Below are 48,147 nucleotides of genomic sequence, written 5' to 3'. Positions count from 1 at the left end.
AAAATAAAAATTGACGCTTCACGTTGTTTGTTTCGTTCAGTTTTCAGAGAACTCGTTTGTCGCTCATTTGCGACTCCCTTATGTTAACATCTTCATTTTTCGATGTCAACTAAGTTTTTCAATTTCTTTTTTCGCTTTCTGCCGTTTCGCATCAGCGACGGTTATTAATATATCATGCAGTTTATACATGGTCAATACTTTTCACAAAAAAATTTCACATCCCGTTTATTTCTTATTTCGTTCCATATTTTTAACAAAGCTCCTTCTTTTAAACCAAAAATTCAAAATTGTGTGTTATATTGTTGCTATAGGAGCGTGATGGGAATGGGGATTAAATATTCGAACAAAATCAATAAAATTCGAACCTTTGCGTTAAGTTTAGTATTTATCGGACTCTTCATTGCATACTTAGGCGTATTTTTCCGCGAAAATATTATTATTATGACCATTTTTATGATGGTTGGCTTTTTAGCAGTTATCGCTAGCACTGTCGTTTATTTTTGGATTGGTATGTTATCTACAAAAACCGTGCAAATCATGTGTCCAAGTTGTAACAAACCTACAAAAATGCTTGGTCGAGTAGATGCATGTATGCATTGCAATCAGCCCTTAACGCTTGATCGTACTTTAGAAGGAAAAGAGTTTGATGAGAAATATAATAAGAAGAACTATAAAGCATAAAACACGTTTATATAATAAAGAAAGAGGTCGACGTAGCCGTCAGCCTCTTTCTTTATTATATATTACGCCTTATGACATTCTGGACATACGCCATAAATCTCTAAACGATGACTATTAATAACAAAGCCCGTTGCTTTCGCAGCTTCATTTTCAAGTTGTTCCAAACCTTCATAAGGAAAATCAACAATTTTACCACATTTTTCACAAATCACATGGTAATGTTGACTTGTAACATAGTCAAATCTACTTGAAGCGTCTCCATACGTTAGTTCCTTAACAAGCCCAACCTCTTTAAATACACGTAAGTTATTATAAACAGTTGCAACACTCATATTTGGAAACTTACCTTCTAACGCCTTATAAATTTCATCCGCTGTTGGGTGCGTCATAGATTCCACAAGGTACTCTAAAATAGCATGACGCTGTGGAGTAATGCGTACACCCGTATTTTTCAGCATTTCTAGCGCTTCTTTTAATTCTTCTTTGACCACCGTCATGCACCCCGATTCTATACGGATTATTATTTTATAATTCTTATAAAGAGTGTACTCCTTTTCTTGTCAATCGTCAATATTTCTACTATAACTGTGTGGTTTATTTTTCACCTACTCTTATTTTTATGTATATTTGTCCATCATTTATACATTTACATAGAAAAAAGTGCGAAATAATCGCACTTGGAATACTATCATCTGAGGAGGTATGCCCTACCCTTTTAATGTATGAAGCATCCGCAAAAGGGTGTAGACGTATGCCCCATAGCACTTACATAATACTAAATTTTCTTTAATTCTTACTCGTGCAGAACCTTAATTTAAATACGAAAGGATGTCTTCAATATGCCCCTTCACCTTTACCTTTCGCCATTCTTTTACCAGTTCACCATCTTTATTAATCAGAAACGTAGAGCGCTCGATTCCCATATACTCTTTACCAAAATTTTTCTTTAGTTTCCATACACCATATAATTCAGCTACTGTATGATCTTCATCTACTAAGAGTAAAAATGGTAAATCATGCTTTTCGATAAATTTCACATGTCTATTCGCTGGATCTGGGCTTACCCCAAGTATAACCGTATCTTTCTCTTGGAATAATCCGTATGCATCACGAAAATCACATGCCTCTGTCGTGCATCCTGGTGTCATATCTTTCGGATAAAAATATAGAACTACATTTTTCCCATGAAAATCCGATAGTTTAACCTGCTCTCCATTACTTCCTTCTAGTGTAAAATCTGGTGCCACTTCTCCTACCGCGACCATCTTTATCACTCCTTGTCTTTTCCTTTACTATAACAAATATTACCTTACCCCGCACTAACGGGCAGTAATACTCCCACCTCAAAATTCGGTGCAAGCAATGTCCAGCTCTAGCGGCTAGAATCTCCGGTCGTTTCGCCCCCTCGGACGAGGTAAAAAGCGCCTCTCTGTCGGGTGCTCCAACTTCCTGCGATTCTGAATGAGCCGCTTCCGCTTTTCTAAAGAAGTTAAGTGGGAGATAAACTGCCTGTAAAGGTCCGATTGGTGAGGGCTAATAATCAGCGGGGGATGAAGAAAACCCCCACTGATTAAAGTTTCACTTTATTTTTCATTGTCTATCACAGTCCGAACTACGAATGCAAATGGCAAAGTATATCCAATCAACGCTTCAATAATTGCAATCCAGCGCCCAATTCCAACAGGAGTTACATCACCATATCCAACTGATAATAAAGTAACCGCACTAAAATATAAACATACTTCTACCAGCTGGAAAGAATGAACATTTAAAGTTTCTCCATCTTCTCTTAAGGCGGAAAATCCACTTTCCTCTAATACAACATAACTTAATCCAAATGCGATAAGTACCGTTGTATAAATTAGAAATAATGAAGTTAGATTATAGAAAGAAAAGAAACGCTTCGAATCTGAATATGAGCTCCATAATATTTGAATACTTCTTAACACAGCAATCGCTGAAATTAATAAAATAATTCCCCACAACATGTCCTCCACCTCATCCTATATGTATGAGGACAAAGAACAATTTATCCCATAGTAAATGAAGCTTTTATACCCTTTGTTAGTTTCCCGCACCGCGATATTTCTTCACTCCAAAATTCCAAAGTGTGATTGCAATTGTAAAACAAATCACACCAACAATCGGTGTCGCAAATGCATAGCTGTTCCATTCTGTCTTTCTCAGAAAATATGCCGCTGGATATACGCCAACAAATGCAAACGGTAATACAAACGTTAAAACAAAACGAATCACACGGTTGTAAATATTTACCGGATAACGCCCATAATTTCCTATGTTATACATGAGTGGCATAATCGAACTTTTTGCATCAGACCAGAACCCGATACTTGCAAGCGTTACAAATATCCCACCATATACAAGTGCCCCTCCTGCTACCATAAGCAAGAAAAGAAAGAAATCGTACCAATAAAAAGATAATTGCAGCTCTACTGCCGCATATCCCATTACAATTATCCCAGTCACTGCACCAATTAAAGACTCCAGTTCCATTCGTTCTAATATTATTTGAAATAAACTATGAATTGGCCTTGTTAAAACGCGATCCATTTCTCCCTTAATAATATATCTATCATTAAAATCCCATATATTAAAGAAAGCAGAGAAAATCGCAAACGGTACTAAGAAAAATCCATAAATAAAAATAACTTCTTCTCTGCTCCACCCTTTTAACGCTTGTGTATGCCCAAAAACAACAAGGATGAAGATTAAATTTACAGCTTGTAATAATAAATCAGATAATAACCCAACGATAAAATCACCGCGATACTCGAGCTTCGTTTTTATATATTGGCTTGCATATTGCACAAATAGTTTTATATATAACATCCCATCATCCCCCTTGTACAATTAGGCGCTTTCTCGCCGTTTTCCACATCAGTACAATTGGAATAATAAGCACTATTGCCCAAATCATTTGGAATAATAAAGCCTGATACAATTTACTTCCCTGTATACCTTCAGAGAAAATCATACTCGGAATATAGCTGATTGCTTGAAACGGTAAAAATACCATTGCTTTTTGAGCCCATAGTGGATAAAAGCTAATGGGTAGTAATAAACCTGAAAATAAATCAATAACCACACGTTTTGCATACATAATTCCACTATTATTAAATAAGAAAAAAGTGAGCATGCCTGTCATTAAATTAATTTGCGTATTAATAATAAAACTGAAAACTAACGATAGGAAAAAGTATAACCACGTTTGAAAATTGGTTGTAATTTGTAATGAAAATAAAAGTGTAACAATAATCATGCCTGGGATAGAAAAGAATGCAAAACGAAAGATCCCCTCTCCAAGCCCTTGCATAACTTTCATCCCTAAATAATTATATGGACGAATTAATTCAATAGCTACACGTCCCTCTTGAATTTCCATCGCAATTTCTCTGTCAATATTATTGAAATAAAAAGCACGAGCCATCCATGCGATAGCAATATAGGTTGTCATTTGAGAAATCGATAAACTTTCAATATTCTCTTTCCCACTGTAAATGGCTTGCCACAAAAAATAATACGCTCCGATGTTAATCGTATAAATTAAAATTCCACTATAATAGTTTGTTCGGTAAGCAAGCATCATTAAAAAACGAACACGAATCATTTCAATATACTTACCCATGAATCATACCTTCTTCATAAATATTACGAATAATTTCTTCTGTCGACACTTCATTAATTTTTAAATCTTTAATTTGAAAAGTTTGAACCACTTTGGAGATGAGCATAGAAATTACAACTTCCTCATTTGGTATTTTCGCAATCCATGTATATTCTTCTTTCCCTTCTGACCAAGCTACATGATTATCCGGCATTAGCATTGATAATTGCTGGTATGAAACTGGTGCAGTAAATTGAAAATGTATTTCTTTTTCTGCTCCCCACTGCGAACGAAGTTTTTCTAATGATCCGTCATACATAATGTTTCCTTCATCCAGCATAATGACGCGTTCACATAAAGCCTCAATATCAGTAATATCATGTGTTGTTAATAAAATTGTTGTTTTATAACGCTCATTCATTTCCTTTAAAAATTCACGGATTTTTAACTTTACGAGAACATCTAATCCAATCGTTGGCTCATCTAAAAATAAGAGCGGTGGATTATGAATTAACGCTGCTGCTAATTCACAACGCATTCTTTGACCAAGCGATAATTTACGCACCGGCTTATCTAACAACGGTCCAATATCTAGTGTTTCAATAACATGTTCCATATGTTCTTTATACTGGCTATCCGATACACCATAAACCTTTTTTAATAAACGAAATGATTCTTGTACTGCAATATCCCACCAAAGCTGTGAGCGTTGACCAAATACAACACCAATCGTTCTTACAAATTCTTCCCTCTGTTTATGCGGATTCATACCATTCACCATAATTTGTCCAGACGTTGGTGTTAAAATCCCAGTTAACATTTTAATGGTTGTTGATTTCCCAGCACCATTTTCACCAATATAACCAACCATCTCACCTTGTTTTACAGTAAACGATACATCATTTACTGCTGGTACTATTTTATAATTACGATTTAATAAATCGCGAAACGCACCTTTTAAACCAGAGCGACTTGAATATGCTGTAAATTCTTTACGTAATCCTTGTACTTCAATTACCGATTTCATTAATCGGACCCCCTTCCTCGATACCACAACGAATAGTTTACCCAACTGCCCTTCCTATCACAAACAATACGTCTTTTTGAAAAACATGTTAGAATAATACATAGATTTTTGTAAGGAGATGAATTGTAGTGAATTTCACAAAATCAGAAGCATTACATAAGGAAGCGTTAGAACATATCGTTGGTGGTGTTAACAGTCCTTCTCGTTCTTTCAAAGCAGTTGGTGGCGGATCACCTGTTGCAATGGAACGCGGAAAGGGTGCTTATTTTTGGGATGTAGATGGTAACAAATATATCGATTATTTAGCAGCGTACGGTCCAATCATTACAGGACACGCTCATCCTCACGTAACAGAAGCAATTAAAACAGCAGCTGAAAATGGTGTTTTATACGGAACACCAACAGCACTAGAAGTAAAATTTGCAAAAATGTTAAAAGAAGCAATGCCTGCTTTAGATAAAGTTCGTTTCGTAAACTCTGGTACAGAATCTGTTATGACAACAATTCGCGTAGCTCGTGCTTATACAGGCCGCACAAAAATTATGAAGTTTGCTGGTTGCTACCACGGTCATTCAGATTTAGTACTTGTAGCAGCTGGTTCTGGTCCGTCTACTCTCGGTACTCCTGATTCTGCTGGTGTACCGCAAAGTATTGCACAAGAAGTGATCACCGTTCCATTTAATAATGTGGAAACATTAAAAGAGGCATTAGATAAATGGGGACATGAAGTAGCAGCTATTCTTGTAGAACCAATCGTTGGGAACTTTGGAATTGTCGAACCTAAACCTGGCTTCCTAGAAAAAGTAAATGAGCTTGTCCACGCGGCTGGCGCACTTGTTATCTATGATGAAGTAATTACAGCTTTCCGCTTCATGTATGGTGGCGCTCAAGATTTACTTGGTGTAACACCCGATTTAACAGCACTTGGTAAAGTAATTGGCGGCGGTCTTCCAATCGGTGCCTATGGCGGGAAGAGGGAAATTATGGAACAAGTTGCGCCGCTCGGCCCTGCTTACCAAGCTGGTACAATGGCTGGAAACCCAGCATCTATGGCAGCTGGTATCGCGTGCTTAGAAGTACTAAAGCAAGAAGGCGTATACGAAAAACTAGATGAACTTGGCGCAATGCTTGAAAAAGGTATTTTAGAACAAGCTGCAAAACATAGTATCGATATTACAGTAAACCGTCTAAAAGGTGCGTTAACTGTATACTTCACAACAGATACAATTGAAGATTATGACGCTGCTCAAAATACAGATGGAGAAATGTTCGGTAAATTCTTCAAACTTATGCTTAATGAAGGTATTAACTTAGCTCCATCTAAATACGAAGCTTGGTTCTTAACAACGGAACATACTAAAGAAGATATTGAATATACAATCGAAGCCGTTGGCAGAGCATTCACTGCCTTAGCAAACGCATAAGAAAATACATGCCCAAAAGAAAAAAATAGAGGATGACCTCTATTTTTTTCTTTTTTCTATTTCATAAATCGCACATTAATAGTATAATTATTCATAATTATCTGTTTTATTTTCCAGATTTATATTATTGTTCTGTTGTCTATAAGGCATTATACGTCTTTAAAAATCAGATTATTCATAATTTTTATAACAGAGGGGGGATTGACGGATGCCTAACAATACAAATAAATGGACACCGTCTTTATTTCGAAATTATGCAAATGCAGAACACGATGCGTGTGGAATCGTTTCCGTTATGGAAAAACAGAATGTGCCAACAAAAGAAAATATCGATCTTTGTATACAATCACTTGTAAAAATGAACCATCGCGCTGGCTTTATTAATGGTGAGGGCGATGGTATTGGCGTTCATATCGACTTACCGAAAGCACTTTGGAAAGAAAAATTAAAAAATAGTGGATATAATCCAGCGATTGTGGATCATCCCCACTTTATCGTTGGACATTTTTTTCTAAACAAAAATGAAAATCCTATTCTCTTAAAAAACAGTATTCGTAATAAATTAGACAATCAAAATCTCACTGTGATTTTCGAAAGTGATGATGTAATAAACTCTGATGCCCTTGGTCCTCTTGGCAAGCAAGAAGAACCTTTATTTTGGCAAATTGCCATTTTTTCAGAAACACCTACCGAAAACTTGAATCAAGTACTATTCGCCTTAACAATTGAAATTGAGAAAAATACAGCAATTCATGTTGCATCATTAAGTCACGACCATGTTGTGTATAAAGTTCTTGGTGCTGGCGATACACTTGTTGCCTACTATGACGACTTACAACATCCACTTATTGCATCAACAATGACACTTGGGCATAATCGCTATTCCACAAATACATTATCTAATTTTTTTCGCGTGCAACCATTTAGCATCCTTGGCCATAACGGAGAAATTAATACAATTTCCAAATTACGTGACCAAGCCGAAATGATTGATGTACCACTTACTGCTGGAGGCAGTGATTCTCAAGATTTAAACCGCACCTTAGAAACACTTCTCGTTCACTACAACTACAGTCTATTTGAAGCAATGGATATATTATTCCCACCAATTATTAATGAGATTAAATTATACGAGCAACATATGCAAAATTTATATACGTATATTCGTGAAGCATGGGGACATTTTGCTCAGGGACCTGCCGGGATTATTTCACGCTATAAAGATGAAGCTGTTTTTAGTGTAGATTCACTTGGTTTAAGGCCCGTTTGGAAAGTAGAAACAGAAAGTTCCTATATCTTTTCTTCTGAACCAGGTGTTGTATCACCATCTGAATACGTAGCAGAGCCAAAGTCACTTGCCCCTGGAGAAAAAGTAGGTTTAAAGTGGAATACACAAGGTGACCTCGTTCTCTATGAATATGAAACATATCAAGAAGAAGTATATAAGCGAATGAAACAACGCATTAATTTTTCAGATTATCATCTGAACTTATCTACTCCGACCGTGGAAAAAATTGAAGGGTTATCTAACCTCTCTCAAGTGGAAACAGAGCAATATGTAGCTTTCGGCTGGGATCGTGAGCATATCCAACTTCTCGAACAAATGGCAACAAAAGGGGTTGAACCAATTCGTTCACTCGGCCATGATGCACCTCTCGCTGCACTTGATCCGGACAGACGAAACATTGCTGATTTTATAAAAGAAAGCGTTGCTGTTGTTACAAACCCAGCAATCGACCGAGACCGAGAAATCGAGCACTTCTCTACACGTACAGTACTAGGAGAACGTCCTAGCTTATTTAGTGGTCAGCAGCAAACTTTTGTTACCGAACTTTTGTCACCAATTATAGTAGAAGGTAATTTAGCACAAGAAATTGCAGAAGATTTGGAAACCATCTCATATGAGCAACTTGTGCAATTATTTACAACTCATAGTGCAGTTTACAAACTCTCTGTTACATTCACGGCATCAGAAACCTTACATGATGCATTAGACAGGATTAGTACAGAGGCTATAACATCTATAAAAAAAGGTGCTTCGCTGCTACTACTTGATGATGCAAAAGCTCATAAAAATGGACACTTATGGATTGATCCACATTTAATTACAGCTAAAGTACATCAAAAACTAACTGAGCATAAATTACGACGCCAATGCTCCATTGTTATAAGATCCGGCGCTCTCCGTTCTTTACATGATATTGTTACTCTATATGGGCTAGGGGCAGATGTTATTAATCCATATTTAATGTTCGCAACCGTAAATGATGGATCAACGCAACCAATTGCTAACTTATATAGAGCGTTAAACAAAGGGCTTGAAAAAGTTATTTCGACTATCGGTATCCATGAGCTACGTGGTTATGGCCGTCTCTTCTCTTCAATTGGTTTACACGATGAAATTGCAAACATACTACAAATTACAAACTTTTTAGGGTCACGTACTGTGGCATTTTCACTCGCCTCTTTAGCTGCAGATGCAAAAGCCAGGGCACTTGATTATAGTAATCCAAAAGTTAGAATGAGAAAAACATTTCATGTCTTTCCTCGCATTTGGAAATCGATTGGCGATGTAGCTAAAGGAAATGCTTACGATAATTATCGCGAGAAATTAGCAGAAGTAGAAGATAAGAATCCCATTACAATTCGCCACCTTGTCCAAATAAAAGAAGCTGAGCAACCAGTGCCAACTGAATGCGTTTCAATTGACGTAAAAAATCATGACTTGCCATTTATTATTAGTTCGATGTCATTTGGCTCACAAAATGAAATTGCATTCCGAGCTTATGCAGAAGCAGCCGATCGCCTCAATATGATTAGTTTAAACGGTGAAGGCGGAGAGATTAAAGACATGATTGGTAAATATCCGCATACACGTGGCCAACAAATTGCATCAGGGCGTTTTGGTGTAAATGCCGAACTGTTAAACTCATCAAATTTAATTGAAATCAAAATTGGGCAAGGAGCAAAACCTGGTGAAGGCGGACATTTGCCTGGGTCAAAAGTCACTTCTAAAATTGCCGAAGCACGTAATGCAACAATTGGTTCAGACTTGATCTCCCCTTCCAATAACCATGATATTTACTCGATTGAAGACTTAGCACAAATGATTACAGAAATTAAAACAGCCAATCAACTTGCAAAAGTCGCTGTCAAAGTTCCAGTTGTTCCTAACATCGGGACAATTGCTGTAGGAATCGCAAAAGCTGGTGCTGATTTCATTAATATTAGCGGCTTTGATGGCGGCACAGGCGCTGCACGTATTCACGCCTTGCAACATGTCGGCCTTCCAGTTGAAATTGGCGTAAAAGCTGCTCATAATGCTCTATTAGAAGCAAATATGAGACACAACGTAGAGATTTGGGCAGATGGTGGTATTCGCAGTGTAAATGATGCACTAAAAATTATGCTTCTTGGCGCAAACCGTATTGGCTTTGGCACTTTATCTATGATTGCAATTGGCTGTACAACATGCCGGGGCTGCCACTTAGATACGTGTCATGTCGGGATTGCAACACAAATTGAATCTGAAGCACAGGCGAAAGAACATGGACTACGCCGTTTTGTTCCGCGCCAATTTGAAAGTGCTGTAGAAGGTTTATTGAACCTATTTACTACTTTTGGAACAGAGCTTAAACGTTTAACAGGTAAACTCGGTTATACGAACTTACAAGAAATTGTTGGTCGTTCTGATTTACTAGAACAAACGCGGGGCATAGAGCTATTAGATTTACAAAATTTATTACAAACATTAAACAGTACATCCAGCGCGATAACAGAAGCAGCACAGCAACAAGATTATGTAACAACGGATTCTTTCCAATCAAAAGAGTTAGTTGGTGTTGGTGTAGATCAACGCGTAATGGGGGGGCTCGAATCATGCTACCGAGTCCGCAGTAAATTATATGACAACAACACGCTTGAACCAATTACATTAAAATATACAAACGGTTCCGTTCCTGGAAATGGCTTAGGTGCCTACAATAGTGAAAACTTATTTATTCACGTAAATGGCGGTGCACAAGATGGCATCGGAAAAACCTCATTCGGGGGCGGTATTTATATCACAAAAGCAAAAGGAAAAGATGGAACGTACTATAACGGTTCTGTCGGAAAAGGTTTTGGATACGGCGCACAAAAAGGAACTTTATATGTGCAAGGTAACGCCGATGCACGTGCTGGTATTCGCTTATCTGGAGCAGATATGATCATCGGGGGAAGAATCACAAAACCACTTCGAGAAAAAGAACATGGGAACCTAGGCGTTCACGCAAATATTAAAGGCTTTGCTTTTGAATATATGACAAACGGTCGCGCTCTCGTTCTTGGTGATCCCGGTCCATGGATTTGTGCAGGTATGACTGGTGGTGTCGTTTATTTACGTCATCAACCTGAACTTGGTTTAACAGAATCTGCCCTGCAACGAAGAATCGCAAAAGGAGCGAACGTAACATTACGTCCACTTAGCAAAAACGGGAAATCGGACATTACCGAATTATTATTAAACTACATTCGCGTATTAAACGAGCATGAACAATATGAAGAAGTCGCTTCCTTAACACCGTTATTAGATAACATTCAGCTTCACTTTTATGAAATCATTCCGAAAAAAGAGCAAGCAGACCCATCCATTTCGACTGAATGATACAAGCAAATTTTTATTTACTAAAAATTGACGAAGTGAGCATCACATAGTAATCTATAGTAACAATTTGAAAACCTGCTGAAATTCAGCAGGTTTTTTCATTAAAAACACAGGTCCAAAAAGGAGGATTTAGAGAGTCAAGCAGGTCGAGGCACGGAAGCCAGGAGGAACGGAATGTAGCTTATACTACACGAGTACCGGACTGGCGACGTAACGAAGACATGCGACAGCTATCTAAACCGGACCTTTTGAACATCCATTAAAATATAAGTTCAAAAAGGAGGATTTAGAGAGCCAAGCAGGTCGAGGCACGGAAGCCAGGAGGAACGGAATGTAGCTTATACTACACGAGTACCGGACTGGCGACGTAACGAAGACATGCGACAGCTATCTAAACCGGACCTTTTGAACATCCATTAAAATATAAGTTCAAAAAGGAGGATTTAGAGAGCCAAGCAGGTCGAGGCACGGAAGCCAGGAGGAACGGAATGTAGCTTATACTACACGAGTACCGGACTGGCGACGTAACGAAGACATGCGACAGCTATCTAAACCGGACTTTTTGAGCATCCTATAAAATATCACTTGCTAACATATTGTAATGAATGTATAGTATCATGTTGTATCATTCATAATGACAAGAGAGAAAGGATATAAAAAAGGGTATGAAACTTGGTGCTCGCATTTTAAAAACGGGTATTGCCATTACATTAGCTTTATTTGCTTGTATTTTGCTCCAACTACCTAGTCCCGTGTTCGCGGGAATTTCAGCAATTTTTGCGGTACAGCCATCTGTATATCGCTCATATTTGACAGCACTTGAACAAATTCAAGCAAACGTAATTGGTGCAGTATTTGCTATTGGATTTGCATTTGCTTTTGGACACAATCCTTTTATTATTGGATTAACTTGTATATTAGTTATTGCTCTCACATTAAAATTACGTTTAGAAAATACAATATCTATCGCTTTAGTGACGGTCATTGCGATTATGGAATATCAAGGTACTGATTTCTTTGATTTTGCCTTACTTCGCTTTGCAACGATTATGGTTGGAATTATTGCCGCTTCACTTGTAAACTTAATATTTATGCCGCCAAAATACGAAACAAAACTGTACCATCGTATCGTCGATAATACAGAAGAAATTGTAAAATGGATTCGTATGAACAGCAGGCAAGCTTCTGATTTCACAACACTGAAAACAGACATTGATCGTATGAAAGAAAAAATGATTAAATTAAATCATTACTACTTACTGTACAAAGAAGAAAGAAGCTATACGAAAAAAGTACAATTCGCAAAAATTCGTAAGCTCGTCTTATTTAGGCAAATGTTAGCAACAACTAGCCGTGCATTAAGTACATTAAAAGCATTACACCGTACTGAAAATGAATTGCGATATATGCCTGAACCATTTCAAGAATCCATTCAAAATGAATTAGATTCATTAACACACTATCACGAACAAGTTTTATTAAAATTTATTGGTAAAGCAAAAAAACAACAGTCTGTTGAGATGCTTGATGAAGTAGAAACTGGTAAACAAGAATTAATCGATATATTTATGGACTATCAAAATAAAGAAGATGAAGAATCATATAAAATATGGTTACATCTCTTCCCTCTTATTTCTTCAATTATTAATTACAGTGAAGAGGTTGAACATTTAGATTTACTTGTAGATAGTTTTTATACGTATCACAAACCAGAAGACGAATTACAAATTGATGAAAAAAAAGAAGACGAATAAAGAAACAGCCCCTTTAAGCCAAAGGGGCTGTTTCTTCTATATGTTGAATTTGATATAAATTATAATAAAATCCTTGTTTTTGCATTAATTGTTCATGAGAACCCTTTTCTTTTATTTCACCATCTTCAATATATATAATTGTATCTACATGTGTGATGGTTGCTAATCTATGAGCAATGATAATCGTTGTACGGTTCGCAGCTAATGTTTGAAGAGCCTGTTGAATATGCCTTTCGTTCTCTAAGTCCAAAGCTGATGTTGCTTCATCTAGTATAAGTAAAGAAGGATTTTTCAAAAAGACACGTGCGATTGCTACCCGCTGCCTTTGCCCACCAGACAACTTCACACCTCTTTCGCCAACAACTGTATCGTAACCATCTGGCAAATTCATAACGAAATTGTGAATCTGCGCTGCTTTTGCAGCTGCAATGACTTCCTCTTTCGTTGCTTTCGGGTTGCCATATAAAATATTTGATTGAATCGTATCACTAAATAGAAGGTTATCCTGCAAAACAATCCCAATATGACTACGTAAATTTCTTACGTTATAATCTCTTACATTCACACCATCTATATAAATTGCACCGCTAGAAACATCATAAAACCTTGGAATTAAACTAGCAAGAGATGACTTCCCTCCTCCACTCGCTCCAACGAGGGCAACTTTTTCTCCAGAACGAATTGAGAAAGAAAGGTGATGTAATACATCTTTTTCATCCGTATTATACCGAAATGTCACTTGATCAAATACAATTTCACCAGAAAGCTTTTTTGCTTCAATTGCGTTTGGAATATTTACAATATCATACTTTTCATCCAACAGCTCAAACACTCGATCCATTGATGCAAATGATTGTGTGAGTGTTGTAGAAGAGTTAACAAGGCGGCGTAATGGACTATATAAACTGTCCATATACCCAACAAAAGCAACCATCGTTCCAAGCGTTAAAGAACCTTGAATTACTTCATATGCCGCAAACGCAATAACAAGTAATGGTCCCAAATCCGTTAACGTATTCACTGTAGAAAATGTTCGCGCTGTCCAGCTTGTATGTGTTAATGCTTTCATTAAAAACTCATTATTTTTCTTATCAAACTGCCCCTTTTCATACTCTTCTAACGCAAAACTACGCGTCACTTGCATCCCTTGAATACGCTCATGTAAGTAACCTTGCATCGTTGCTAATGCTTGTGAACGATCTTTAGTTAATTTACGAAGGCGTCCAAAAAAGTATTTCACTGCAACTGCATAAATCGGCAAAATAAGCAATGCAACGAGCGTTAATTTTATATTCATAGAAAACATAACTACAATTGCAATAAAAATCGTAGCTGTATCAAGCCAGACATTCATAAGCCCTGTAATAACAAAATCCTTCGTCTGCTCTACATCATGAATCACACGCGAAATAATTTCACCCGTTTTTGTATTTGAATAGTAGCGTAAACTTAGCTTTTGTAGATGTCCAAAAATATGTTTTCGCAAGTCATAAAGCACTGTATTACCAATACGCTGCGCAAAATATTGGCGATAATATTCAACAGGCGGCCTTAGTACACCAAAAATAAAAAAGGCAATACCAATTGCCGTTATCAATTGTGATGTTTTTTCCTGGAATGATTCACTTCCTTGAATGACATCATCAATAATATACTTTAATAACCACGGCATAATAAGCGGAATACCAAACTTAATGAGCCCAATAATAATTGTAATTGTAATAAGCCATCTATATGGTTTTACAAATTGTAAATATCTTTTTATTCCCTTCATGTAATTCCCCCTTAATAGGACAAACCTGCCGGGAAAATCCCTGCAGGTTTGCTTTAATCTCTATACATTAAATATCGTTCATACCACATATCAACAAAGTCCGGCGCAAATGGCCCTTTTCTTTGATGAATCCACTGCGTTAAATACTCTACATTTCGTTTTAATATCGTATCAATCACCGGAGGATAATTCATCATTTGACTATGCTTCTCATACTCATCTTCATCTAAAAGAGTATATGTCATATCTGGATATACTTTAATATCTAAATCATAATCAATATACTTTAATGCTTCAGAATCATATGCAAATGGAGAACTTAAATTACAATAATAATATACTCCCTCTTCTCGTAACATACCGATTACATTAAACCAATAATTTGAATGAAAATAACAAATTGCAGGCTCACGCGTAATCCATGTCCGACCATCTGATTCGGTTACTACAGTCCGATCATTTGCACCAATTACAAGACTTTGCGTACCTTTTAAAATTGTAGTCTCTTCCCACATTCTATGAATGGAGCCATTATGTTTATAACTATGTATTTGTACTTTTTCTCCTTCTTTGGGAAATCCCATACGTGCTCCCTTCTTTCACTGTGAACGCTCTTCTAAAGTTGCCTTAACTAGTATTGTTCCTGTTAAAAACGTATTGAGCCGAATTCACTTTTTTTCTATTATAACTTTTTTGTCAAAATTTTAAAACTAAACCGATACAATCCAAATTCCATAAACACGAATGAACTACTCTCCATCAACAAATCATGATGCAACAAAAAGCCCTTCTTCATAAATTAAGAAAGGGCTTTTCCAACTAAATTATCAAAATATACAATCCTTTAGTTAGAAATTATTTTTTCCGTTTCAAAAGAATGAATCACTTCATTTGTTTGTTGCTCAAATTTTTCATGCAAAAGCTTCAAAGCTTCTTCCGTTTTGTATATTTCTTGACGAATAAAATGCAAATCTTTTTTATCGCACTTTCCTTGCTCACTTGTTTCGATCTGTTGGTACTTCTCTAGATGCGCTTGTAACTTCAGTAACTCATCCATTGTTTGCAACTGCTCTCCTACCAACTTATCAAATAAATTCATTATTTACCTCCTGTTTCTAATAAAGTGAAACTTTAATCAACCCTCACGCAGCAAGCATTTACAGGCAGCCCTCCATCTATCTTCCTCGTTCCCCTTTAAATCTTGAGGTGGGGGTCTTACTGCCCCGAATAACAGGATACATCGCTACTACATATTTTCTAATCTCCTACCTTCTTCTCCTTTGACTACATTTGTTGACTTATTAGAAGTTATGTCGGCTCTCTCAACAAAATTCTCAAAATAATCGATTTGTATAACATTAGATTTTCACTAATAACAAAGCTTTCATTTTCATCATAATATGACAAACAAAGAAAACACTTCTCTTGAATCGAGAAGTGTTTTTCTTTGTTATTGATTCGTGCTAGAAGATTGCGATTTTTTCGCTGCTGATTTTGCGTTTTGTTGTTTTACTGCTTGCACATCTGTGTCAGTTGCAAACTCTGTGCCGTAGCTAGCATTGGCACTTTGAACACCAGCGCTAGAAGCTTGTGATTTTTTTGCTTCTGATTGTGCATTTTGTTGTTTTACTGCTTGTACGTTTGTCTCAGTCGCAAACTCTGTACCATAGTTAGCATTTGTGCTTTGAATGCTAGCACCAGAAGTTGCTTTATTATAACCTTGTTGTTTTTTACTCATCTTTCTCACCTCCACAACCAATAATGTAACCAACTACTCTAAAAGATATCCGTAAAATTATTTTTTAATTGACGCATATATCTCTCCAGGCTCATTCAAACTACATATGATGGAGGTGTACAGCATGTATGTTGGACGCGATATGACAGAACTATCTATGATTTCAAAAGAAGACTGGAAACAAGATGAATTAGCTTATTTTCACCATTCCTTGCAACAAATCATGCCTTATTTAAATGTAGAAGGTCAAACGATTTACAAAGAAATTATAAAAGAAATTGAATCACGGGGCGGTCTTCAAAAAAGCGAAGCGGATTGGACACATGGTACAAAAATTTCTTATGACTAAAAAACGTGTTCCCTAATTCGGGAACACGTTCCATCTAGAGCCATCACGGTTGGAGTTTTTCAACACATTCCTCATAAATCGTACGGTGTGATTTAGAGAAAGGTAATCTTTCAAAATCCTCTTTCGATACCACTTTTAATGTATCTGTTTCTTCAACAGTACTTGTTACTTTTCCATAAAATACAAATACATCCCATGTACGATGCGTAAAAGTATGTTGTACATTCATCGCATATTCATCAATGGAAACAGACAAAGAAAATTGTTCTCTCATATAATCAATGAGTTGTTGTTTTTGATTCCGAATCCCCCCATTGATTTCAACATTCGGAAATTCCCACATATTCGCAAGTAATCCCGTGCTTGGTCTTTTATTAATTACATAGCTCCCATCCTCTGTTTGCAATACTCCTGCAACAAGCGGTACCATTTTAGGAGCTTTCGCCTTACTTTTGACTGGTAACTCTTTTTGTACACCTTCTGCATATCCGCGGCAATGTTCCCGAACTGGGCAAAGTAAACAAGCTGGATTTTTCGGAATACAAATAAGCGCACCTAACTCCATTAAGCCTTGATTAAAATAGGATGGATTTTCCTTTGAAATAATTTCACGTACAATCTCTTCAAATATTTTTCGTGTCTTAGGTTTCGCAATATCATCCCACACTGATAATATCCGGGATAAAACACGCATTACATTGCCATCTACAGCTGGCTCTGGTATACCGTATGCAATACTTAAGATCGCACCTTTTGTATACGGACCAACACCTTTTAACTTTTCAATTTTTTTCACATCATTTGGTACTTTCCCGCCATATACTTCTTTTACTTCTTTCACTGCTGCATGTAGATTCCGAGCTCTAGAATAATAACCAAGGCCTTCCCATGCTTTTAATACCTCTTCATCATCCGCCGATGCCAACGCTTCTAATGTTGGAAACTTTCCCATAAAATTTGCGTAATATGGTTTTACAGCTTCTACTCGTGTTTGCTGCAACATAATCTCAGAAACCCAAACGCGATACGGATCTTTATTTTTACGCCATGGTAAGTCACGTTGTTCTTTTTCAAACCAACTAATTAAATCGTGTTGAAACTTCTCTATGTTAAAATCATCTAATATTTCAAGTGCCAAACTTGGTCCCCCTCATTTTTTTGCATATACGTACTATTATAAAGATTTTAGGAAAAAATTTAAGTAAGATGATATAGGAAATAGAAGGCAAATGCCTTGAGATATCGAATAAAAAGAGTTACATTAATAAAAAACGGAGGTGTGTTTTCATGGACACAGCCACTCACCTTGTTATGGGCGTCACGTTAGGTAGTTTAGCCACATTAGATCCAGCCATTAGTCAGAGTGATTTCGGACCACAAGCTGTTATGCTGGCAACGATTGCTGGCTCCAATATTCCTGATATTGATACCGTCTTAAAATTACGTAATAACGCAAAATATATAAGAAATCATCGTGGAATTACTCATTCCATTCCCGCTGTTATTCTTTGGTCTTTCCTTGTAAGTGGAATTTCCTTTGCCTTCTTTACAGAATCACCCTATCTTCATCTACTACTTTGGTCATTTATCGCCGTCTTTCTTCACGTGTTTGTTGATATTTTTAATGCTTATGGTACACAAGCATTACGGCCTTTCACAAAAAAGTGGGTTGCATTAGGTGTAATTAATACATTCGATGCCGTAATCTTCTTTATCCACATACTCGCTATCGCTTGCATGCTCGTCGGCTCACATAAAGGATATACTGCTTTAGCTGCATATATTTTAATGATTGTCTACTATATTGGCCGGATTGTAATGAGGCAAAATGTAAAAAGTGTAGTTTATAAACGATTCGAAAATGTAGAGGAGGTCATCATTTCTCCCTCCTATCGCTTTTATCATTATCATTTGGCAATTACTACAAAAGACAAATACTATGTTGCTCGTTGGCACCGTGGCCATATTATGGTGCATGATAAGTTTGATCGTATCCCACTTCCGGATAATAAAATTATGCGGGCTGCACAGAAAGATGAAAACATTTCTGCTTTTTTATCTTTTTCACCCGTATATCGTTGGGATGTTTTTGATTACGACAACTATTGTGAAGTGCGTTTTATCGATTTACGCTACCGAAGTAAAGACTATTATCCATTCGTTGCAATCGTCCAGTTGGATCAAAATTTAAATATTATTAGTTCCTATACTGGATGGATTTTTAGTGAAGAAAAGCTTCGTAAAAAATTAGAATTGATTCCACATTAAAAAGAGCGACCAACTCGGTCGCTCTTTTTAATGCTTTAAATGGTCGTCTTGATTAATTAAATGACTATATTTCGGATTATTCGTACGGATTTCATGAAGACGTTCACCATGATTATTAATCCATGTTCTTACAATTTGTTCCGTCATTTCTTCACCTTGATAACGCCCAGATTTTGCATATGTTACTTGGAAGTCTTCCCATAATAACTCAATCCATGCGCGTGCCTGTGAATAAGACAAAAAACTATTTTTTTCCAATAATTCTTTTGTTAATATTTCATACTTATCATTCATTATTTATTTCTCCTTTTATTGATTTTGTACTTTATCCCGTGCCTAACAACCGCAGCAAAATGTTGAAAGAGCAAATCCCTCCTTTATTTTTTAAGCATAATTTCTTTTGCTTTGCACATTCTATTAATGATACTTCTTAATAAGTATCATTTTACAATGAGGGGGCGTTCTTCTTGGGTAGACAAGCTGAATTTTGGTCTGAATCAAAAAACAACAGCAAAATCGATGGGCCACCGAAAGCAAAAGCTCGTTTTGCTTCGAAAAGACCTAACGGCACAATTAACACGCACCCACAGGAACGTATGCGTGCCGCAAATCATCAGGAAGAGTAAAACAAATAGTCAGTTCTAAAGGGTTATTGCGATTAACTTCCTACATGAGGTGATAAAGATGAGCTACCGTAATCATTTAGATCGTCGTTCTGAATTATTCAACCCTACCTGGGCACGTCCGAAGCATGCAAAAGCACAAGTGAATGGACAGACGCAGCAAACCCAGTCTCTCATTATTTTGGCGAATGAGATGAGAAAGCGCCAAATTTAACTGCCTATCTCCTGTAACAATTACGAAAAATGAAAACCAGAGCAGCCAAGGCTCTCTGGTTTTTTATTTCTCCTGTAATAGCGAAATAGGAATACCAATTTCCTCTGTCTCATTTTGTTTACGTCCCCAAGCAAACACTCCATTGAAATACGTAATCGTAAATAATATACCCGGTTCTTCTATCAGTTCATACGTTTCACCAATCTGAAATGCGTTTATATCTGTCATATAAGCACGAGCCATTGCCATTTTTCTCATTAATACATCAAATTCATTTACTATACCGAGCTGTTCTGCCTTCACAGCTTGTTCTTTTAAAATACCAATTTCCTCTCTTAGCTCATGTGGTGTCATCTCACTATAACGTTTCGGCATATTCATCATATTCTCTCATCCCTCTTCACGTTTCATTTGTAAAAATGTCTCTATCTCATCAATGGAAAATCCTTTTCGATATAATGCTTGTTTCATCTTATTTTCATATGTCCATCCATCATGCTTTTTATACTTCTCATGATACTTATTTCCATGATATAACAACGCTTCTTGTTGTTGCGTTTCATCCTTGTCCTCCCTTAATTCTTCTAGACAAATTTGAATTACATCACGATTATAGCCTTTACGGACTAACATTTCTTCTAGCTTTTGTTTCATTTGTAAAAAAGAATGCTTTTGATAAGCTTTTTTCTTTTTTTCTACAAGCTCAAAAGCATTTTCAATTTGCTTCTCTTTCGAATATTCTTGTAAACTATGAGTAATAATTATATCCTGGACACCTTTACCAAAAAGTTCCCGTCTAATAATAGTCGGTCCTTTTTGATTCACGTTACTATGAGTTCGCACATACGAAATGGCATACTCTTTATCATTAATATAGCGATCATGTAATAATTTCGATATAACTTCAGAGATGATGGCTTGTCCAATTTCTTTTTTTCTTAAGTATTCTTCTACTTCCTGTTTCGTTCGCATTTGATAGGATAAATAAGAAATTGCTTGTAAATACGCTTTTTGCACTTCTTCATTGTACAAAATATTTGCTAACTCTACTTCATCAATTTCTAAACCCTTTTGCAACCCATGCTTGATTAAGATTACTTGATTCACACTAAATCCGTATTCTTCGCCTTGTCCTTTATCAATATAAATATTAAATCGTTCTTTCGTTCGCTTTTGTACTTCTATTTTTGTAATGACAGCCATATTCTTCACCTCGCTACTATTTTAACATAGTTGCGAAACAATTTTGCTTTTCATGAATATATATAATGGGGAGGAAATTCCGTTGAAGATTGTAATTTCTGGAGGAACTGGTTTTATCGGTAAAGCATTAGCTAATTTTTTAAGCCTAAAAGGATATACAATTTACATTCTCACTCGAAAAAAAAGAGAGAGTCCTCTCAATTCTAACATTCACTATATCCAATGGGATACGCGCTCACATAAGTTTCCTCTCACTTCTATTGATGTTGTTGTAAATCTAGCTGGAGAATCTATTAATAATGGCCGCTGGACAGAAAAGCAGAAAGAAAACATTGTAGCGAGTCGCCTTCATACAACAAATAGTCTCATTAAGCAATTACAAACATTACAAAAGAAACCCCATACTTTTATTAACGCTAGCGCAATTGGCTATTACGGTACATCTGAAACAAAAATCTTTACAGAACAGAACAAAGAAAATGGCAGTGACTTTTTAGCAACTACAGTAAAACTATGGGAAGAAGCAGCATCTAACGCAACTTCTCTCGGAATTCGAACCATCTATACCCGCTTTGGAATTGTTTTAGGAAAAGATGGTGGTGCCCTTCCTAAAATGTTACTCCCTTACAAATTATTTATTGGTGGGACAATTGGTTCAGGTAATCAATGGCTATCTTGGATTCATCTAGATGATGTCATCCGTATGATTGATTTTGCAATAAACACAAAAGAAATCGAAGGCCCTCTTAACATTACGGCTCCAAATCCTACAACAATGAAAGAGTTTGGAAAGGTGCTTTCAACTGTCACGCATCGCCCACATTGGCTTCCCGTTCCAGCATTTGCACTTCATGCTTTACTTGGAGAAATGAGTATGCTTGTGTTACAAGGACAACATGTATTGCCTAACAAAGCGATGCAGTATGGATACCAATATTCTTTTCCCACATTAAAGCATGCATTACAAAATATTATATTGCATACACTGTAGTACTTCTGAAATACGCTCATTAAGATTGTTTAATTTACTAATTTAAAAGTTATGAGCCAATGGAAATGAGGTCTCTATGAAAACGCTATTTAAGCAAGCCACTGTATACCCTATTACTTCTTCTAAATTTCAAGGAGATGTATTAGTTAAACACAATCAAATAGCTGCTCTAAAACCACATATTGAGCCAACTCAAGATATGATTGTTATTGATGCAAGAGCACTCCACCTTTTACCAGGATTTATCGATGTGCATACTCACCTTGGACTATACGATGAAGGGACTGGATGGGCTGGAAATGACGCCAATGAAACGTCTGAAGTATTAACCCCTCATATACGTTCTTTAGATGGTATCCATCCTTTTGATATCGCTTTTCGAGATGCAGTTCAAAGTGGGGTTACAACTGCCCACGTTATGCCTGGAAGTCAAAATATTATTGGCGGAACAACATGTGTGATTAAAACTGCTGGAACGTGTATCGATCATATGATTATTCAAGAACCTGCCGGATTAAAAATTGCATTTGGAGAAAATCCAAAACGAGTTCATAGTAATGGTACAAAAGAATCAATTACTCGTATGGGAATTATGGGGTTACTTCGTGAATCCTTTTACGAAGCACAACATTATGGAAATGAAGCAGATTTTCGAATGCTTCCTATTCTAAAAGCACTACGCCGAGAAATTCCAGTACGTATGCATGCTCACCGCGCAGATGACATTCTTTCCGCTCTTCGCTTCGCAAAAGAATTTAATCTTGATTTACGTATTGAACACTGTACAGAAGGACACTTTATTGCAAAAGAACTTGCTAACCAAAACTTAAAAATATGTGTCGGCCCGACATTAACACGCCGATCAAAAATTGAATTAAAAAACAAAACATGGGATACGTGCCATATTTTATCCAAGCATGGGATAGAAGTTTCTATTACAACAGACCATCCCTACACTCCAATTCAATATTTAAATGTTTGTGCAGCCATCGCTGTCAGGGAAGGATTAGATGAAAAACTCGCATTAGAAGGAATTACAATCATCCCCGCCCGAAACTTACGTTTAGAGAAAAGGATTGGAAGTATTGAGGTCGGAAAAGATGCCGATCTTGTATTATGGACACATCACCCATTTCATTATCTAGCCAAGCCCGTACTAACTATGATTGATGGAAAAATAATTTACAAAAAAAATAAAAAAAACTAGTTTATTTTTTTGACTAGATAAAGTATTATACGATTATAAACTGAATGAAACCATAATCAATTTGTGTCGTGATTATTCATTTCAAATTGATGAATGGGGAAGGCAAATGGTGCGCCACCAGCGTTATAGACTGGTTCTAGTGGGTTCGATTCCCACCCCGAAATTTTTTAAAGATTGATATAAAAATTTCGAGGGTGGGGTGTTTTTTCGTCATGCTACCCTCATGTGAGGAGGAGTTAGTATGTTAAAAAAACGCGACTTACACGACAGCCACGTTCTATACGATTTAATGGTGGATCCAGCTGTCTTCCCTTTTGTGCGTCAAAAGGCTTATTCATATGAAGAATTTCTATTTTTAACAAAACAAACAATTGAAGCCGAAGAACGTGGTGAATTAATCTCACGTACCATTTTAGATGAATGGGGGAACCCTATCGGCACAATTACTTTATTTGATGTGCAAGAAAAAGCTGGGTTTCTTGGCACATGGCTTGGAAAACCTTATCATGGCCAAGGATATAATAAATTAGCAAAAGATGCTTTTTTCAGCGAGCTTTTCTATGAGTTAGATATTGAAACAATCTTTATGCGCATTCGCAAAGTAAATATCCGTTCGATGAAAGCAGCTGAAAAACTACCATATGTAAACCTAGCAAATGAAACTAGAAAAGTTGTTTATGATCAAATTAACGCAATCGAAGAAGTATATAACTTATATGAAATTCCAAAAGATCAATATACCCTTTCTACAATGCGCGACACTACATTCCAAGATACACATCATTTAAAAGAAGCATAATAATATATATTTCAATTTTCTGATATATCAGTCCCAGTTATGAAAACAAAAGAAGTTTTCCTTCTGTTTTCATATAGAGTAGGTCCATGAGCAGATACTCTCTCACGCCTAAAAGGAATGGTTGTATGTCGGTCTTTCAAGGCGTATTTATATAATTATAAAATGAATAACTTGTTTATTATGTATATCTCCTTGTGTCATTGGAAACGATAGGTAATAACTTTATGACACGAGGTGATCTGTAATGGATAGAAAGAAACGTGAAAAAGCAAGAAATACATTAAATAGTACACAAGAGGTTCTTTATCAGCGAGAGTTTCGCAAAGCGGATCGCGCAGCAGGATATCGTCCTAAAGGTGTGTAATTATAAAGTGAAACTTGAGGGGATTTTTTATCCTCTCCTATCAAATTTATACAGATTAAAGATTTACTCCTTATATAGTAAGGAGTATTTTTTGTGGAAAACTTTATCCACAGAATTAATAGAATTGTGTATAAATTTAACAATTATTGAAGATAGACATGTATTTAATCACATATAATCCACTTAATTTGTGGATATTTTTTCAGAAAATTGTGGATTATGTGGATATCACTGTTAATATTCTGATTTTACCTTCTATTGAGAGCGCATTCTTTTGTGGATAACATAACAAAAAACCCTCTTTCAAATAAAAAGAGGGTTTCACATTACGTAAAAGATTGAGCAAGAGCTGGAGATTTCATTGGCATATGATTAGATTGTTCATGATTCTCTTCTAAAATTGCATCAACAATATGAGAGGCTGGTTCTGGACGATAAATGCTTCTCATCGCTTCCTTCATTTGTAAAAGCTTCATATCATCTTCTAACAACGCTTTCGTTTTCACAAAAATCTCAGCATCTTCACGAACTACAACTGCTGCTCCTTTTTTCTCAAAGTATAGTGCATTTTCATTTTCTTGTCCTGGTACAGGTTTGTATAAAATGACAGGTACTTGTAAAGCAGCTGCTTCACTCAATGTGATGCCTCCCGGTTTCGTAATCATACAAGAAGTGACACGGAATAACTCATCGATATTTTCAACATAGCCAAATACTTTCAGTACTTCCGGATCCTGTTCCTGCAGTCCTAACAATTCCTGTTTTAGGGCATCATTTTTTCCGCACACAACAGCTACTTGCAGATTAGGCACTGACATAAATGATTGGCATAATTCCTTTACATTTCCTAATACACCATGAGCCCCTGCTACAATAAGCAAAATCTTTTTCTCTCGAGATAACTGATATTTATTATATATAAGTTCTGAATTCATAGTTAACTCAAAGTTTCTACGAATCGGAATCCCTGTTTCCACAATTTGCTCTGAAGGCACACCGATTTCAACCATTACTTTTTTCACATGATCTGTTGCGACAAAATAACGATCTACTTCACGATGAATCCATATTTTATGCAAACAGAAATCTGTTAGCACATTATAAACAGGAATTGAAAAACCTGTTTGTTTTTTCAATTCCGGTACGGCAATAATCGGAAATGTATTAATAACAATGTCTGGTTTTTCCGCATGCAGGAGTGCTTTTAAACGCTTTCTCCCAAAGTTTGCATACCACGATGCGATTTTTTTATCATAAATTTTCTCTACACCGTAATAAAACAAACGATATAACTCTTTACCTATTGTATAACTTTTTAAATATAGATATTTTGTAATGTCCGTTATGACCGGATGTGATTCTCCAAATAGATCACAAACAATCACATCTTTAATTCCTTTTTGACGAAATGTTTGTTCTAATGTTTTTGCTACTTGCACATGACCATTACCGTAATGTGCAGTTAATATTAAAACCTTGGGGTTTTTTATCAAACAAATCCACTCCTAGCTTTTTCGCTTTCCCGTATTGCATATACGACAATAGGAAAAACATTTTCCTAAAAAAAATTACATGTTTGGATTCCAACACTTTCATGTTAGCTATGTACCTGTCGTGGATATGCAAAGCATATAAGATTGACCCCTTAATCCTATCTGTGCTCATATCTTTATATTATACTTTCCTATAAGAGCTTTCGCAATAACTTACAAATAATCATACTTCATGATACTCGCCCTGCTACTTCTTAATTCTTGTTACTATTTGGTTTTCCCTTTACAATTATGTAAATTTATCCTTTTATTTCTTTACAAAAATATGGATATTCTACTTTCAGTATACTCTTTTCTTTAGATATACTCTAGATTTTATTAAAAGAAAACAAAAAGTCTAATCCATTTGGATTAGACTGCTTGTAAAATATTTTTTGCATTTTGAACATTTTTTTCTGTTGGAGGTTCTACACCTTCAAGAGGATATTTATGTCCAAGTGCTTCCCATTTATATACACCAAGCTTGTGATATGGTAAGACTTCTACTTTCTTTACGTTAGAAAGACTTTGAATGAAGTTAGATAATCCCTGCAAATCTTCTTCTCTATCAGTAACACCTGGAACTAATACGTGTCTTACCCAAATTGGTTTTTGTTTATCAGATAAATAACGAGCAAATTGTAAAATGTGTTCGTTCGTTTTACCAGTTAATTTACGGTGCTTTTTAGGATTGATATGTTTTAAATCTAATAATACTAAATCTGTATAGTCCATTAAAATATCTAATTTTTTTTGGAACTCTGGCTCTTCAGAATAGCAACCGCCTGAAGAATCAATTGTCGTATGAATTCCGATTTCTTTACATTTCTTAAATAACTCAATTAAAAAATCTAACTGCAGTAAAGGTTCTCCACCACTCACTGTGATGCCGCCTCCGGAAGCTTCAATAAAAGGAAGGTAACATGCAACATCCTGTATCACTTCTTCAACTGTTATTTCTTTTCCTTTACCGATCTCCCATGTATCAGCATTATGACAATATTGGCAGCGTAATAGACACCCTTGTGTAAATATGACATAACGAATTCCTGGGCCATCAACAGTACCACAAGACTCTACAGAATGAATTCTTCCTTTTACCATGTTAACTTCCTCCTCTATTGAAACAGCCTCCCTCTGTTTTTATAAAAGCAGAGGGAAACTTTTTACTTACATACTCTCATGCATTGTACGGTTAATTACATCGATTTGTTGTTCACGAGTTAATTTAATGAAGTTAACTGCGTAACCAGATACACGAATTGTTAATTGTGGATATTTTTCAGGATGTTCCATTGCATCCATTAATGTTTCACGGTTAAATACGTTAATATTTAAGTGATGTCCTTCTTTAACCGCATATCCATCAAGCATAGATACTAAGTTTTTAACTTGTACATCTTCTTCTTTACCAAGCGCTTTTGGAATAATTGAGAATGTATTAGAAATACCATCTTGCGCATCTTCATAAGGTAATTTTGCAACAGATAATAGTGATGCTAGTGCACCTTTTGTATCGCGTCCATGCATAGGGTTTGCACCTGGCGCAAACGGTTCACCAGTACGACGACCGTCTGGAGTGTTACCTGTTTTCTTACCATATACAACGTTAGATGTAATAGTTAAGATTGACATTGTATGAACAGAATTACGGTATGTTTTATGTTTACGAAGCTTGTTCATAAATGTTTTTACAAGATCTACTGCAATTTCATCTACACGATCATCATTGTTACCGTATTTAGGGAAATCACCTTCGATTTCGAAGTCAACTGCAATACCATTTTCATCACGAATTGGTTTTACTTTTGCGTATTTAATTGCACTTAAAGAGTCAGCTACTACAGATAAGCCAGCGATACCTGTTGCCATTGTACGAAGAACATTTGTATCATGAAGTGCCATTTCAATACGTTCATAACTATATTTATCGTGCATATAATGGATAACATTTAATGTGTTTAAATATAAACCTGCTAGCCATTCCATTGTCATATCAAATTTATGCATAACTTCTTCGTAATCTAATACTTCAGAAGTGATAGGTGCAAATTCAGGTCCAATTTGTTCTTTTGATTTTTCATCTTTACCGCCATTAATTGCATATAGTAGTGTCTTAGCTAAGTTTGCACGAGCTCCGAAGAACTGCATTTGCTTACCAATTCTCATTGCAGACACACAACAAGCAATACCGTAATCATCGCCATACTCTGGGCGCATAATGTCATCATTTTCATATTGAATTGCAGATGTTTTAATAGACATTTTCGCACAGTAGTTTTTAAAGTTCTGTGGTAATTGTTTAGACCAAAGAACTGTTAAGTTTGGCTCTGGAGCTGGTCCTAAGTTATCTAATGTGTGCAAGAAGCGGAATGAGTTTTTCGTTACTAATGGGCGACCATCAAGTGCAATACCACCGATAGATTCAGTTACCCAAGTTGGGTCACCAGAGAACAATTCATTGTAATCAGGTGTTCTTGCGAATTTTACAAGACGTAATTTCATGATGAAGTGATCAACAATTTCTTGCGCTTCTTCTTCTGTTAATATACCATTTTCAATATCTCTTTCAATGAAGATATCTAAGAATGTAGAAGTACGTCCAAGGCTCATTGCTGCCCCGTTTTGTTCTTTAATTGCTGCAAGATAAGCGAAGTATAACCATTGGAATGCTTCTTGTGCATTTGTTGCTGGTTTAGAAATATCAAAACCATGAGAAGCTGCCATTTGTTTTAACTCTTGAAGTGCACGCATTTGCTCAGATAACTCTTCGCGTAAACGCATTGTATCTTCGCTCATTACGCCACCAGTTAAATTTAAATCTTCTTTTTTCGCTTCTATTAAGCGATCAACACCATATAATGCTACGCGGCGATAGTCACCAATAATACGGCCACGGCCATATGCATCTGGAAGACCCGTAATAACGCCAGATTTACGAGCTGCTCTCATTTCAGGAGTATAAGCATCGAATACACCTTGGTTATGCGTTTTGCGCCAATCTCTGAAAATACGGCTAAGTTCTTTATCCATTTCGTATCCATAAGATTCACAAGCTTGCTCTGCCATACGAATACCACCGTATGGTTGTAAAGAACGTTTAAATGGTTTATCTGTTTGGAAACCAACTACTTTTTCAGTATCTTTATTTAAATATCCAGGACCATGAGATGTAATAGAAGAAACAATGCTTGTATCCATATCAAGGACGCCACCATTATCACGTTCTTGTTTCGTTAAATCCATTACTTGATTCCAAAGTTGTTTCGTTGCTTCTGTTGCTTCCGTTAAGAAAGATTCGTCCCCCTCGAAAACGTTTACATTATTTAAAATGAAATCGCGGACATCAATCTCTGCTTTCCACTTTTCACCTTTAAAGTTTGTCCATGCGTTTTTTACATTTTCTAATACTTGAGTCATCCTAATCTCCTCCATTTTTGATTAGTACAGGACTAAGATTTTTTATATAACAGCTTACACATTTAGAATACTACTTTTTTGAAAAAGTGAACGAGATAGTTGTGACACAATTGTGAAATATTGAGCAAACTACTATACGCGTAGTGTTAACTTCAATTTAAACTCTTTAAAATTAAGACTTTCCTGAATTGTATTTTTTTGGTATTATTATAAATGAATCCTATTCTGTGGTATAAAGAGTCATACCCATTTCAAACTGTAATACCCTTATCTCTTATTCTGTTATAGTTTTTCTAAAACAGAATAAAAAAGAAGTGTACCTATTTGGTACACTTCTTTTCATAATGAATGAGATATAACTTCTGATTAAATTGAGTCTTAATCTAGAATAACGAGGATAACGTTTTAGATGTTTTTTAATTTTTCAAGGTTATAATTGCAGCCACAGCGTAATATACCGCTCGCTGTAACTCTGTATGTTCCGCTACAGATACTGTAACAAGTGATCCCCCACTTGCAGAGAAATATTGAATCGCTTCTAACGGAAGCCCGTCTTCTTTCACATCAATATAAGTTCCATCTTGCCATTTTCCTTTTTGTAATGTACCTGATAAATCTCCTGTAACTTTCCCGATTTCTTTTCCTTCAGATGATAGGAAGCTCCACTCCCATTTTGTTAAGCTTAACAATTGATTGAATTCACCGATTCTCTCTCCCATTATGCTATAAAATGTATATGAATTCCGTACACCTCTTTTCTTCTTAATTACTAACAGCTCTTCACCTAATTCATTTAATAAATAAAATTGTTGCTCATTCATTCCTTTAAAGAAAAAGGATAAGATACTTTTCCATATCGTTTGAATTTTAGAATCATATTTTTCTTTGAGCATCCCCATTGTATTTCCCTCTAGCCCAAAGTATGTAACTGCCGTAAAAAAATTAGTTTCCCTACGAACTACAAATCTTCTTTGCTCCAACAATAAGGAAATTTCTTTCCCTTGAACAATCTTTTCTATCCTCTTAGCTCTGCTCTTTTCTACCAAACTATAAATCAATAGAATACACGCTGGTAACATAATACTTATTAATTCTAGAATCCCCTTTTCCGAACTAAGAAGTGTTCCATTTTGATATTCCACTACGCATCCAATCACAATAATAATCCATACAATAATAGCTAAAAGTAAAGTTCGCCTCGCATTACGTGCATGATGCTTATGAATACTCATAACCTCCTCCTTCCTTTCCATTTTTTTCATTATCTCAATAAATAGATTCTGCCTCAACGCATAAAAAAAGACTACCCCAGAGGATAATCTCTTACACTTCAATATGCTGTAGCATTGTATAAATATCATTATTAAGCGTACCAAATGATTTAATATTATTTTGAATATTAGATAATAAAATAACATACACATTCCCACTTCTACTAAATCCATTTAAGCAATTCCATCCAGGCATTACACCATGATTAGAGTAACTTCCCGGATTTACATACCAACCAAATCCATAATCTTTTTTAAATGCTGTAAACATTTGATCATAGCTCTCTTTAGATATTAGCTTCCCAGAAAATAGTGCTTCATTAAATAAATATAAATCATTTGCACTCGTATATATATCACCATTTCCATATAATTGTGACATATTTGGAATAGCAGGAACTGTCATATTATTATTTACAACCTTGTAACCAGTCGAAGGATACTTTGTTTTCTCTAATCCCGTTCCGAAACCTGATTGTTTCATCCCTACAACATCAAAAATATGTTGTTTAATATACTCTTCTAACGGTTGCCCGCTAACTTTTTCAACGATGTAACCAAGTATTGAGTAATTTGAATCCGAATACTTCCATTTTTCACCTGGATTAAACAAACGTTTTTGTTGCCCAATTCGCTTCAACAATTCCTCGTGAGAAATATCGCCTTCTCCTGCCTCATATTCAGGAATTCCCGATGTGTGTGTCAATAGATGAACTAACTTTACTTCGTTACCTCTCGGAAAATCAGGAATATATTTTGCTATTGTATCTTCTGTTTGAAGTTTATTTTGATCTTTTAGCTGCATAATCGCTGTAGCTACAAATGCCTTTGAAATTGAACCAATATAAAATGTTGTTTGTGAATTATTCGGTATTTTTTTCTCTTGATTTGCCATCCCGTAACCCTTATTCAAAAGTACTTTACCATTTTTCACAACAACTGCTGTTCCACTAAAATTTTTATCTTTTAAATAATTGTCTAACTCAGCATTCTCGTTAATTTCTTGTGGCGGGCCTTCGACAGGTTTTTCCACTGCCTTTGCTTGCTGCGTGCCTTCTGGAGGTTGTTCTGGAGGTTGTTCTAATTGTTTTTGTTCTAATTGTTTTTGTTCCGTTTCTTTCTTTACTTCTGTCGTTGCTTTTAACGTATTCTCTTTTTTAGTATGTGCAGTAATTTTTGTATATACGAAATATACAAGCAAAAACAATACAATAAGAATGCTCGTTCTTTTTATATACGTAACCGGTCTACGAGCTTTCATACTTGCACTATCCTTTTCTTCATTCATGATTCTTTTTTCCCCTTACTGACCAAATAATTTAATCACTTCACAAAAATATAACCTTTAAATTCCCCTAACTATTGGAAATTCCATTTCATACCTTTCTTACTTTATCATGTGATGAAATTATAACCAACCAATATGTTTGAAAAAAGAAAAGAATTTTTTTAAAAGTAAGATTCCCTATATAAAAAAGAGAATATCCTCTAAAAGACTAGTCTAATCCAGCCTTTAGGGATATCCTCTTATCTAATTATTTATACATGTTTCTTCATGTCATCAGCGACAGACTCAACGTTTGTACCTACGATAACCTGTACGCTTGTATTACTTAATTTCATAACACCTTTTGCACCGGCACGTTTTAATGCTGGCTCATTTACTAAGTTTGCATCTTTCACTTGCAAACGCAAGCGAGTTGCACAGTTATCAATAACTGTTAAGTTGTCTTTTCCACCTAATGCTGCCACGTAAGTTTCACCGATAGAACCTGCTACTGGTGCATCTCCCTCTACAGCTAACTCATCGTCATCTTCACGACCTGGAGTTTTCAAGTTGAACTTCTTAATTAAGAAATAGAATACTACAAAGTAAATTGCTGCATAAATTAAACCAATTCCCGCTAATAATAACGGTTTTGTTGCAATACCGAAGTTTAAGAAGTAATCAATCGCACCGGCACTGAATGAGAAACCATCGTGAATGCCAAGTGTTGTTGTTACAAATAAAGAAATACCAGTTAATACAGCATGGATACCGTATAATACTGGTGATAAGAACATGAATGAGAATTCAATTGGTTCTGTAATACCAGTTAAAAATGATGTTAAAGCAAGCCCACCTAACATCCCTGTAACCATTTTACGTTTTTCTGGTTTAGCTGCTGCAATCATTGCAAAACATGCTGCTGGTAAACCGAACATCATGATTGGGAAGAAACCAGTCATAAACATACCAGCTGATGGGTCTTGTGCAAAGAATCGTGCAATATCACCATGAACAACATCGCCGGCTGCATTTGTAAAGTCACCAAGTACAAACCAGAAATATGTGTTCATTACATGGTGTAAACCAATTGGAATTAATAAACGGTTTAATAAACCGAATAACCCTGCACCGATTGCATCTAAGTTTACAATGCCGTGCGCTACTGTATCAATACCACTTTGGATTGTTGGCCAAATTTGACCAAATACTAATCCTAGAAGAAGCATAACGATAGAAGTAATAATTGGTACAAAACGTTTTCCTGCAAAGAACCCTAACCATTCTGGTAATTTGATTTTATGGAACTTGTTATATAATAATCCAGCAACAACCCCAGCGATAATACCGCCTAGTATGGCCATATTTATCTTTGGCGTTAACGCTGCCGCTTTTGAAACTTTTGTCATTGTATCCGCTAACTTACTTGGATCAACTGATCCTAATAAGTCTTGAACACCCTTTAATTTATCATTTAGCTCTGCAGCAGAATACCCTTTACTTAATGTATCAGTTGTATTCTTCATAACTAAATAGCCAATTGCACCAGCAAGACCTGCGGCACCACTACCATCAACAGACAGACCGATTGCAACACCAATTGCAAAAATAAGTGCTAAGTTATCAAAGATTGCTGCACCGGCCTGTGCCATAACAGGAATATCGAACACGTCTGGTTGTCCTAAACGAAGCAATAATCCTGCTGCTGGTAGCACTGCGATTGGAAGCATTAATGCTTTACCAATACGTTGTAAAAACTGCAACATTGTAATTCCTCCTATTCAATTTATGAAATCGTTACCATTATAAATACGTTTAGAAAACGCTTTCTATTACATAATCATAATAACATATAGTTGTATAGATGTGTAGTTTTTATTTACGAACTTTTTATGGATATCCTTTCTATTTTCAAACTGTTATATAAAAGGGAGTTTCTCCCTCCTATTAACAAATAAAATCAAAAATAAGATAACAGAACCTATATAAATCGTGGCTATGAAAAGAATAAAAATGGCCTTTACTCGTTTACTTTCTTTATTTTTACTTGGCATGGAACAGCTCTAACCGCTTCTATGCATGACCGGCTCTTCTATCCCACCTAAAAAAGGGTTTATATCTATTTTTCAATTTGTATTCAAGACAGAAGTTTCATTTTATCATTCCACTTTTTCATGTTATTATTTATTTCCGAGTTTATTGGGAAACGTAAACTTAGTGAAAAAGGAACAGGAGCGTTGGTATTATGCAGTGCATCGAGACAAACAACTTACAACAGTTGCTAGAACAAGTAAAACCCTATACAAAAAAAGGGAAACTTGCTACCTATATCCCCGAACTAGAAAATGCAAACCCAGACGATTTAGGGATTGCTATCTACCATAAAGAGACCGAATACGTCCATGCTGGAAACTCGCAGACACTTTTTACTCTTCAAAGTATTTCAAAGGTAATCACACTCGCTCTTGCACTTTTAGATTGTGGTGAAGAATATGTATTCTCTAAAGTTGGGATGGAACCAACTGGTGACCCATTTAATTCTATTATTAAACTAGAAACAACTAGCCCTTCTAAACCTCTTAATCCAATGATTAACGCAGGTGCGTTAGCTATTACAAGCATGCTTACAGGAGATAGTAACGAAGAGAAGATGGAACGAATTCTTCGCTTTGTACGTGATATCACAGACAATCCTACAATTAACTACTCTTCCAAAGTAGCCATCTCTGAACTAGAAACTGCTTACTTAAATCGATCTCTTTGCTACTATATGAAGCAAAACGGCATCATTGATGGTAATATCGAAGAATTAATGGACTTATACACACGCCAATGTGCAATTGAAGTAAATTGCATTGATCTAGCACGTATTGGTTTAATTTTTGCAATGGATGGCTACGATCCATATAAGAAAAAACAAATTATCCCAAAACATATCACAAAAATTTGTAAAACCTTTATGGTAACTTGCGGCATGTACAATGAATCTGGAGAATTTGCGATTCGTGTTGGAATCCCCGCAAAAAGCGGTGTCGCTGGTGGAATTTTCGGTTGTGTAAAAGGAGAAATGGGAATCGGTATTTTCGGACCAGCTCTAGATGCAAATGGAAATAGTATTGCTGGATTTAAAATATTAGAATTGCTTTCTGCTCAAGAAGGTTGGAGCATTTTTTAAAAAGGGGTCCTAATGACGATTTTCGGCATTACTTATAATTAAATTTCAAATTCCAACAAATAAAAAAGTTATCCTCCCCCACTTCGATAGGATAACTTTTTTTATTATGCATATTTGCTCCCCCTTCCCGAATAATATAGTACAACCTAACGCTATACGGTGGAGGTGTAAAAGAAATGAAACTCATTTTTCAAATGGAGGAACAACCTGTCCTAGAGAAAACGATTCTTCTTTTTATACTTAGTATTGTAGAAAGCTTAAAACTGAAAGTTGTTTCCCCCGATGAAGCTTATCGATACATATTCAATTTAGAAGTATTGGAATTATTAATGGATCGAAATATTGATGATCAAGTTCTAGAGCTTATTCATTTTGGCATGGGGCTTGAAGACATTCATCATGTCCTCCCCGAAGAACTTGAACCAAGTATTGAAGAGTTAAAATGGCGTTGTATTCAAGCGCTTGGTGAATATGAAATGTATGAAGAATCACAACAGCTAATTGAAGATATACGCTAAAAAAGCACCTATATAGGTGCTTTAATGTTTCTTTAAACTATTTTTATACGTTTCAATATTAACAGGTAGTTCTTCTTCTTCTAATGTATGCTCATTCACATCTTTATGAATGAACGCCCCTTTAGGTGGCTGATGATCATGACCTTTTTTCTTATGATCAAACGCTTTACCACGTCCCATATTCATACCCCTTTCTAAAAAGAAATCACTGTTAGTATGAAGTTAAGCGTGTCGATATATGCAGTGGTTTGTTATATTTCCGCGGAAATACTCAAATATTGTTTTCAATCTCATTTTATATCAATTGATCGATTCCGATTAGAATCAATAAAATCCCAGCAATAATTGTTGCCCATCTCCCTCAGTATTCCGCCAAAAATCTTTTCCCTATATACGAAAAAACGCTCATACAAACGAAACTAAATATTCCAGAAATAATAGTAAGTAAGTTATCCTTCATATTCAGGATGTTTATGACGTTGACATCCAAATAAATAACAATCTGTAGCGATTGGTATTTCAAATTCTATTTGTGGAATATATCCAGACATAATCTTCTCTATCACATGATTATATTCTTCTTTATTAGAAATTAATTCGCTCACACGCTCTTCTTTATCACTTTCTGTCCATCCTTTATCACACTCCTCATCTAGAACATCTTGAATGAGTTCATTTGTCTGTTCGATTACCTTACTGATGATTTCTTGGGCGGATGTTAAAGAACTCATTTTCAGTAGGCAATAAACATATCTGCTTATCCAACGAGGTTCATCCGAATACACTTTCCAACCTTTTTCAAACCAGACAATTGCTTCTTTAAAACACTCCATTTCTATATATAATTCTGTAACTTCAATTTCTCCTATAAAGTTCTCATCTTCTTCTGAAAACAAATCTAATTTACGCTTCGCTTCTGTTGTATTCCCCATTTCAATCAAACATTTAATATGACCGTACATATAATAATCCGAGTTACTTGCACCCATAAGCAAGTATTCTGATGCTTCTTTTAACTCTCTAAGATAATAATTCGCTATCCCTAAATTTTTGTATGCTTCCATAGATGGCTGAATTGTAATAGACTGAAGCAAAATAGAAGAAGCATCCCCCTACATTTTTTTCTTTATATAAATTTCCCCTAGAAGATTATATGAAAAATGCGAGGATGGCTTCATCTCTATAACTTCTTTCATCAATTCAAAGGCGGTTTCAGTGTCTTCTTCTTCATAGATATAAATCCAAGCAAGGTTGTTTAACGATTGAACATTTCTTGCTACTTGCACGGCTTTTTTGAACAATTTTAGCGACTCTTCATATTCATTTGTCTCAAGTAATTCAATTGCCAGTTCATTCAAATTCACTTACATTTCCCCTTTTGTATATTTCACATTATTTTAACATCTGTATATTTTCGGGTAATAAAAAAATCGTACAAACATTAACGTTTGTACGATTCCACGACAGGTACTTTTATGTTACATGACGTACCTTAGCAATTTATTAACAAAACCTTAAAATTCTCTTATTTTTGTGTATGACACCATTCGTATATAAAAGCGGTGATTACTTTCGTAAACTCAACTAACTGACTCATTTCAACTTTTTCATTTACAGAATGCGCTTCTTCTAACGTACCAGGTCCATAAATAACAGCTGGAATATTAAACTCGCTAAACCATCCACCATCTGTTACTGTCGCGGACATATCAAGAACTGAACTCCGCTTTAACGTAGACTCATGTATCGAAGTCAGTTTCTGTACCGCCGGATGTTCCTTCTCTACTTCTAATGAAGGAAATATTTCACCACGATCAACAATCATCGATTCTCCGCCCCATTCAAACTGTGGTGGATTTTCACGAAGCCATGGATCAGCCGCAGCCACCCTACCAATATACTCTTCAATTTCTTTCGCAATCTGATCATGTGTTTCATTTGGATAGAAGTGTACCGTAATCCAGAGTCTGCACTCGTCTGCAACAAACGCTGCATGACGACCACCTTCAATAACAGCTGGGTTAATCGTTGTTGTTCCAAATGGATACCCTTCATATGTTTTCATTACCGCCCAGTGTCTCTCTAACTCTTGCAAGCCTTGCAAAACTTTCATCATTTTTTCAATCGCACTTGCTCCAAATAGGCGGCCACCAGCATGAATCATTTGTCTACGCGTTGCATCATGAAATGTTTGCAGACTTTTTACTGTAATCCACCCTGTAATAACGCCACCTTGACCTTGCATATGTAAATCACTCGTATCCACAACGACTGCAAAATCCGCGTTATAACCTCGCTTACAACATTGGAGTGTTCCTGCTTCTCCGACTTCTTCTCCAATTACCGACTGAAAGATTAAATCCCCAGGCAATTCAATTCCTGCTTCTTGTAAAAGCTGGATTGCAAATAAAGCCCCAGCTAATCCACCTTTCATATCAGCCGCACCACGACCAACTAACCATCCATCTTTTATAAATGGTTCAAAGGGGCTAGTTTCCCAGTTCTCATCTGCCGATACTTCCGCAACATCCATATGTCCGTTGATAATTAAGCTTTTATGGGAATTTCCTGCCGTCCCCTTCTTCACCCCAACGACATTTGGATCACCTGGGTATACATCCCATGTATCAATTGTAAAATCATACTCTTTCAAGAAAGCAGCAATAAATTGTTGTGCCTCACTTGTATTTCTTGCTGGTGGTGCTGGTGTTTCAAAACGGATTAATGTTTTTGTAAGTTCTAATAGTTCTTCTTTCCTTAAATCGATTTGTTCGAGTAGCTGTGAGACTGCCTCATTCATTACAAATTCCCCTTTGCATACATAGTATGTTTCAGCTTTTATTTTTACAAAAAAAGAGACTGTTTACAATTTAACAGTCTCTAATAATCCATAACTTAAGATGAATCTCATCACAAACTTTGCGCTTCTGTTGTATTCGTCTTTTCAATACGTTCCATAGCCTTTTTCTTATTTGTTGTAATCCGATAAAATAGCAAACAGACAATCATAAATGGAATACCACAATACAGTGCCATTCGTTGTTCCGGAATAAATGCCATACTAACAATTACCGTTAAGTTTAATACTAAAGCAAGAAGTGGGACAAATGGATACAATGGGGTTTTAAATTTCAAGTCCTTAATATCCCCGCCTTGCTTTATGTATGTTCTTCTAGCCAAAAGGTTAGATAAAGCGATAGATGCCCAGACTAATATTGCACCGAATCCCGCAATAGAGAGAAGCCATAAATAAACTGTATCCTCTGCATAAATACCTGATAATAAAGAGAGACAACCTACAATAGTACTTACAATTAATGCATAAATTGGAACACCTTTTTTCGATAACTTACCAAAAATCGGACTAATCATTCCTTGATTAGACATAGACCATAGCATACGAGAAGTTGCATATAATCCAGAATTTGCCACTGATAGTACCGCGGTAATAATAACGAAATTTATAATATCTGCTGCATAAGGGATACCAATTTTATCAAATACAACTACGAATGGACTTTCTATCACTCCTGCTTGTTGCCAAGGGAATAGCCCCGCAAGTATAAAAATGGAAAGTACAAAGAAAACGAGTATACGCCAAACTGTATTATTAATAGCTTTGGGAATGGTTTTCTCTGGGTTCTCACTCTCTCCAGCCGCGATACCAACTAATTCTGTTCCCTGAAAGGAAAAATTAACTGCAATCATTGTAATTAAAATAGCTGTTAGCCCATTTGGAAACAGCCCTCCGTAATCAGTAAAGCTAGAAAACATTGGCGCCGGTTCATTCCCTTTCATATCTAGGAAACCAAACATAGCTGCCCCGCCTAAAATAATAAATGCAACAATTGTAATTACTTTAATACTAGCAAACCAAAACTCGACCTCTGCAAAACTTCTTGAAGATAACGCATTAATAGCAAAAAGTAGAACGGCAAAAACTACGCACCAAATCCACGATGATACATCTGGAAACCAACGTTTCATTAAGATACTAACTGCTATCAACTCAATCCCTATCGTAGCGGACCAGTTTAACCATGACATCCATCCCACTACATAGCCTACTGCAGGTGAAATATGCTTTGTAGCATATGTTTGATAAGACCCTGCATCAGGCATAGCAACCGCCAACTCTCCAAGACAGAGCATCGTTAAATACATAACAAATCCTCCAACAAGATAAGCTACAATCGCTCCTCCAGGCCCAGCTTCATGGATGGTATAACCGGATCCTAAAAAAAGCCCGGTACCAATTACTCCTCCAAGTGCAATCATAAATAAATGTCGACTTTTCAACTCCCGTTTTAATTCCTGGTTTTGATTTGTCATATAAATCCCCCTTTTATTTTTACAAGAATGCACTAATGTAAACGCTTTAAAATATAAAAATAATAACTCCACTTTTACTACACACCAGAGATGAACCGTAATACAATAATCATTTAGTAACCCTTCTTATGATTTAATTGGCATTTTCATAAATGAAAAGAATTGTTTAGAAGAGTGCTAGGAACTAGTACATAATCCCCATAGCTTGTGTTAATCACTACCTGTTATTAACATGTCATCTCTTACTGCTATTAATCGTGTTTTATTGGTAATACTTTGTCCCTCTTCCACTTCTAACAATACGATATCACCACTGATTCCTACTTTAATTTCCACTTTCTCTTTATCTATTGTTTCAATTAACGCTAACTTCTCCCACTCATATACATAAGAACTTTCAGTAACAAATAATTTCTCTACTTTCCCATAACAAGGACTGTATACGTTTTCTATAACTGCCTTCATTTTGTAACCTCCTCTTTCTTATTAAATGTTGCTAAAAAGTTATACACTTTATAAAACTTTCAACTCACCCCTAGTATTTTAATTTAGAGCTTTCATTTACTATGAATGCAAAATGCATACCAACTTCAATTCCCTTGTAAAATTAGAGATGTTTACAAAAAAACTTAATAAGTGCAAAATTTTTTCTATCATTTTTAAGTTTTTAATCGGAAAAAGCGCAAAAATTTTTGCGCTTTTGATGAAATTTTAATAAAATTATAAAAAGTCAGTCTTCATAGGGTATAACAAGGAGAAGATGATACATGCATACAGAAGAAATCAATTTCAAAAAATTAGTTGAGATGAATATGCTATATGAAAATTTACTCAATGAACTTGATATTGGGATCCATATTATTAATGAGGAAAGTAAAACGGTAATCTACAATCAGAAAATGATGGAAATCGAATCGATGGATCGTAAAGACATACTATACAAAAATCCTTTAGAGGTATTTGTATTTGAAGAGAATCAAACTAGCACTCTTATAGAGGCACTAAAACTCGGAAAAACTAAAAAAAACGTAAAACAGACTTATTTTAATAATAAAGGAAAAGAGATTACAACAATTAATGATACCTTCCCTATAATAGAAAATGGAAAAATCAAAGGTGCTGTTGAAATTTCAAAAGACATTACCCAATTAAAGTCGATGATGAAAACAAGTCTTAATCGAAGGCAAAACACTAAGTTTACCTTTAATCATATAATAGGTAATTCTAGAGCAACTCACTCGATTATTACAGAAGCAAAAAAAGTCACACGTACATCCTCTTCCATACTTATCGTAGGAGAAACAGGAACTGGGAAAGAATTATTTGCGCAAAGTATTCATAATGAAAGTCATCGTTCAACAAAGCCTTTTATCTCACAAAATTGCGCTGCTATACCAGAGACCCTAATGGAAAGTCTGTTATTCGGAACGAACAAAGGCGCTTTTACAGGTGCAATAGATAAACCTGGTTTATTTGAAGAAGCTAATGGCGGGACTTTATTGCTAGATGAAATTAACTCATTAAGTCCAGCTCTTCAAGCTAAATTATTGCGTGCTATACAAGATAAAACAATACGAAGAGTCGGAGGAGCACAAGAAAAAGAAGTAGATGTCCGAATCATAGCAACCATTAATGAGGACCCTGTTGAAGCCATAACACACAATCGATTAAGGAGAGACCTATATTATCGATTAAGCGTTGTAACTTTATTTTTACCACCTCTAAGAGAGCGAAAAGAAGATGTCCCCATGCTTGTTCATCATTTTATTGAAAAATATAATATCGAATTTGGCTTAAAAGTAAAAGGGATAGATTCAAACGTAAAAGACTGCTTTTATAACTACGATTGGCCTGGTAATGTAAGGGAGTTAGAACATATGATTGAAGGCTCTATGAACTTAATAGAAGATGAAGAATTCATTACAACGTTCCATATACCTAAACGCTTTTATGATCTAACCAAAAGAGAATTTGAAGTCCATCCATCGCTAACTAATCGGAATACAGATGATACGCCTAAACCTTTAAAATACACAATAAAAGAAATGGAAAAAGAATACATTCATCAAATTCTTAAAGAAAATAAAGGTAATATCTCACAAACAGCAAAATTTTTAGGGCTCAGTAGGCAAAACCTGCAATATCGATTAAAAAAATATAATTTAAACAGCTAAGAAGACCTATATATCATCTTGATTTCTTTACAATTTCTATAAGTACACTCAAAAAAAGGAAGGGTTGTTCCCCCTTCCTTTTTGATTTATATCTATATCAACTACCAAATTATCTAAAAATCTACCTTCTCCAAATACAATCCACTCGCATCCGCAAGACAGTTAATTTGATTTCGTTGTTTCGCTTCTAAAATTTGCGGGATCGCATCTGCATCTAACTGACCTAAGCCAACTTCTACTAAAGCCCCAACAATCTTTCTCACCATATTATGAAGAAATCCATTTCCGCTCACTCTAATTTGGATAAAACCTTCACTTTCTGCGACATCAAGCATATATACTTCCCGAACCATCGACTTTTTCTTAGATTTAGCATTTGAAAAAGCAGTAAAATCATGTGAACCAATTAAATATTGAGCTGCTTTTTGCATACTTTCAATATTTAACTTTTTTGGAACGTGCATGCTGTATTTACGCATAAATGGATTCGTATGTTCCTCATTCCAAATCTTATATAAATACGTTTTCGCTTTTGAGTTGTAGCGAGCATGGAAACGTTCAGGAACTTGCTCCACATCCGTAATACTAATATCGTTTGGTACGTATTGATTTAAATACTTTTTCACTTTCGTTTCTGCTAGTTTTTCATCAACCTTAAAGTTAGCTACTTGATTCAGGGCATGTACTCCTGCATCTGTTCTACTGCAACCAATGATTTCTATTTCTTGTCCAATCATTTCTGATAATACACTTTCGATTTTTCCTTGAATGGTATTATCGTTATTCCCAAGGCGCTGCCATCCCTTATAGCGGCCGCCGTCATATTGAATTGTTAATTTGTAGTTGTTCATTGTTTTCTGCTATTAAAAACATAGATATTTGCCTATTCATGTTTTTATTAACAGACTCACCGCCTTTCTTTTTCCGTTACATAAAACAAAAATTCTAAGTACTCTATGATGTTTTTCTTAATCTTCTTCTCATAGTAACACAAGGGAGCTCATTTAGTGTCTACTTCTGCCAATGTATTATGCGCATAGACTATACATATTAAATCAATAGTGTACAATCTAGTTCACGAACGCCATCCATGTTCCTGCAAGAACTTCTGCAACTCTTCTTTATGCTGTACATTTTTCTCCCACTCTTCGCACTCCTTTAGAAACTTCTTGGTCTACTGGTTATTAACACTTTCATTCTATTGACAAACATCCAAATTTGACCGACTCAACACTATAAAACCTGGTAAAAAGTAGTGAAAATTTAAGAATAATAAGGTAAACTAATCAATGGTTTTGGATGCAAAACACTAGTTTACAGTCGGTTGACGTTGATACCGGGATTATATTAGGTATGTGGAGGAAATATTTATGAACAACACAATAAATGAATCAGTTGAAGAGGTTGATAGAAAACGAGCAAACTCAAGCAAGCGTTTTAAAAATTGGAAGTTTGTCACAACGGGTGGCTTCGTTATACTTGCACTTCTAATTGGGGGAATGAGTTATTATCAGGCAACTCGTTTCAATTCACAGGTTACGATTAATGATACAAAGGTCGGCGGTCTAACTACTGATCAGGTAATGCAGAAATTAAAAACATCTGGATTAGAAAACAAGGTCTATGTCGGCCAACAACAAATTTTAGATGAAAAAGATACGCAAACGGAACTTACGGAAAAAGATTTGCCTCAAATTAAGAAGCTATTAAAAAGCCAGTGGACATTTTTCCCTTCCTCAAAGGAAAAAAATTATTCACTGCTACCGAAAAAGACGAATCAGTATCGAAGCGAAACGATGAAAAAAATTGTAGAAGAAAAACTCATCTCTACGAATAAAGATTTAAAAGCGCCTCAAGATGCTATGGCGAAGCTCGAACAGGGCAAGGCTTTTATCTCAAAAAGCGTTGACGGAGAACAGTATGATGTTGCTAGTCTATTAAAGGATTACGACAAGAAAAAGTATAAAAGTGAAATCCATTTAACCCCTGTATACATACAGCCTATTAAAGAAAACAATCCGATTATAAAAAAAGAGGAGAAAGCATTACAAGATCTTCTTCAACAAACCATTGATTATAAGGTACAAAATGAAGTTTACTCTTTAAAAGCTAAAGATCTAATTAAAAATGCCTCTATGTCAAAGGATATGAAAGTTACAATCGACGCGAGCGACATTAAGAACAAGATTGCTGAAATTAATAATTCTAAATCAACATTAAATAAAGACTTCACATTTAAAACCCATTCTGGTTCGGTCATATCAGTAAAAGGACAAGGCTATGGCTGGGCAATAAATGTTGAAAAAGAAGCAAAACGAATCCAAGAAGCCTTCGAAAAAGGGGAAAAATCGCTTTCCGCTTCTAATATTTACGGAAATGGCTGGAATAAAGAAGGCATCGGTTATGAAACAACAGCAAATAATGGCATTGGGGACACGTATGCGGAAGTGTCGATTGCAGAACAGCAAATTTGGATTTACAAAGATGGAAAATTGGCAGTCTCAACGAATGTAGTAACTGGTAAACATAGCACAAGTGAAGATACATCACCAGGTGTGTGGTATATCCTCTATAAACGATCACCGTACACACTCAAAGGCAGCGCAGTAGGTAAACCTGATTATTCCGTTAAAGTAGATTACTGGGCTCCGTTCACAAACAGCGGACAAGGGTTCCACGATGCCGGCTGGCGGACAAATTGGGCAAATAATGCCTATCTAACGGGTGGTTCGGGCGGATGTGTCAATCTCCCTCCTAGCATTGCTAAAACCGTATATGATAATCTCAGTACTTATGAACCCGTTATCGTGTACTAACAAATAGCAGTATCTCAAGTATTTTCTTTATAAAAATAAAGAAGCAAGAAATCCTAAGTAATTTTCTGCTTCTTTGTTTTTATTATTTATGTTCCGTACTTCTCCTGTGTAGGGGGGAAAAACAGTTATATACTTAAAACCAATTTACTCATAGTATTGTTCACCGTTACACCTGCAACGGTGAACCTTTTATTTAACCCTAGTACTAACTCTAACTTTTTTTAACTTCCCTTATATATTCCCATGTCTCTCCTTTATCTTTCGATTGATAAAGTGCGCTACTACCGCCATTATAATCTCCATCTGCTCCTTGTCCAACTAACATATTAAAAACTCCATCTTTCTCATAAGGCATACCTGGAGAATCAAAAGGACTTATAGACTGTCCACTATCTAACTTTACTTCACGAGGTGTATAATTTACCTTTTTAAAAGATATGCCCCCATCATCTGTACGATATAACTCTCCGTTAGTACTAGAAGGGTGGATTGCTCCTAAAAATCCAAGTTTATCATTTATAAAAGTTATTCCTGATACACTACCAATTCCTCCGATGAATGGGTCTGTATTTATAACCTCCCATGTTTTACCTCCATCAATCGTCTTGCTTAGCGAGTAAAAAGCACTACCTAATGCTTTATCTGTAATACTTAGTTTATAACCAACTTCTTTCGATAGGAAAAACTGTTCCTTGTTATTCGTTACACCCTTCTCTTTGGAGCTCTTTTGATTTGAATTACTGTTTGGTTTACTCCAATTTTGGTCACCTATTAAGTTATATCTAGCAGGTACTAACTCTTTCTCTTTTCCAGGGACGAATATAGATACAGTATATCCAATGATTTCAGAAGCTGCTTCTTCAAGTTTATGCTCCTTACCATCCTCATTAATATTAATAATTCCCTCTGTATTGTATCCCCAATTCCTTTTCCCGTAATAAATCAATCCATACTTACTTTCATTCCACTTACTAACTGTTCGCTTAACTGGAATAGCCTTAACCGTTTTAATTAGAGGTTCTACTAGTTTATCATCATCATAATCAGGATTTGCATACCCATCTTGTATTACAGTAATATCTTCTGACTTCTTCTTATCATAAGCTATTAAATAAGTTTCCTCTTTCCCATCAGCATTTTTCCCATAAACAAATGTATCAAACGCTGTGATTGTTCCATCTGAACGAAATGTAAGATCAAAATCAGTTGCCATATATAATTTCTTTGGCAAAGGATATTTTTTATTTATATCTTCAAAAATACCTTCTACTCCATATTCATATATATTATTATGTTTAAATTTAATTGATCTTTCATATTTTAACCTTTCTATAAACCATGCAAGTTTGCCATTATAATTTGTTGCACTTTTATAAATCTGTACCCCATAAAATGATGTGATTACAACAATAATGATAATAGAAATGTATTTCCATGCAGTTAAATTAGTTAATTTTTTAGATTCATATTCTCTATCTTTTATAATTTTCATTGTAGTAAATGTAATGATAGATATAAAAAATACTATACATAATAATAAAATATAAATATTATAATTCATTCTTCCGTACATACAGAATAAAGCTAACTCATAACAAAAAATCCAGTATCCAATTATTAATATTGGGTTTGTTAATAATGATATAAGTATCCTTTTTGCATTTTTCCTAAATATAAAAATCACTCCTAATTAAATTGTTTATCTTTATCTATATTGAGTATACTTCGTTCCACCCAATATTTGTATAATCCTTTAATCAGCATATTATTTAATTACATGCGAATTAAAATTAAAGTAATCGGAATTGATATAGTAATGAAAAAAAATAAAAAAGCACTCCATCATACACAAAGATCAGTGCTAATTTCTTAATTCTAATTTTTATTAAAATTATTCCGATAGACCTAAAATAAACAATCCGCTTTTAAAATCAAATCACTATCGGTTACTTATACTTATGATGCGGTTCTCCGTAACGCATCTAAATGAGGTACTTTAGAGTGCCTACCATCTAGCCGTTCTGGCGTTAATATAAAAATTTTTATAGCCATGATTTTCTAACGCCGTTCTAATATTTTTTTAAAGGTTACAATGCTTAGACATCTCATCTAATCCTTTTTGTTTTTTGAATGAATCCTCGATATTAATGCCAGCCTATTGTGTTCACTTCTAAAGCCGATTTACAATTTAAATTCATTACTTAACCGCAAAAAGCGGCCCTCATTGTTTTAAAAGAAGTGTTAGTTGTCTTCTTTTAAAAATAGTAGTAGCGAGGTACATTCCGTATGTATAGAGTTTATTTGCAACATAAATTGCTAGTCGATAAGCAAGAGCCTCTCTACCATGAAGGCTCTTGCTCACTGTTACATTTGTATTAAATAGTAATGAAGAACAATCTAAGTGTTATTGTCCAGATGGTTCTTTGTTTGGTTCTTTGTTTGGTTCTTTCACTGGCTCTTTGCTTGGTTCTTTCACTGGCTCTTTGCTTGGTTCTTTCACTGGCTCTTTGCTTGGTTCTTTCACCGGCTCTTTAGCTTTTCCTGGACCTTCGCCTGCTCCCGGACCTTTACCTGCTCCTGGACCTTCACCTGCTCCCGGACCTTCACCTGCTCCTGGACCCTCACCTGCTCCTGGACCTTCACCTGCTCCCGGACCTTTGCCTGCTCCCGGACCTTTGCCTGCTCCTGGACCTTCACCTGCTCCCGGACCTTCACCTGCTCCTGGACCCTCACCTGCTCCCGGACCTTTGCCTGCTCCCGGACCTTTGCCTGCTCCTGGACCCTCACCTGCTCCTAGACCCTCACCTGCTCCCGGACCTTTGCCTGCTCCTGGACCCTCACCTGCTCCCGGACCTTTGCCTGCTCCTGGACCCTCACCTGCTCCCGGACCTTTGCCTGCTCCCGGACCTTTGCCTGCTCCTGGACCCTCACCTGCTCCCGGACCTTTGCCTGCTCC

Annotated in this window: 42 protein-coding genes and 4 pseudogenes; 16 read left to right on the top strand and 30 right to left on the bottom strand. The window is 35.8% G+C overall.

Going from position 1 to position 48,147, the window contains the following annotated elements:
• Nucleotides 1–324: 324 nt before the first annotated feature.
• Nucleotides 325–681 (top strand): YgzB family protein, encoded by a 357-nt coding sequence (locus tag HRG09_RS22140; RefSeq protein WP_174102966.1) that lies wholly within the window; start codon nucleotides 325–327, stop codon nucleotides 679–681.
• A gap of 62 nt (nucleotides 682–743) precedes the next feature.
• Here the strand turns inward: HRG09_RS22140 and perR are convergent, their stop codons facing one another.
• The 6 genes from perR to HRG09_RS22110 form a co-directional block, all read right to left on the bottom strand.
• The gene (perR, locus tag HRG09_RS22135) at nucleotides 744–1,172 is read right to left on the bottom strand and encodes a peroxide-responsive transcriptional repressor PerR (protein WP_174102965.1); all 429 of its coding nucleotides are present in this window, start codon (nucleotides 1,170–1,172) and stop codon (nucleotides 744–746) included.
• Between the two features lie 318 nt (nucleotides 1,173–1,490).
• Entirely contained in the window at nucleotides 1,491–1,946 is a 456-nt protein-coding gene (gene bcp, locus HRG09_RS22130) for a thioredoxin-dependent thiol peroxidase (RefSeq protein WP_174102964.1), read from the bottom strand.
• Between the two features lie 318 nt (nucleotides 1,947–2,264).
• Nucleotides 2,265–2,669 carry a potassium channel family protein gene (locus HRG09_RS22125; protein ID WP_174102963.1) on the bottom strand — a complete coding sequence of 135 codons (405 nt, stop codon included), beginning with the start codon at nucleotides 2,667–2,669 and terminating at the stop codon, nucleotides 2,265–2,267.
• Nucleotides 2,670–2,745: 76 nt separating this feature from the next.
• On the bottom strand, nucleotides 2,746–3,531 hold the full coding sequence (locus tag HRG09_RS22120; protein ID WP_174102962.1) for an ABC transporter permease: 786 nt from the start codon (nucleotides 3,529–3,531) through the stop codon (nucleotides 2,746–2,748).
• A 4-nt stretch (nucleotides 3,532–3,535) separates the two neighbouring features.
• Entirely contained in the window at nucleotides 3,536–4,327 is a 792-nt protein-coding gene (locus tag HRG09_RS22115) for an ABC transporter permease (protein WP_174102961.1), read from the bottom strand.
• The gene (locus HRG09_RS22110) at nucleotides 4,320–5,333 is read right to left on the bottom strand and encodes an ABC transporter ATP-binding protein (RefSeq protein ID WP_174102960.1); all 1,014 of its coding nucleotides are present in this window, start codon (nucleotides 5,331–5,333) and stop codon (nucleotides 4,320–4,322) included. Before HRG09_RS22110 ends, HRG09_RS22115 begins: the two co-directional genes overlap by 8 nt.
• Before the next feature lie 128 nt (nucleotides 5,334–5,461).
• Here HRG09_RS22110 and hemL point away from each other — a divergent pair, with 128 nt between their 5' ends.
• The 3 genes from hemL (at nucleotide 5,462) to HRG09_RS22095 (ending at nucleotide 13,156) form a co-directional block, all read left to right on the top strand.
• Nucleotides 5,462–6,757, top strand: a complete 1,296-nt coding sequence (gene hemL / locus HRG09_RS22105; RefSeq protein WP_174102959.1) for a glutamate-1-semialdehyde-2,1-aminomutase — start codon at nucleotides 5,462–5,464, stop codon at nucleotides 6,755–6,757.
• Nucleotides 6,758–6,965: 208 nt separating this feature from the next.
• Nucleotides 6,966–11,402, top strand: coding sequence for a glutamate synthase-related protein (locus HRG09_RS22100; protein WP_174102958.1), 4,437 nt, complete (start codon nucleotides 6,966–6,968; stop codon nucleotides 11,400–11,402).
• 665 nt (nucleotides 11,403–12,067) lie between these two features.
• A complete protein-coding gene (locus HRG09_RS22095; RefSeq protein ID WP_174102957.1) occupies nucleotides 12,068–13,156 on the top strand; it encodes an aromatic acid exporter family protein in 1,089 nt (362 codons plus the stop codon).
• A 13-nt stretch (nucleotides 13,157–13,169) separates the two neighbouring features.
• Here HRG09_RS22095 and HRG09_RS22090 read toward each other — a convergent pair whose 3' ends face one another.
• From HRG09_RS22090 to HRG09_RS22075, 4 genes are all read right to left on the bottom strand, one after another.
• Nucleotides 13,170–14,930, bottom strand: coding sequence for an ABC transporter ATP-binding protein (locus HRG09_RS22090; RefSeq protein ID WP_174102956.1), 1,761 nt, complete (start codon nucleotides 14,928–14,930; stop codon nucleotides 13,170–13,172).
• Between the two features lie 53 nt (nucleotides 14,931–14,983).
• Nucleotides 14,984–15,514: a nucleoside tri-diphosphate phosphatase gene (gene ntdP / locus HRG09_RS22085; RefSeq protein WP_016112990.1), complete on the bottom strand. Its 531-nt coding sequence runs from the start codon at nucleotides 15,512–15,514 to the stop codon at nucleotides 14,984–14,986.
• 260 nt (nucleotides 15,515–15,774) lie between these two features.
• Nucleotides 15,775–16,029, bottom strand: a complete 255-nt coding sequence (locus HRG09_RS22080) for a YgaB family protein (protein ID WP_174102955.1) — start codon at nucleotides 16,027–16,029, stop codon at nucleotides 15,775–15,777.
• Between the two features lie 351 nt (nucleotides 16,030–16,380).
• Nucleotides 16,381–16,668, bottom strand: a complete 288-nt coding sequence (locus HRG09_RS22075) for a gamma-type small acid-soluble spore protein (RefSeq protein ID WP_000039031.1) — start codon at nucleotides 16,666–16,668, stop codon at nucleotides 16,381–16,383.
• A 124-nt stretch (nucleotides 16,669–16,792) separates the two neighbouring features.
• On the opposite strand from HRG09_RS22075, the gene HRG09_RS22070 reads away from it, so the two are divergent.
• Nucleotides 16,793–17,017, top strand: coding sequence for a hypothetical protein (locus tag HRG09_RS22070; RefSeq protein WP_174102954.1), 225 nt, complete (start codon nucleotides 16,793–16,795; stop codon nucleotides 17,015–17,017).
• A gap of 43 nt (nucleotides 17,018–17,060) precedes the next feature.
• Here the strand turns inward: HRG09_RS22070 and mutY are convergent, their stop codons facing one another.
• Nucleotides 17,061–18,155, bottom strand: coding sequence for an A/G-specific adenine glycosylase (mutY, locus tag HRG09_RS22065; RefSeq protein WP_174102953.1), 1,095 nt, complete (start codon nucleotides 18,153–18,155; stop codon nucleotides 17,061–17,063).
• Nucleotides 18,156–18,304: 149 nt separating this feature from the next.
• Here mutY and HRG09_RS22060 point away from each other — a divergent pair, with 149 nt between their 5' ends.
• Nucleotides 18,305–19,285: a metal-dependent hydrolase gene (locus HRG09_RS22060; protein ID WP_174102952.1), complete on the top strand. Its 981-nt coding sequence runs from the start codon at nucleotides 18,305–18,307 to the stop codon at nucleotides 19,283–19,285.
• A gap of 27 nt (nucleotides 19,286–19,312) precedes the next feature.
• Here the strand turns inward: HRG09_RS22060 and HRG09_RS22055 are convergent, their stop codons facing one another.
• Nucleotides 19,313–19,579 (bottom strand): YfhJ family protein, encoded by a 267-nt coding sequence (locus HRG09_RS22055; protein WP_174102951.1) that lies wholly within the window; start codon nucleotides 19,577–19,579, stop codon nucleotides 19,313–19,315.
• A gap of 173 nt (nucleotides 19,580–19,752) precedes the next feature.
• On the opposite strand from HRG09_RS22055, the gene HRG09_RS22050 reads away from it, so the two are divergent.
• Both HRG09_RS22050 and HRG09_RS22045 read left to right on the top strand, forming a co-directional pair.
• Nucleotides 19,753–19,911: a small, acid-soluble spore protein K gene (locus tag HRG09_RS22050; protein WP_174102950.1), complete on the top strand. Its 159-nt coding sequence runs from the start codon at nucleotides 19,753–19,755 to the stop codon at nucleotides 19,909–19,911.
• A 58-nt stretch (nucleotides 19,912–19,969) separates the two neighbouring features.
• Entirely contained in the window at nucleotides 19,970–20,122 is a 153-nt protein-coding gene (locus HRG09_RS22045) for a YpzG family protein (RefSeq protein ID WP_000122139.1), read from the top strand.
• A gap of 63 nt (nucleotides 20,123–20,185) precedes the next feature.
• Here HRG09_RS22045 and HRG09_RS22040 read toward each other — a convergent pair whose 3' ends face one another.
• Nucleotides 20,186–20,503 (bottom strand): YfhH family protein, encoded by a 318-nt coding sequence (locus HRG09_RS22040; protein ID WP_026049348.1) that lies wholly within the window; start codon nucleotides 20,501–20,503, stop codon nucleotides 20,186–20,188.
• A gap of 9 nt (nucleotides 20,504–20,512) precedes the next feature.
• Nucleotides 20,513–21,325 (bottom strand): recombination regulator RecX, encoded by an 813-nt coding sequence (recX, locus tag HRG09_RS22035; protein WP_174102949.1) that lies wholly within the window; start codon nucleotides 21,323–21,325, stop codon nucleotides 20,513–20,515.
• A 52-nt stretch (nucleotides 21,326–21,377) separates the two neighbouring features.
• Between recX and HRG09_RS22030 the strand changes: the two genes are divergently transcribed.
• The 4 genes from HRG09_RS22030 to HRG09_RS22015 all read left to right on the top strand — a co-directional run bounded on the left by HRG09_RS22030 (nucleotide 21,378) and on the right by HRG09_RS22015 (nucleotide 24,686).
• Nucleotides 21,378–22,316, top strand: coding sequence for a TIGR01777 family oxidoreductase (locus tag HRG09_RS22030; protein WP_217448139.1), 939 nt, complete (start codon nucleotides 21,378–21,380; stop codon nucleotides 22,314–22,316).
• 76 nt (nucleotides 22,317–22,392) lie between these two features.
• Complete coding sequence (locus HRG09_RS22025; RefSeq protein WP_174102947.1) at nucleotides 22,393–23,523, top strand: amidohydrolase; 1,131 nt, start codon at nucleotides 22,393–22,395, stop codon at nucleotides 23,521–23,523.
• A gap of 241 nt (nucleotides 23,524–23,764) precedes the next feature.
• Complete coding sequence (locus HRG09_RS22020) at nucleotides 23,765–24,322, top strand: GNAT family N-acetyltransferase (protein ID WP_174102946.1); 558 nt, start codon at nucleotides 23,765–23,767, stop codon at nucleotides 24,320–24,322.
• Between the two features lie 244 nt (nucleotides 24,323–24,566).
• Nucleotides 24,567–24,686, top strand: coding sequence for a YfhE family protein (locus HRG09_RS22015; protein WP_098491654.1), 120 nt, complete (start codon nucleotides 24,567–24,569; stop codon nucleotides 24,684–24,686).
• A 326-nt stretch (nucleotides 24,687–25,012) separates the two neighbouring features.
• On the opposite strand, the gene HRG09_RS22010 is transcribed toward HRG09_RS22015, so the two are convergent.
• The 6 genes from HRG09_RS22010 to nagE form a co-directional block, all read right to left on the bottom strand.
• Nucleotides 25,013–26,179 carry a diglucosyl diacylglycerol synthase gene (locus HRG09_RS22010; RefSeq protein WP_174102945.1) on the bottom strand — a complete coding sequence of 389 codons (1,167 nt, stop codon included), beginning with the start codon at nucleotides 26,177–26,179 and terminating at the stop codon, nucleotides 25,013–25,015.
• A gap of 411 nt (nucleotides 26,180–26,590) precedes the next feature.
• Nucleotides 26,591–27,322, bottom strand: a complete 732-nt coding sequence (gene pflA / locus HRG09_RS22005; protein ID WP_174102944.1) for a pyruvate formate-lyase-activating protein — start codon at nucleotides 27,320–27,322, stop codon at nucleotides 26,591–26,593.
• Nucleotides 27,323–27,388: 66 nt separating this feature from the next.
• On the bottom strand, nucleotides 27,389–29,638 hold the full coding sequence (gene pflB / locus HRG09_RS22000; protein WP_174102943.1) for a formate C-acetyltransferase: 2,250 nt from the start codon (nucleotides 29,636–29,638) through the stop codon (nucleotides 27,389–27,391).
• Nucleotides 29,639–30,054: 416 nt separating this feature from the next.
• The gene (locus HRG09_RS21995) at nucleotides 30,055–30,870 is read right to left on the bottom strand and encodes a sugar ABC transporter ATP-binding protein (RefSeq protein ID WP_174102942.1); all 816 of its coding nucleotides are present in this window, start codon (nucleotides 30,868–30,870) and stop codon (nucleotides 30,055–30,057) included.
• Between the two features lie 91 nt (nucleotides 30,871–30,961).
• The gene (locus HRG09_RS21990) at nucleotides 30,962–32,197 is read right to left on the bottom strand and encodes a serine hydrolase domain-containing protein (RefSeq protein ID WP_174102941.1); all 1,236 of its coding nucleotides are present in this window, start codon (nucleotides 32,195–32,197) and stop codon (nucleotides 30,962–30,964) included.
• A 251-nt stretch (nucleotides 32,198–32,448) separates the two neighbouring features.
• A complete protein-coding gene (gene nagE, locus HRG09_RS21985; RefSeq protein ID WP_174102940.1) occupies nucleotides 32,449–33,942 on the bottom strand; it encodes an N-acetylglucosamine-specific PTS transporter subunit IIBC in 1,494 nt (497 codons plus the stop codon).
• A gap of 479 nt (nucleotides 33,943–34,421) precedes the next feature.
• Between nagE and glsA the strand changes: the two genes are divergently transcribed.
• Together glsA and HRG09_RS21975 are read left to right on the top strand one after the other, a co-directional pair.
• The gene (gene glsA, locus HRG09_RS21980) at nucleotides 34,422–35,351 is read left to right on the top strand and encodes a glutaminase A (protein WP_174102939.1); all 930 of its coding nucleotides are present in this window, start codon (nucleotides 34,422–34,424) and stop codon (nucleotides 35,349–35,351) included.
• A 176-nt stretch (nucleotides 35,352–35,527) separates the two neighbouring features.
• A complete protein-coding gene (locus HRG09_RS21975; protein ID WP_174102938.1) occupies nucleotides 35,528–35,869 on the top strand; it encodes a DUF3969 family protein in 342 nt (113 codons plus the stop codon).
• Between the two features lie 21 nt (nucleotides 35,870–35,890).
• Here the strand turns inward: HRG09_RS21975 and HRG09_RS21970 are convergent, their stop codons facing one another.
• The 6 genes and pseudogenes from HRG09_RS21970 to HRG09_RS21945 all read right to left on the bottom strand — a co-directional run bounded on the left by HRG09_RS21970 (nucleotide 35,891) and on the right by HRG09_RS21945 (nucleotide 40,666).
• The gene (locus HRG09_RS21970; RefSeq protein ID WP_000532411.1) at nucleotides 35,891–36,049 is read right to left on the bottom strand and encodes a hypothetical protein; all 159 of its coding nucleotides are present in this window, start codon (nucleotides 36,047–36,049) and stop codon (nucleotides 35,891–35,893) included.
• 115 nt (nucleotides 36,050–36,164) lie between these two features.
• Nucleotides 36,165–36,311 (bottom strand): annotated as a pseudogene (locus tag HRG09_RS21965) (sporulation membrane protein YtaF); the annotation flags it as partial.
• A 7-nt stretch (nucleotides 36,312–36,318) separates the two neighbouring features.
• Nucleotides 36,319–37,233: pseudogene (locus tag HRG09_RS21960) on the bottom strand (tetratricopeptide repeat protein).
• A 161-nt stretch (nucleotides 37,234–37,394) separates the two neighbouring features.
• Entirely contained in the window at nucleotides 37,395–38,669 is a 1,275-nt protein-coding gene (locus HRG09_RS21955; RefSeq protein WP_174102937.1) for an acetylornithine deacetylase, read from the bottom strand.
• 110 nt (nucleotides 38,670–38,779) lie between these two features.
• Nucleotides 38,780–40,201: an amino acid permease gene (locus HRG09_RS21950; RefSeq protein ID WP_174102936.1), complete on the bottom strand. Its 1,422-nt coding sequence runs from the start codon at nucleotides 40,199–40,201 to the stop codon at nucleotides 38,780–38,782.
• A 210-nt stretch (nucleotides 40,202–40,411) separates the two neighbouring features.
• Nucleotides 40,412–40,666: a biotin/lipoyl attachment domain-containing protein gene (locus HRG09_RS21945; protein WP_174102935.1), complete on the bottom strand. Its 255-nt coding sequence runs from the start codon at nucleotides 40,664–40,666 to the stop codon at nucleotides 40,412–40,414.
• Nucleotides 40,667–40,968: 302 nt separating this feature from the next.
• Here HRG09_RS21945 and HRG09_RS21940 point away from each other — a divergent pair, with 302 nt between their 5' ends.
• Nucleotides 40,969–42,375, top strand: a complete 1,407-nt coding sequence (locus HRG09_RS21940) for a sigma-54 interaction domain-containing protein (protein WP_174102934.1) — start codon at nucleotides 40,969–40,971, stop codon at nucleotides 42,373–42,375.
• 113 nt (nucleotides 42,376–42,488) lie between these two features.
• Here the strand turns inward: HRG09_RS21940 and truA are convergent, their stop codons facing one another.
• Nucleotides 42,489–43,226, bottom strand: coding sequence for a tRNA pseudouridine(38-40) synthase TruA (truA, locus tag HRG09_RS21935; RefSeq protein ID WP_174102933.1), 738 nt, complete (start codon nucleotides 43,224–43,226; stop codon nucleotides 42,489–42,491).
• A 224-nt stretch (nucleotides 43,227–43,450) separates the two neighbouring features.
• Nucleotides 43,451–43,549, bottom strand: a pseudogene (locus HRG09_RS29845) (DnaD domain-containing protein); the annotation flags it as partial.
• A 196-nt stretch (nucleotides 43,550–43,745) separates the two neighbouring features.
• Here HRG09_RS29845 and HRG09_RS21930 point away from each other — a divergent pair.
• Nucleotides 43,746–45,191: a L,D-transpeptidase family protein gene (locus HRG09_RS21930; RefSeq protein ID WP_174102932.1), complete on the top strand. Its 1,446-nt coding sequence runs from the start codon at nucleotides 43,746–43,748 to the stop codon at nucleotides 45,189–45,191.
• A gap of 211 nt (nucleotides 45,192–45,402) precedes the next feature.
• Here HRG09_RS21930 and HRG09_RS21925 read toward each other — a convergent pair whose 3' ends face one another.
• Both HRG09_RS21925 and HRG09_RS21920 read right to left on the bottom strand, forming a co-directional pair.
• Complete coding sequence (locus HRG09_RS21925; RefSeq protein WP_174102931.1) at nucleotides 45,403–46,875, bottom strand: WD40/YVTN/BNR-like repeat-containing protein; 1,473 nt, start codon at nucleotides 46,873–46,875, stop codon at nucleotides 45,403–45,405.
• A gap of 720 nt (nucleotides 46,876–47,595) precedes the next feature.
• A pseudogene (locus HRG09_RS21920) lies at nucleotides 47,596–48,147 on the bottom strand (hypothetical protein); the annotation flags it as partial.

It is taken from the genome of Bacillus sp. Xin1 (assembly GCF_013314535.1).
Taxonomy (GTDB): Bacteria; Bacillota; Bacilli; order Bacillales; family Bacillaceae_G; genus Bacillus_A.
This window is presented reverse-complemented; position numbering and strand designations above follow the sequence as displayed.

Bases quoted from the DNA above. Each gene is read 5' to 3' on its own strand.
- HRG09_RS21945 (WP_174102935.1), bottom strand. From the start codon at position 40,666: ATGAAGGCAGTTATAGAAAACGTATACAGTCCTTGTTATGGGAAAGTA.
- HRG09_RS21955 (WP_174102937.1), bottom strand. From the start codon at position 38,669: ATGAATGAGGCAGTCTCACAGCTACTCGAACAAATCGATTTAAGGAAA.
- glsA (WP_174102939.1), top strand. From the start codon at position 34,422: ATGCAGTGCATCGAGACAAACAACTTACAACAGTTGCTAGAACAAGTA.
- HRG09_RS22100 (WP_174102958.1), top strand. From the start codon at position 6,966: ATGCCTAACAATACAAATAAATGGACACCGTCTTTATTTCGAAATTAT.
- HRG09_RS22045 (WP_000122139.1), top strand. From the start codon at position 19,970: ATGAGCTACCGTAATCATTTAGATCGTCGTTCTGAATTATTCAACCCT.
- HRG09_RS22025 (WP_174102947.1), top strand. From the start codon at position 22,393: ATGAAAACGCTATTTAAGCAAGCCACTGTATACCCTATTACTTCTTCT.
- HRG09_RS22125 (WP_174102963.1), bottom strand. From the start codon at position 2,669: ATGTTGTGGGGAATTATTTTATTAATTTCAGCGATTGCTGTGTTAAGA.
- HRG09_RS22060 (WP_174102952.1), top strand. From the start codon at position 18,305: ATGGACACAGCCACTCACCTTGTTATGGGCGTCACGTTAGGTAGTTTA.
- HRG09_RS22095 (WP_174102957.1), top strand. From the start codon at position 12,068: ATGAAACTTGGTGCTCGCATTTTAAAAACGGGTATTGCCATTACATTA.
- HRG09_RS22075 (WP_000039031.1), bottom strand. From the start codon at position 16,668: ATGAGTAAAAAACAACAAGGTTATAATAAAGCAACTTCTGGTGCTAGC.
- HRG09_RS22040 (WP_026049348.1), bottom strand. From the start codon at position 20,503: ATGAATATGCCGAAACGTTATAGTGAGATGACACCACATGAGCTAAGA.
- HRG09_RS21990 (WP_174102941.1), bottom strand. From the start codon at position 32,197: ATGAATGAAGAAAAGGATAGTGCAAGTATGAAAGCTCGTAGACCGGTT.
- HRG09_RS22090 (WP_174102956.1), bottom strand. From the start codon at position 14,930: ATGAAGGGAATAAAAAGATATTTACAATTTGTAAAACCATATAGATGG.
- pflB (WP_174102943.1), bottom strand. From the start codon at position 29,638: ATGACTCAAGTATTAGAAAATGTAAAAAACGCATGGACAAACTTTAAA.
- HRG09_RS22140 (WP_174102966.1), top strand. From the start codon at position 325: ATGGGGATTAAATATTCGAACAAAATCAATAAAATTCGAACCTTTGCG.
- HRG09_RS22080 (WP_174102955.1), bottom strand. From the start codon at position 16,029: ATGAATTTATTTGATAAGTTGGTAGGAGAGCAGTTGCAAACAATGGAT.
- HRG09_RS22020 (WP_174102946.1), top strand. From the start codon at position 23,765: ATGTTAAAAAAACGCGACTTACACGACAGCCACGTTCTATACGATTTA.
- truA (WP_174102933.1), bottom strand. From the start codon at position 43,226: ATGAACAACTACAAATTAACAATTCAATATGACGGCGGCCGCTATAAG.
- HRG09_RS22120 (WP_174102962.1), bottom strand. From the start codon at position 3,531: ATGTTATATATAAAACTATTTGTGCAATATGCAAGCCAATATATAAAA.
- HRG09_RS22115 (WP_174102961.1), bottom strand. From the start codon at position 4,327: ATGGGTAAGTATATTGAAATGATTCGTGTTCGTTTTTTAATGATGCTT.
- HRG09_RS22030 (WP_217448139.1), top strand. From the start codon at position 21,378: ATGAATATATATAATGGGGAGGAAATTCCGTTGAAGATTGTAATTTCT.
- HRG09_RS21970 (WP_000532411.1), bottom strand. From the start codon at position 36,049: ATGGGACGTGGTAAAGCGTTTGATCATAAGAAAAAAGGTCATGATCAT.
- nagE (WP_174102940.1), bottom strand. From the start codon at position 33,942: ATGTTGCAGTTTTTACAACGTATTGGTAAAGCATTAATGCTTCCAATC.
- HRG09_RS22070 (WP_174102954.1), top strand. From the start codon at position 16,793: ATGTATGTTGGACGCGATATGACAGAACTATCTATGATTTCAAAAGAA.
- HRG09_RS21995 (WP_174102942.1), bottom strand. From the start codon at position 30,870: ATGAGTATTCATAAGCATCATGCACGTAATGCGAGGCGAACTTTACTT.
- HRG09_RS22015 (WP_098491654.1), top strand. From the start codon at position 24,567: ATGGATAGAAAGAAACGTGAAAAAGCAAGAAATACATTAAATAGTACA.
- HRG09_RS22110 (WP_174102960.1), bottom strand. From the start codon at position 5,333: ATGAAATCGGTAATTGAAGTACAAGGATTACGTAAAGAATTTACAGCA.
- pflA (WP_174102944.1), bottom strand. From the start codon at position 27,322: ATGGTAAAAGGAAGAATTCATTCTGTAGAGTCTTGTGGTACTGTTGAT.
- HRG09_RS22055 (WP_174102951.1), bottom strand. From the start codon at position 19,579: ATGAATGATAAGTATGAAATATTAACAAAAGAATTATTGGAAAAAAAT.
- recX (WP_174102949.1), bottom strand. From the start codon at position 21,325: ATGGCTGTCATTACAAAAATAGAAGTACAAAAGCGAACGAAAGAACGA.
- HRG09_RS21950 (WP_174102936.1), bottom strand. From the start codon at position 40,201: ATGACAAATCAAAACCAGGAATTAAAACGGGAGTTGAAAAGTCGACAT.
- bcp (WP_174102964.1), bottom strand. From the start codon at position 1,946: ATGGTCGCGGTAGGAGAAGTGGCACCAGATTTTACACTAGAAGGAAGT.
- HRG09_RS21930 (WP_174102932.1), top strand. From the start codon at position 43,746: ATGAACAACACAATAAATGAATCAGTTGAAGAGGTTGATAGAAAACGA.
- HRG09_RS21940 (WP_174102934.1), top strand. From the start codon at position 40,969: ATGCATACAGAAGAAATCAATTTCAAAAAATTAGTTGAGATGAATATG.
- HRG09_RS21975 (WP_174102938.1), top strand. From the start codon at position 35,528: ATGAAACTCATTTTTCAAATGGAGGAACAACCTGTCCTAGAGAAAACG.
- ntdP (WP_016112990.1), bottom strand. From the start codon at position 15,514: ATGGGATTTCCCAAAGAAGGAGAAAAAGTACAAATACATAGTTATAAA.